Below are 55,010 nucleotides of genomic sequence, written 5' to 3' on the forward strand. Positions count from 1 at the left end.
GGGTGGACCGATCATCGATGCCTCACTCCGCTGGAACACCCCTCATCCGTCTCGGCGCTGCGCGCCGATCCACCTTCCCCCACAAGGGGGGAAGGAAGAGCCTAGCGATCCCCAGTGAGCTCCGCGATGATTGCATCGACCTCAGCACGTGCGGCATCCATCCCCTCACCGGTGTCGATGATGAAATCCGCCAGCCTGCGCTTTTCGGCATCCGGCACCTGCTTGGCCAGGATCGCCGCCAGCTTTTCCTCGGTCATGCCAGGCCGTGCCAGCACGCGCTGGCGCTGGACTTCGGCGGGTGCGGTGACGACGACGACCTTGTCGACGCGGTTGCGGCCGCCGGTTTCGAACAGCAGCGGAATATCGAGCACGGCGATCGATTCGCCCGCGGTACGATGCCTGGCCAGGAAGGCGTCGGCGTCGGCGCGCACGAGCGGATGGATGATGGCTTCGAGTTGCTTCAGCGCGGCGGGGTCACCAAGCACACGGGCGCCAAGTCTTGCTCGGTCGACCACGCCGGCAGCGGTTGTTCCCGGGAAAGCCGCCTCGACCAGAGGCGCTGCCTTGCCGGCATAGAGGCGGTGTACCGTCTCATCGGAATCGTGGACCGGCACGCCGGCCTCGGCGAACATCTTGGCCGTCGTCGACTTGCCCATGCCGATCGAACCGGTGAGGCCGAGCACGATCATGGCTTCGGCACCAGGTCGGCGACGATGATCGCGCGGAGCTCGGCCGTGACCTTCGGCCTGACGCCGAACCAGTGTTCGAAACCGGGCACGGCCTGGTTGAGCAGCATGCCGAGCCCATCGACGGTCTTCAGCCCCCTGGCGCGCGCGGCGGCAAGCAGCGGTGTTTCCAGCGGCACATAGACAAGGTCGGTGACGATCGCATGGCTCGGCAGCAGCGTCGGATCGGCGGCGAGGCCCTCATTGCCGACCATGCCGAGCGCCGTGGTGTTGACCAGCAGGCCGGCATCGGCAAGCAGTTCGCCGGTCTCAGCCATGCCGTGCGCCGAAACGCCGGCGCCGAAACGATCGCGCAACTCCACCGCCCGGGCGAGCGTTCGGTTGACGATGCGGATGTCGGAAATGCCGCGCTCTTTCAGCGCGTGGATGACGGCGCGGGAGGCACCACCAGCACCGAGCACCACCGCCGGTCCCTTGCTTGCCCAGCCCGGCGCGTAATCATCGAGATTGGCGGCAAAGCCATGGCCATCGGTGTTGCCGCCCCACAGCGTGCCGTCCTCGAACCACAGCGTGTTGACGGCGCCGATCTCCTCCGCCGCCTGGTCGCGGCGGCCGGCCAGCGCAAAGGCGGCTTCCTTGTGCGGGATGGTGACATTGCCGCCGCGATAGCCGTTGGCCTGCAGGGTTGCCAGGAAGTCGGCAAAGTCGTGCGGCGCGACATCGATCGCCTCGTAGCTGCCGTCGATGCCATGCTTGGCCAGCCAATGGCCGTGGATCTTCGGCGAGCGCGAATGCTTGATCGGATGGCCAGTGACAAAGGCCTTCTTCGTCGCCTCAGCCATCGATCGCTCCAAGCGTGCGCAACTCGGCCAGCAGCGGCAAAAGCGGCAGGCCGACAATGGTGAAATGGTCGCCTTCGATTTTCTCGAAAAGCTGGATGCCTTCGCCCTCGACCTGGTAGGCGCCGACGCTGGCCAGTGCCCTGGCGCCGACGCGGGCGAGGTGGCGGCCGATGAAAGCGGGATGGAGCTTGCGCATGGTCATGGCGGCGATGCCGACATGACGCCACAGCACCTCGCCGTCCCTGACCAGCACGGCGGCGCTGTTGAGCTGATGGGTCTTGCCGGACAAAGCCAGCAAATGGCGCCGCGCGCCTTCCATGTCGGCCGGCTTATGGAACACCTCGTCACCCAGCGACAAGGTCTGGTCGCAGCCGAGCACCAGGGCACCCGGCCTGCGCTCGCTCACCTCGGTGGCCTTGGCCTCGGCCAGCACCAGGGCGACGTCTTCCGGCGAAACACCGCTATCCTGCAACGGTGCCTCGAGCGCGCGCTCGTCGACCTCGGCCGGCACCGCCTCGACATCGACCCCGGCACCAAGCAGCATCGCCTTGCGGAACGGACTGCCGGAAGCGAGGATGATTTTCTCGGTCATGCTTGTTCACCAGGGTTGGCGTTCCGTCACGCACCCCTCATCCGACCGAGCTTCGCTCGGCCACCTTCTCCCACAAGGGGAGAAGGGAGGTGCTGCGCTGACGCCGCTGCAAATCGCCAACTGGTGGTAATCTGCGGGACGCCAGCGCCGAGTTCTTCCTTCTCCCCTTGTGGGAGAAGGTGTCGCCGAAGGCGACGGATGAGGGGTGCGTGACGGAACGCTCACTTATCTCGTCTGCCTAGCGCGACTTCCCCCGCAGGGCAACAATCGCCGCGGCGGTTTCCTCGATCGAGCGGCGGCTGACGTCGATCATCGGCCAGCCATGGCGCGTGCAGATCTGGCGGGCGTAGGCGAGTTCCTCGTTGATGGCGGCGCGGTCGACATAATCGGTCGGCACGTAGGAGCTGCTGTTGCCCAGGATGCGGTTCTGGCGGACATGCGAGATGCGTTCTGCGGTGGCGATCAGCCCGACCACCAGCGGCGTCTTGGCCGCGACCAGGCTTTCGGGCACGGGCACGCCGAGCACGATCGGAATGTTGGCGGTCTTGATGCCGCGATTGGCGAGATAGATGCTGGTCGGCGTCTTCGAAGTCCGCGAGATGCCGATCAGCACGACATCGGCATCGTCCATGTTGAGCGGCAGCTGGCCGTCATCATGGTCCATGGTGAAGTTGAGCGCGTCGATGCGACGAAAATATTCGGCGTCGAGGACATGCTGGGCGCCGACGCGCCGGCCGGCCGGCGTGCCTAGATAGGACTGGAAGACGGTAAGCACCGGCTCCAGCACGGAGACACAGGGCAGGCCCATCGCCGCACAGCGCTCATCGATGCCGCGCGCCAGTTTCTGGTCGACGACGGTGTAGAGAATGATGCCGGGCTCCTCCTCGATGTCCTCGAACACTTTCGCCACCTGCTTTTCGGTGCGGATCAGCGGGTAGATGTGCTCGATGGCGCGCGCGTCCTTGTATTGCGCCGAAGCCGCCCGGCCGGCGGCGAGCAGCGTTTCGCCGGTCGCGTCGGAAATCAGGTGCAGGTGAAAGAAGCTCTGGGGTTTGTTCACAGGGATCACCTGGGGCTGTGGGCGGATGTGGATAAGGTCGGACAGCGAGCCAGGCTCGTTGGAGGCGACTGTATCAGATGCCAGTTTGTCCACAATTCGATGTGCTGTCAGCTTCGCCGGAGGGCTGGGGACAAGTCCGTGGACGGATTCTCTTGGCCTCGGCCTGTCCACAGGGCCGGATTTTCCGGCCGGGTCCTAACGCCTTGGAACCAGTGATGGATTCCCGACTGTCCCCAGAACCCAACAATCCGGCCAAACGAGCGCGCGACAATATGCTTGCTGGCTTTTTGCCTGATGAAGCGGGACAGGTGGCAACCACCAGAACCAACAGACTCTTAGAATCAGAAGAATCTTAGATATAAGAATATTTGATTAGAAAGAGGCTTGGAGAAGCGAGCGCTCGATGCCCCAGAACCGGATCATGCTGGATGTCCTGAAGGGCAAGGCGATTTTTCCTCCACCACTCTGGATGATGCGCCAGGCCGGACGCTATCTGCCGGAGTATCGTGAAACGCGCCGGCGGGCCGGTTCGTTCCTCGATCTCTGCTATGATCCCGACCTTGCGGTCGAAGTGACGCTGCAGCCGATCGAACGCTTCGGCTTCGATGCCTCGATCCTGTTCTCGGACATCCTTGTCGTTCCGCATGCGCTTGGCCGCGACGTGCGCTTCGAGGAGGGCAGAGGACCGCTTTTGACGCCGATCTCGGCAGCGGAAATTTTGGCTCTCGAAAGCGACGTGTTTCACGTGAATCTCGAACCGGTCTACGAGACGGTTCGCCGCTTGCGGGCAAGATTGCCTGATGAGACGACGCTGATCGGCTTCTGCGGCGCGCCGTGGACGGTGGCGACCTACATGATCGCCGGCCACGGCACGCCGGACCAGGCACCGGCGCGGTTGTTTGCTTACCGCGAACCGGCGGCGTTCAAACAGCTGCTGAAGGTGCTGGCCGATCATTCCGCCGCCTATCTGATCCGCCAGATCGATGCGGGTGCCGACGTGGTGCAGATTTTCGATTCCTGGTCGGGCGTGCTCGACGATGCCTCCTTCGAACAGTTCTGTGTTCAGCCGGTGGCCGAGATCGTCAGGCAGATAAGAGCCGTCCATCCCGATGTGCCGATCATCGGCTTTCCCAAGGGCGCCGGCGCCCGCTACCAGAGCTACCGCGAGAAGACCGGTGTGACAGGGCTGGGGATCGACTGGACGGTGCCCCTGGCGGCAGCGAAGGACTTGCAGCGCTCCGGTGCCGTCCAGGGCAATCTCGATCCCTTGCGGCTGGTGGCCGGCGGCAAGGCATTATCCGATGGCGTCGACGCGATTCTCGGGGCGTTGGGGGATGGACCGCTGATCTTCAATCTCGGCCATGGCATCACGCCGGAGACGCCGGTGGCGCATGTCGAGGCGATGGTGAAATTGGTGAGGAGCGCGACACGTTGATGGCTCGGCCAAAAGAGATGAACAATTCAGGCAACACGACTAACACTGGGGGCAGCACCAGCCAGGCAATGATACGCATGACCGTCGGCATCGCCGCGCTGATCGTGCTGACGGCGCTTTTGTTTTTTGTCGCGCCCGACGGTTTCTATCCCTGGGCGAAGGCGATCCATATCCTGGCCGTCATTTCCTGGATGGCCGGCATGCTCTATCTGCCGCGGCTGCTGGTCTATCACGCCGATGCCGAGAAGGGCTCGGTCCAGTCGGAGACCTTCAAGGTGATGGAGCGGCGCCTGCTGCGCGGCATCATCAATCCGGCGATGATCGCGACCTGGATGTTCGGACTATGGCTGGCCTGGAAAGGCTTTGGTTTCCAGGGCGGCTGGCTGCACGCCAAGATCGGTTTCGTGCTGCTGTTGTCCGCCGTTCACGGCTATCTGGCCGGCGCGGTGCGGAAATTTGCCGAGGATCGCAATGAAAAGTCCGCGAAGCACTGGCGGATGATCAACGAGATCCCCACATTGCTGATGATCGCAATCGTGATCCTGGTTGTCGTCAAGCCGTTCTAGGCCTCCATCGGTCGCGTAAAACGCAGCTTGCTCTTTCACCCGACCGACGATAAAAGACGGGTCTTCCTTCCCGTCATGCGCCGCCCTTCACTGTTTTCGGCCGCGCCCGGCATTTGTCGCATCCCGCCGATATATTTTCCCCAAAGCAGATTCAGAGTCCGTCTATGCAAGAAATGAAACTCGCAGAGTTCAAGAACAAGAAACCGCCAGAGCTGATCGCTTATGCCGAATCGCTCGAGGTGGAAAACGCCAGCGTCATGCGCAAGCAGGAGCTGATGTTCGCCATCCTGAAGAAATTGGCCGCCCAGGAGATCGAGATCATCGGCGACGGCGTGGTCGAGGTGCTGCAGGACGGCTTCGGCTTCCTGCGCTCCGCCAATGCCAATTATCTGCCCGGTCCCGACGACATCTACATCTCGCCCTCGCAGATTCGCCGCTTTTCATTGAAGACCGGCGACACCGTCGAAGGGCCGATCCGCAGCCCGAAGGAGGGCGAGCGCTATTTCGCGCTGCTCAAGGTCAACACCATCAATTTCGACGACCCCGAAAAGATCCGCCACAAGATCCACTTCGACAATCTGACGCCGCTCTATCCTACCAAGCGGCTGAAGATGGAGATCGACAATCCGACCAGCAAGGACATCTCGCCGCGCGTCATCGACCTGGTAGCGCCGATCGGCAAGGGACAGCGCGCGCTGATCAACGCGCAGCCGCGCACCGGCAAGACGGTGCTGATGCAGAACATCGCCCACTCGATCACCGCCAACCATCCGGAATGCTATCTGATCGTGCTGCTGATCGACGAGCGGCCGGAGGAAGTGACCGACATGCAGCGCTCGGTGAAGGGCGAGGTCATATCCTCAACCTTCGACGAGCCGGCGGTGCGCCACGTGCAGGTCGCCGAAATGGTCATCGAGAAGGCCAAGCGCCTGGTCGAACATGGCCGCGACGTCGTCATCCTGCTTGATTCCATCACCCGCCTCGGCCGCGCCTACAACACCGTGGTGCCGTCATCCGGCAAGGTGCTGACCGGCGGTGTCGACGCCAACGCCCTGCAGCGGCCGAAGCGCTTCTTCGGCGCGGCCCGCAACATCGAGGAAGGCGGCTCGCTGACCATTATCGCGACCGCGCTGATCGACACCGGCAGCCGCATGGACGAAGTCATCTTCGAAGAGTTCAAGGGCACGGGCAACTGCGAAATCCAGCTCGACCGCAAGGTCGCCGACAAGCGCATCTACCCGGCCATGGACATCCTCAAGTCCGGCACCCGCAAGGAAGACCTGCTGGTGCCGCGCGCGGACCTGCAGAAGATCTTCGTGCTGCGCCGCATCCTGGCGCCGATGGGAACCACCGACGCCATCGAGTTCCTCATCGACAAGCTGAAGCAGACCAAGACCAACGCCGATTTCTTCGATTCGATGAACACGTAACGGTCGGTCCGAAACGTTCGGATTTTTGCATTGAGCCCCATTCCGGGAGACCGGGATGGGGTTTTGCTTTGGCGGGATCAGGTCGCATTCCCGATACCGAATGGCCATATGCGGCGGCACACAACGCCGTCTTCATGCGACGAGTAGCACTCCGCAGGTGCCGACGACGTGAACAAGACAATCCCGACCCTGATCGGCTTTTCGGCCATCCTGACCTGGTCCTTCCTGGCGCTGCTGTCGACTGCAGCGGGGCCGATCCCGCCCTTTCAACTTGCGGCCATGACATTCCTGCTTGGGGCGCTCGCCGGTGCAAGCAGCTGGATCTTCCGGCCGGCGGCTATCCGGTCGCTGCGGCAGCCATGGCCGGTCTGGGCGACAGGGGTTGCGGGACTGTGCATCTACCATTGCGCCTATTTCTTCGCGATCCAGTCGGCGCCGCCCGTCGAGGTCAGCCTGATTGCCTATCTCTGGCCATTGCTGATCGTCGTTTTCGCCGCCTTCCTGCCGGGTGAAAGGCTGCGGGTACACCACATTATCGGTGTTGTCCTTGGTCTTGCCGGCGCGATCGTGGTGATCACCAAGGGCGGCACTATCGGCCTCGCCAACGGCGTGATGAAGGGCCATGTCATAGCGCTGTTCTGCGCCTTCATCTGGGCCGGCTATTCGGTGCTGTCACGCCGGTTCGGCCAGGTGCCGACCGATGTCGTGGCCGGCTATTGCTTCATCACTGCGGCGGTCGCCTTCGCACTTCACCTGACGCTCGAGACCACCGTCTGGCCGCAGACCGCGACGCAATGGAGTGCCATCCTCGTCCTCGGTGCGATCCCGCTGGGCGCCGGCTTCTACGCCTGGGACTATGGCTGCAAGCACGGGGACATCATGATCCTCGGCGCCTTGTCCTACGCCGCGCCGCTGTTTTCGGTGATCGTGCTGCTGCTGGCAGGGTTCGGCGTGTTCCATTGGTCGGTGGCGCTCGCCTGCGTGCTCATCACGATAGGCGCGATGGTTGCCGCCAAGGATTTGCTGTTCAAGTCGCGGCCCGCCGCGGCGCCGGCTGAAACGGCAATTTTGGCTCCGGCGTCGCGGGCTGAGGGCACCTGATCTATCGGCGACGCAGGAGACGCTCGAGCTCTTCCAGATCGGTCACGGCGGGAAGGCAGACCTGACCGGTGCACAGCCAGGCGCCGGGCCTGTTGGTCGGCGGCAGGATTCCACCAGGCAGCAAGGGTCGATTCGCTGCCGTACCGATCGGCACGATGATATCGACGCGCCGCGGGTCGGGGCTTCTATTCGCTACCGGAACGAGCTTTGGATCCTCCGGCGCGTCCACGATGACCAGTTTCAGCGGTTCGATGGCAAGCGCGCAGGCATTGACGATGCCGGCCTGGCCATAGGCCTGGTGCTCGGCGCGGCCGGCGGCATGCTCGGCGATCATCCAGGCCCGCTCCTGCAGGTCGACATCGCCTGTGACGGAGGCGAGCCGGACCAGCGCCTCGATGATCTGGCTGGTGGCCGATGAAATGGCTTCGTCGACATCGCCCCTGATGCGGATCGGCACGTCTGTACTGTCCGAGGCGGTCAGATAATAGCCTGTTCCCGAAGCATCGGCGTGCCAGAGGTCGAGCTGTTCGACGAACCGGCCGGCCTGGTCGATATAGCTCCAATCGCTGGACGCCTCGAACAGCGAGATCGCGGCATTGGTCATGGCCGCGTAATCGCTCGACAGAGCCGGGAACAATTTCCGGGCGCCGAGCATCGAATGCGGCAAACGGTCGTCGCGGCTGGCGGCGCTGATATGGGCGAAGGCTTTTGCTGCGGCATCGATCCAGTCGGGCCGCGCCAGCGAGCGGCCGGCCTCGGCCAGCGCCGCAATCATCAGGCCATTCCAGTCGGTGAGTGTCTTGGCGTCGAGGCCTGGCCGGACGCGCCCCTCGCGCACGGCAAGAAGCCTGGCCTTGAGCGGGATGAGCTGTTCACGATCGGCCACGCTCTGCGAAAGCTGGGCGCTGGTTTGATGGATGATTGGCTTGCCTTCCCAGGACGGCGCGCCGGAAAGTGTGAAGTGTTTGAAAAACAAGGCGGAATCGTCGCCGAGGGCGGCTTCTATCTCGTCTCTGCTCCAGGTGTAGAACAGCCCTTCCTCGCCATCGCTGTCGGCGTCGAGGCTGGCGGCAAAGGCGCCGCCATCGACGCGCATTTCGCGCAACAGCCAGTCGACGGTGTCTTCGATTCGTATCCGGAACAAATCATTGCCGCTTGCGGCGAAGGCCCAGTTGCAGAAGCGGATCAGCTCCGCATTGTCGTAGAGCATCTTCTCGAAATGCGGCACCAGCCATTCCGCGTCGGTGGAGTAGCGGCTGAGCCCGCCGCCGATATGATCGTAGATGCCGCCGCCAAGCATCTGTTCGAGGCTGACCAGCACGTCGTCGCGGTGGGTAGGATTGCCGTCGCGCAGCCAGGACAGCCACAGGGTAAGCATGAATGGCGCGTTGGGGAATTTCGGCGCGCCGCGCAGGCCGCCGAGATCGCGGTCGATCATGCCGTCGATGCGGCCGGCGAGTTCGGACAGCGTGTCGCGATCGAGAACCGCCCTGGAATGCATACCCGAAAGCCGGGCCTCGACATGGGTGGTCAGGCCATCGGCGCTCTGGTGCAGGCTTGTCCGCTTCTCACGCCAGGCTTTGTCGACGGCCTCCATCACCTGGATGAAACCTGGACGGCCATAGCGCGCCTGACGCGGAAAATAAGTGCCGCCCCAGAACGGCTTGCCGTCCGGCGTCAGGAACATGGTCAGCGGCCACCCACCCTGTTCGCCCATGGAGGACAAGGCCGCCATGTAGATCTGGTCGATGTCGGGACGCTCCTCGCGGTCGACCTTGATATTGACGAACAGACGGTTCATGACGGCGGCGACGTCGTCATTCTCGAAGCTTTCATGGGCCATGACGTGACACCAGTGACAGGCGGCATAGCCGACGGAGAGGAGGATCGGCCTGTCCAGGGCCTTTGCCTCCTCGAGAGAAGCCGGCGACCAGGCCCGCCAATGGACGGGATTGCCGCTATGCTGCTGCAGATAGGGGCTGGCTTCGTCGGCAAGCAGGTTTTTCGCGGGCAATGTCACGGCAGGCGACTCGGGCACACTCGGTTCAACGTGTGGCGGAAGCTAGGGCGGTTCAACAAAGCGGGCAAATGTTTTCAGGCGATTCCATCATTGCACTGTCGAGCGGCCGGCTGCCGGCTGGTGTCGCGGTGCTGCGCATTTCCGGCCCGCAGACTCGATTCGTAGTCGAAACGATCGCCGGCGGGATGGTTAAGGCGCGCGCGGCGACCCTGCGCGCGTTCAAAGCGCCGGATGGAACGGTGCTGGACAACGGCCTGGTCGTCTTCTTCCCCGGTCCGGCCAGTTTCACCGGAGAGGACGTCGCGGAATTCCATGTCCACGGCGGGCGCGCTGTTGTCGCTGGAATGCTGCAGACGATCGCCGGTTTCGACGGCGTGAGGTACGCAGAACCCGGTGAATTCACGCGCCGCGCCTTCCTGAACGGCAAGGTCGACCTGGTCGAGACCGAGGCCCTCGCCGATCTGGTCAACGCCGAGACCGAGGCGCAGCGCCGCTTCGCCATCCGCAATACCGAGGGCGCCCAGAGCGAACTCTATCTCGGCTGGCGTCGGCGACTGATCCATGCGCGGGCGATGATCGAGGCGGAGATCGACTTTGCCGACGAGGATGATGTGCCCGGTTCCGTTTCGGATGCGGTTTGGTCTGATGTGCGGGTAATGATCGACGAGATCGATCGGCACATTGCCGGATTCCATGCCGCTGAGATCATTCGCGATGGGTTCGAGGTCGTCATTCTCGGTGCGCCCAATGCCGGCAAGTCGAGCCTGTTCAACGCCTTGGCGCGGTGGGATGCCGCTATTGTAACGGATGAGCCTGGCACGACGCGGGATCTGCTGGAAGTGGCGCTGGATCTCGGAGGGCTGCGCGTCCGGCTGACGGATACGGCCGGGCTGCGGGAAGCGCCAGGGAAGGTCGAGGCGATCGGCATTGAAAAAGCGAGGGCGAAGGCGGACCGCGCCGATCTCTTGCTGGTGTTGGAAGACGTAGCGGACCCCGGGGATATCGGGCCGTTGTCCGCGACGATCCCGGCATTACGCGTCGGAACCAAGCTCGATTTGTTGGACGCGCAAGCGTCCGCAGAAGCGGCCCGACGGTATGATCTCGTTATTTCCGTCGTGAACGGGGCCGGGGTGGATGCATTGCTGGCTGAGATCGGCCGGCGCGCGGCGGATGCGGCAGGCGACGTTGGCGATATCCTGCCGTCGCGGCTGCGCCATGTCGAATTGCTCGACGAAGCGAAGCGGCATCTGGTTCGCGCCATCGACAGTGGCGTTGCCGGCCAGGAGCTGCGTGCCGAGGAGCTGCGGTTGGCCGCCGATCGACTGGGTCGGATTGTCGGCGCCATCGACGTCGAGGATATGCTCGACGTTATCTTCTCGCAATTCTGCATCGGAAAATGACTCACGTGAAACACGCACGCGCCTGAAAGGGACGGTTGGTGATTCACGTGAAACATCGCCAGCCGTGGTGACTCAGCGAAAACACGGCGCCACACCCTACCTCCCCCTTGTGGGGAGGTCGGACCGCAGGTCCGGGTGGGGGTCAGCGCCGCACCCCCACCCCGCTGCTTCGCAGCGACCCTCCCCACAAGAGGGAGGGTATAGACGCATTGCCCTGTTTCACGTGAAACTAGCCGCGAAGTTTTCTTGACAGCTTGACCTTGCGGGGACATGTGTCCCTTCATTCTATTCGAGTCCAGGATTTGGAAATGACCGATCACTATGATGTGGTTGTGGTGGGCGGCGGCCATGCGGGTTGCGAGGCGGCCAGTGCTGCCGCGCGCGCCGGCGCCTGGACGGCGCTGGTGACGCTGCGCTTCGACACGATCGGAGTGATGTCTTGCAATCCGGCGATCGGCGGACTCGGCAAGGGCCACCTCGTCCGCGAGATCGACGCCATGGACGGGCTGATGGGCCGGGTAGCGGATGCGGCCGGCATCCAGTTTCGCTTGCTCAACCGCCGCAAGGGCCCGGCGGTGCGCGGGCCGCGCACACAGGCTGACAGGAAGCTCTATCGCCTTGCCATGCAAGAAGCGATTCGGCAGCAGAACGATCTCGACGTGATCGAGGCCGAAGTGCTCGACTTCGAGATCGATGGGGGGCGGATCGCCGCTGTGCTCCTGGCCAATGGAAGGCGACTTGCCTGCGGCGCCGTGGTGCTGACGACCGGAACCTTCCTGCGCGGGCTCATTCATATTGGCGAGAAGAAGATTGTCGCCGGCCGCATGAACGAGCAGGCGAGCTTGGGCCTGTCGGCGACGATGAGCCGTGCGGGCTTCAAGCTCGGCCGCCTGAAGACCGGCACGCCGCCGCGCCTGGACGGGAGGACCATCGATTGGGCGTCGCTGGAAAGCCAGGCGGCGGACGACGATCCCGTGCCGTTCTCGCTGATGACCGACCGCATCGAGACGCCGCAGATCGACTGCGGCATCACCCGCACGACCGCCGCCACGCATGAGCTGATCCGCGCCAATCTCGGTCGCTCGGCGATGTATTCCGGCTCGATCGAGGGCGTGGGGCCGCGCTATTGCCCGTCGATCGAGGACAAGATCGTCAAGTTCGGTGACCGCGACGGCCACCAGATCTTCCTCGAGCCAGAAGGGCTCGACGACGACACGGTTTATCCCAACGGCATTTCGACCTCGCTGCCGGAGGATGTGCAGCTCGACATCCTGAAGACCATTCCCGGGCTGGAGCGGGCTGTGATGCTGCAGCCCGGCTATGCCATCGAATATGATCATGTCGATCCGCGCGAGCTCAGTCAGACGTTGGAGACGAAGCGTGTCGCCGGGCTGTTCCTGGCCGGACAGATCAATGGCACGACCGGATATGAGGAAGCCGCAGGCCAAGGCTTGCTTGCGGGGCTCAACGCGGCGCGGCGCGCATCGGGCGGCGAACAGATCGTGCTCAGCCGCACCGAGGCCTATATCGGCGTCATGGTCGATGACCTGACCAGCCGCGGCATCAGCGAACCCTACCGGATGTTCACCTCGCGCGCCGAATTCCGGCTGTCGCTGCGTGCCGACAATGCCGATGAGCGGCTGACGCCTCTCGCAGCAAAGCTGGGAATTGCCTCGGCGCAAAGGATGCAGCGGTACGGCGACGCCATGCGGCGGCTCGATGAGGCCCGGGCGCTGGCGACGGCGCTGACGATGACCCCCAATGAGGCAGCGCGGCACGGATTGGAGATCAACAGGGATGGTGTGCGCCGGTCCGGCTATGAGCTGCTGGCCTATCCCGCTGTCGATGTGGCCTGGCTGGCCAGGGTCGAGCCAGGATTTGGTGGAATCGACGCCAAGACGGCGGAGCGTCTCGAAACGGAAGCGAAATATTCTGTCTATCTGGATCGGCAGAAGACCGATGTTGCGCAGATCCGCCATGAGGAGAGCCGGCTGATCCCGGAGACCGTCGATTTCGCCGGTGTGCCCGGCCTGTCCAATGAATTGAAGCAGAAGATGCAGGCGCGGCGGCCGCGTTCCATTGCCGACGCGCAGCGCATGGAAGGTATGACGCCGGCGGCGCTGGCGATCATTGTGGCCCATGTCCGGCATTATGAGGCTGCACAGAGGCCGCAGAGCGAACGAAGAGTTGTTGCGTGAGCTCACTAGAGAGCCTGCAGGGCGCGGCCGGTCCGGTTTCACGTGAAACATTCGATCGCCTGGTGGCGTTCGAAGAGATGTTCCAGAAATGGAACCGCAGCATCAATCTCGTGGCGCAGTCGACATCGGGCGATGTCTGGCAGCGTCACATCCTGGACAGCGCGCAGCTGGCGCGGCTGGAGCCTGATGCCAAGCGCTGGGTCGACATCGGCTCGGGCGGCGGATTTCCCGGCCTGGTGATGGCTTTTCTGCTCGCCGACCGCGACGGCGCCAGCATCGACCTAGTGGAAAGCAACCGCAAAAAAGCTTCCTTCCTGCAGGCCGTTGTTGGTCAGTTCAGCCTGCCGGCCCGGGTCGTGGCGCGCCGCATCGACGAAAGCCATGCGCTTGTTTCGGCACCGCAAATCGTCACGGCGCGGGCCTTGGCCTCGCTGCCGACGCTGCTGGATCTGTCGGCGCCCTGGCTGACGACAGGCGCGCGCGGCCTGTTCCACAAAGGCCGGGATTATCGCGCCGAAGTGCAAGAAAGCGTTAACCGATGGGCCTTCGATCTGGTAGAACATCCCAGTGTGACCGACCCGCATGGCGTCATCCTCGAACTGTCCGACCTGCGACCTGTCTGATCTAGACTTGTCGAGCCATTGGCGACCCGAAAAATGAATTTCTGGCATAAATCCATGATGAAGAACGGCCCCCGAATCATCACCGTAGCCAACCAGAAGGGCGGTGTCGGCAAGACCACCACCGCCATCAACCTCGCCACCGCGCTGGCCGCGATCGGCGAAAAGGTGCTGATCGTCGATCTCGACCCGCAAGGCAACGCCAGCACCGGCCTCGGCATCGACCGCAAGGACCGGACGGTGTCGTCCTATGACGTGCTGACCGGCGAGCTGGAGCTGGAAGAAGCGGCCATCCCGACCGCGGTGCCAGGCCTGTCGATCGTGCCGTCGACGCTCGACCTGCTCGGCATCGAGATGGAGATCGCATCGGCGCCCGACCGGGTGCTCAAACTGCGCAACGCGCTGCGCGCCGCGACCGAGCGCGGGGCGCCGTTCGGCTATGTGCTTATCGATTGTCCGCCGTCACTCAACCTTTTGACTTTGAATTCAATGGCCGCGGCCGATTCTGTTCTCGTGCCGCTGCAATGCGAGTTCTTCGCGCTCGAAGGCCTCAGCCAGTTGCTGGAAACCGTCGAGCAGGTCCGCCGCTCGATCAATCCGGACCTCACCATCCAGGGCATCGTGCTGACCATGTATGACGGCCGCAACAATCTCGCCAACCAGGTGGTTCAGGACGTGCGGCAGCATATGGGCGACAAGGTCTATGAGACCATCATTCCGCGCAATGTCCGGGTGTCTGAGGCGCCGTCCTACGGCAAGCCGGCGATCCTTTACGATTTGAAGTGCTCCGGTAGCCAGGCCTATCTGCAACTGGCCTCGGAAGTGATCCGTCGCGAGCGCAAATTGCGCGCCGCTTGATTGGAGCCGATGCAGGATCAACAGCCGATTCGATACCGAAACGATCTTTAGACCTTGAATAAAGAAGACTTGGAATAAAAATGAGCGAAGACCTTTCGAGAAAGAGACTGGGCCGTGGGCTGGCAGCACTGATCGGCGAAATCGACCGGCCGGCGGCACCCGAAAAACCTGGCATGAGCGCCGACGGCAAGGTGCCGATCGAGTTCATCAGCCCGAACCCGAAAAATCCGCGCCGGCATTTTGGCGATGCCGAGTTGACCGATCTCGCCCAGTCGATCCGCGAGCATGGCGTGGTGCAGCCGGTGGTGGCGCGGCCGTCGCCGACGCAGGCGGGCCGCTACGAGATCATCGCCGGCGAGCGGCGCTGGCGGGCGGCGCAGCGCGCCGGTCTGACCGAGATCCCGGTCATCATCCGCGAGGTCAATGACCGCACCGCGCTCGAGCTGGCGATCATCGAGAACGTCCAGCGCGCCGACCTCAACGCGGTCGAGGAAGCGCAGGGCTATCAGCAGCTGATCGACGAGCACGGCTACACCCAGGCCGATCTCGGCAATGTCATCGGCAAGAGCCGCAGCCACGTCGCCAACACGCTGCGGCTGTTGAAGCTACCGGATGTGATCCGCGACATGCTGGTCGACGGCGCGCTGTCGGCGGGTCATGCCCGTACGTTGGTCACCGCGGAGGATCCGGCCGGTCTGGCCAAGCGCATCGTCGAGGAAGGCCTTTCGGTGCGCCAGGCCGAGGCGCTGGCGCAAATGCCGGCTGGTCCCGCCGCGGCCAAGCCGAAGCAGCCGCAGGGCGCGGCGGAAAAGGACACCGACACGCTGGCGCTGGAAAAGCTGATGACCGACACGCTCGGCATGATCGTGGCTATCGATCACAAGGGCAAGGGCGGCGAGTTGCGGGTTTCGTATCGGTCGCTGGAACAGCTCGACGAGCTGTGCCGGCGGTTGAAGCAGGATCGGTAGTTAGCCGGCGAATTACCTTTGGGATTCGGCGTGGGCTGGCGTTGCCAGCCCTTCTCTTTTTCAGCGTCGATGATTGGCGAAATCGGCGAGGCTGCCAATCTCCCTCCTTGAGGGGGGAGATGGCCGGCAGGCCAGAGGAGGTCGTCTCCATCAAGCGCCGGCATCCTGCTGAAGGGGAAGAAGAGGTTGGCGTCCGGTCGTGCCGACCCCCTCTGTCGCCTTCGGCGACATCCCCCTCGAGGGGGAGATTAGCCGCGTTGCCCCAGCCTCGCGCTCTCCACCGCAATCCCCAGCAACGCCTGTCTTGCCAGCGCCACCGACAAATCCGGCCGCCGTCGCGTCTGCAATACTGCCGTCTGCAGCCGGGTTAGTGCACGGCCAAGCGCGTCGCTGCTCCAGCGCTCCAGCGCCTTCTCGACCAGCTTGCGGCGCGAGAAGAAAACCGGCGGGCGGGCGCCGGCGACGACCGAGGCCGCGTTGCGACCGCCTTGCTCCATCTGGCCACGCATCACCTGGATCTGCTGCAGCTGGCGCATGGCCGAGGACAGCACCAGGAAAGGCTGCCCGCCGGACTGGCAGTGGCGGGTGAAGGCGGTGTCGAAGTCGCCGACCTTGCCTTCCAGCAGCGCGTCGACGGCGTCGTCGAACGAAGCGCCGGACACATCGCCCGACATGGCCCGCACCTCTTCGAGCCCGATTTCCTTCTGGCCGTGGGCGTAGAGTATAAGCTTCTCGATCTCGCCGCGTGAGGCCAACCGGTCGCCGCCGAGATTACGGCGCAGCGCCTGCCTCGCCTCCAGCGTCATCGACATGCCGGCCTTGCGCAACTCGTCATCGATGACCGTATCGATGTCGCGCGCCTCATCGGCGTAGCAGGGCAACGCCATGGCTATGTCTGCGGCCTCGACCACGGCGCGCAGCCCGACGCCTTTCTTCAGATCGCCGGCCTCGATGAGGATGATCGCGTCACGCGCGGGCTCCGCTGCCAGCGCCTTGACATCGTCGGCCAACGCCTTCTGGCCGCTGGCATTGCGCACCCAGAGCAGGCGCCGGTCGGAAAACATCGGCACGGTGCGGGCCTCGTCGAGCAGCCGACCCTCGTCGCGATCGACCTCCGAGCCCTCGAGCCTGACCACCGAGAAGGGATCGTCGAGCGGCAGGCCGGTCTTTGCGGCAAAGGCTTTCGCGCGCTCGGAGACGAGGCCGCGATCGGGGCCGTAAAGCAGGACGATTGAGACGCGCGGATCAGGTCGCGCGAGCCAGGAATCGACCTCGAAAGCTTTCTTCTGTGCCATGAAGGGTGGGTTAGCATGATGCGGGGGCGGCTTCCAGCTTTGGCACCCTTCCTCTCCCTCCGGAGGGGGGAGAGGTGGCGCTGCGAAGCAGCGACGGAGTGGGGGAAGCCGCTCGTCAATCGCGCCGCCGCAAGAGATGCACACGCTGGCGAGCAAGAACTCAGGCAAGCGGCACTGAGGCGGAGCCATCGCTTCAACGAAAGGTCGACCCCCACTCCGTCGAGCTTCGCTCGACACCTCTCCCCCGATCGACGGGGGAGAGGAAGGGCGCGAGCTTGCCAGCCAATCGCCTTATCTTCCGACGAACTCCCGGCAATCTTGGCCCTAATTGCGCGCCAGCCCTCAACATCGACAAGAAATTTCGCGGACATATCTTCATCTTGGTGCGCGAGATGCCGGCGTGGCTGGTCCGATGCGCGAGACCTGCCCCAGCGAATTCGCACTGGTCTGGCGGCGCGGATGTGCAAATATCGGCACCAGGCAACATTGGAGGACAAAGGTCATGACCGATGCTGGGATGTTGCGTTTCCATGTTCCCGAGCCGGAAGTGCGGCCGGGCGGGGCGCCTGACTTTTCCAACGTGACCATTGCCTCGGCCGGTTCGGTGCCGCGTCCCGATATCGACGTCGATCCGCGCACCATCCGCGACATGGCCTTCTCGATCATCCGCGTGCTGAACCGCGATGGCGAGGCGGTCGGGCCGTGGGCCGGGCTGCTCACCGACGAGGAGCTGCTGGAGGGCCTGCGTCACATGATGACGCTTAGGACCTTCGACGCGCGCATGCAGATGGCGCAGCGGCAGGGCAAGACGTCCTTCTACATGCAGCATCTCGGCGAAGAGGCGGTGAGCTGCGCCTTCCGCAAGGCGCTATCGCCGGGCGACATGAACTTCCCGACCTATCGGCAGGCCGGCCTGCTCATCGCCGACGGCTATCCGATGGTCACCATGATGAACCAGATCTATTCCAACGAGGCCGACCCGCTGAAGGGCCGGCAGTTGCCGATCATGTATTCGTCGAAGGAGCACGGCTTCTTCTCGATCTCCGGCAACCTGGCGACGCAGTATATCCAGGCGGTCGGCTGGGCGATGGCTTCGGCGATCTCGAACGACTCCAAGATCGCCGCTGCCTGGATCGGCGACGGCTCGACGGCGGAGTCCGATTTCCACTCCGCACTGGTGTTCGCCTCCACCTACAAGGCGCCGGTCGTGCTCAATGTGGTCAACAACCAGTGGGCGATCTCGACCTTCCAGGGCATTGCACGCGGCGGTTCGGGCACCTTTGCCGCCCGTGGGCTGGGCTTCGGCATTCCGTCGCTGCGCGTCGACGGCAACGACTATCTCGCCGTCCATGCCGTGGCCAAATGGGCGGCGGAGCGGGCGCGCGGCAATCTTGGGCCGACGCTGGTCGAATATGTCACCTACCGCGCCGGCGCGCATTCCAGCTCGGACGATCCTTCCGCCTATAGGCCAAAGACCGAATCCGACGCCTGGCCGCTCGGCGACCCGATCATGCGGCTGAAGAACCACCTGATCCGGCTCGGCGTCTGGTCGGACGAACGGCACGCGCAGGCAGAGGCGGAAATCCTCGACACGGTGATCGCGGCGCAGAAGGAGGCCGAAAGCCACGGCACGCTGCATGCCGGCGGCAAGCCGTCGACGCGCGACATGTTCGAAGGGCTCTACGCCGAAATGCCGCCGCATCTCCGGCGCCAGCGCCAGCAGGCGGGAGTCTGAAGCCATGCCAAGGCGGACCATGATCGAGGCGATCCGTGATGCCATGGATGTGTCGATGGGGCGCGACGACAAGGTTGTCGTGTTCGGCGAGGATGTCGGCTTCTTCGGCGGCGTCTTCCGGTGCACGCAGGGCCTGCAGGCCAAATACGGCAAGAGCCGCTGCTTCGACGCACCGATCAACGAATCCGGCATTGTCGGCTCGGCCATCGGCATGGCCGCATACGGCCTCAAGCCTTGCGTGGAAATACAGTTTGCCGACTACATGTATCCGGCTTACGACCAGCTGACCCAGGAAGCAGCTAGGCTGCGCTACCGCTCGAATGGCGACTTCACCTGCCCGATCGTGGTGCGCATGCCGACCGGCGGCGGCATTTTCGGCGGCCAGACGCACAGCCAGAGCCCGGAAGCGCTGTTCACCCATGTGTCCGGCCTGAAGACGGTGGTGCCGTCCAATCCACATGACGCCAAGGGGCTGCTGATCGCGGCGATCGAGGATCCCGATCCGGTGATCTTCCTCGAGCCGAAGCGGCTCTACAACGGCCCCTTCGACGGCCATCACGACCGGCCGGTGACGCCTTGGTCGAAGCATGAGCTCGGCGAGGTCGCCGACGGCCATTATACCGTGCCACTCGGTAAGGCCGCGATCCGCAGGGCGGGCTCGGCGATCACCGTGCTTGCCTACGGCACCATGGTCTATGTCGCGCAGGCAGCAGTCGAGGAGACCGGCATCGATGCCGAGATCATCGATCTGAGGACGCTCTTGCCGCTCGACCTCGACACGATCGTGGCCTCGGTCAAGAAGACCGGGCGCTGCGTCGTCGTGCATGAAGCGACGCTGACCTCCGGCTTCGGTGCCGAGCTGTCGGCGCTGGTGCAGGAAAACTGCTTCTACCATCTGGAAGCGCCGGTGGCCCGCGTCGCCGGCTGGGACACGCCCTATCCGCATGCGCAGGAATGGGACTATTTCCCCGGGCCGGCGCGGGTCGGCCGAGCCCTTATTGAAACGATGGGAGCTTAAGATGGGCGAACACATCATCAAGCTGCCCGATGTCGGCGAGGGCGTCGCCGAGGCCGAACTTGTCGAATGGCACGTCAAGGTCGGTGACATCGTGCGCGAGGACACCGTGCTCGCCGCCGTCATGACCGACAAGGCGACGGTCGAGATTCCATCGCCCGTCGATGGCGAGATCCTGTGGCTGGGCGCCGAGATCGGCGACACGGTGGCGATCGGTTCACCGATCGTTCGGCTGCAAGTAGCAGGCGAGGGGAATGTGAGGCCGCAAGGCGGCGCCAACGTCGAGCCGGTGGCCGCCGAGCCTCCGGCGAAGCTTCCGACGCCGAAGCCCGAGAGCGCCGCGCCGACCACGAAAGCTCAGTCGGCCAGTGTGCCGGAGGCGAAGCCTGCCCCGGCCGCTTCGAAAAGTCCGGCAAAGATATCCGTCTCCGGCGCGCCGCGTCCGGAGGGTGAAAAGCCGTTGGCATCGCCAGCTGTTCGCCTGCGCGCGAAAGAGGCGGGTATCGATCTCAGGCAGGTCGCGGGAACAGGCCCGGCCGGCCGCATCGGCCATGAGGACATCGAGGCGTTCCTGGCGCGTGGGCCGCAGGTGGCCAAGGCATCGGGCCTTGCCCGCAACGACGCGGTCGAGGACATCAAGGTGGTGGGCTTGCGGCGCAAGATCGCCGAGAAGATGACGCTGTCCAAGTCGCGCATCCCACACATCACCTATGTCGAGGAGATCGACGTCACCGCGCTGGAGGAATTGCGCGCCGCGCTCAACAAGGAAAAGCCTGCGGCCAAGGCGGAGCGGCCCAAGCTGACGCTGCTGCCATTCCTGATGCGGGCGATGGTCAAGGCGATATCGGAGCAGCCCCAGCTCAATTCGCTGTTCGACGACGAGGCGGGCATCATCCACCAGCATGGCGGTATCCACATCGGCATCGCCGCGCAGACGCCGTCGGGCCTGGTGGTGCCGGTGGTCAAGCATGCCGAGGCTCGCGACATCTGGGATTGCGGCGCCGAGGTCGTCAGGCTGGCTGAGGCCGCCAAGTCGGGTACGGCGAGCCGCGACGACCTGTCCGGTTCGACGATCACCATCACCTCATTGGGCGCCATGGGCGGTGTGGCGACGACGCCGGTCATCAACCACCCGGAAGTGGCGATCATCGGCGTCAACAAGATGATGGTGCGGCCGGTGTGGGACGGCACCCAGTTCATTCCGCGCAAGATGATGAACCTATCATCGAGCTTCGACCATCGGGTGATCGACGGCTGGGACGCGGCGGTGTTCATCCAGCGGATAAAGGCGCTGCTGGAAACGCCAGCGCTGATTTTCGTGGATTGAGGGGGATGTTGATCGCGAAGCACGAAGCGTCGGGATCCAGGCTCCCCCTTCTCCCCTTGTGGGAGAAGGTGGCGCCGAAGGCGACGGATGAGGGGTGTTCCAGGGAACGCAGACGTCTCATTCCGCTGAAACACCAACGCCTCACTCCGCTGGAGCACCCCTCATCCGTCTCGGCGCTAACGCGCCGATCCACCTTCTCCCACAAGGGGAGAAGGGAAGGCGCGCCGTGGCGTTCGCCGAAAGGACAGCCAAGATGAAAGAAATCTCCTGCAAGCTGCTCGTCATCGGGGCCGGTCCGGGCGGCTATGTCTGCGCTATCCGCGCCGGCCAGCTCGGCGTCGATACCGTCATCGTCGAGGCCGGCAAGCCCGGCGGCACCTGCCTCAATGTCGGCTGCATTCCGTCGAAGGCGCTGATCCATGCGGCGGAAGAGTTCGAGAAGGTGTCGCACATGGCCGGCGGCAAGAGCCCGCTCGGCATTTCGGTCGCCGCGCCTACGCTTGACCTCGGCAGAACCGTCGCCTGGAAGGACGGCATTGTCAGCCGGCTCAACAGCGGCGTTGCCGGCCTGCTCAAGAAGGCCGGCGTGAAGACCGTGCATGGCTGGGCGACATTCCGTGACGGCAAGACCGTCGCGGTCGAGACCGAGACCGGCGTACAGGTGATCCGCGCCGAGGCGATCGTCATCGCGACGGGCTCGGCGCCGGTCGAACTGCCGTTCTTGCCTTTCGGCGGGCCGGTGATTTCATCGACCGAAGCGCTGGCTTTGAGCGAGGTTCCGAAGAGGCTCGCGGTGGTCGGCGGCGGTTATATCGGGCTCGAACTCGGCATGGCCTTCGCCAAGATGGGTACGGCGGTGACCTTGGTCGAGGCCTTGCCGCGCGTGCTGGCGCAGTATGACGCCGAACTCACCCGGCCTGTCGTGAAACGGCTCGCCCAGCTCGGCGTCGAAGTGATGCTGGGCGCCAAGGCCAAGGGCGTCAAGGGCGATGCGCTGCTGGTCGAGACCGCGGAAGGCAAGAGCGCCAAAATTGCCGCCGACAAGATCCTGGTCACGGTCGGCCGCAAGCCGGTGACCGAAGGCTGGGGGCTCGACCAGATCGACCTCGACATGGCCGGGAAATTCATCCGCATCGACGACCAGTGCCGCACCTCGATGCGCGGCATCTTCGCCATCGGCGACGTCACCGGCGAGCCGATGCTGGCGCACCGGGCGATGGCGCAAGGCGAAATGGTCGCCGAGATCGTCGCCGGCCACAAGCGCGGCTGGGACAAGCGCTCAATCCCCGCCGTCTGCTTCACCGATCCGGAGCTGGTGACGGCGGGCCTGTCACCCGAAGAGGCGAAGGCGCTCGGCGGCGAGATCAAGATCGGCCTGTTCCCGTTCGCCGCCAATGGCCGGGCGATGACGAAGATGGGCGAGGATGGCTTTGTCCGCGTCGTAGCACGCGCGGACAACCATCTGGTGCTCGGCATCCAGGCGGTTGGGCAAGGCGTGTCGGAACTGGCGGCGGCTTTCGGACTGGCGCTGGAGATGGGTGCGCGGCTGGAGGACATCGCCGGCACGATCCATGCCCATCCGACGCAGGGTGAGGGATTCCAGGAAGCAGCGCTCAAGGCGCTGGGCCACGCGCTGCATATTTGAGGGCACTTTTCCTCTCCCTCCGGAGGGGGGGGAGAGGTGGCGCTGCGAAGCAGCGACGGAGTGGGGGAAGCCGGTCCTCAAATGCGCCGCCGCTGGCAACTCACCACAGGGCCTCGATCAGGGCGAGGCATCGTTTCGGCTTGAATAGCAACGCCTGAGCCAGGTCGACCCCCACTCCGTCGAGCTTCGCTCGACACCTCTCCCCCGATCGACGGGGGAGAGGAATGGCGCGAACCTGAGCGCTACCTCAGCTCGCTAGCCGGCTCACCATCTCGTGCTGGGCGTAGGCGCGGCCGAAGCGGTTGGCTAGGAATGCGTCCAGCGCGATCTCTTCCTGCTTGACGAAGCCGGTTGCCGGCAGGCTGCCGTCGGCCAGCATGTCGAGCACAGCGCAGATGCCGGACGCGGTGGTGATCTGGATGGCGCTGCGCACCACGCTGCCGATCCGCTTCGAATAGATCTTGTTGGCGTAGGTCTCCTGCAGCAGGCGGCCGTTCTTGCGGCCGGAGACGGTGACGAAGACGATGACCACGTCCTGCAGCGTTGCCGGGAGCGCGCTCTCGAAAATGTCCTTGAGCACCTCGCGGCGATGGCGGAGCCCAAGGTCGTTGAGCAGCGCCTTCATGATCGCGGCGTGGCCGGGGTAGCGGATGGTGCGGTAGTTCAGCGTCCGCACCTTGCCCTTTAGCGTCTCGGCCAAAGTGCCGAGCCCGCCCGAGGTGTTGAACGCCTCGTAGGTGACGCCGTCGAGCGAGAACTCCTCGCGCTCTTCCAGCGGCGGCACTTCGACCAGCTCGCCCTCGACGATCGCCTCGCACGGCTCGCAATATTCGTTGATGACGCCGTCGGTGCTCCAGGTGAGATTGTAGTTCAGCGCGTTGGACGGGTATTGCGGCAGCGCGCCGACGCGCATGCGTACGCTTTCCAGCGTGTCGAAGCGGCTGGCGAGATCGTTGGCGACGATCGAGATGAAGCCTGGCGCCAGGCCGCATTGGGGAATGAAGGCGCTCTTGCCCGAGCGCGCCAGCTCCTTGACGCGGCGGGTCGAGACGACGTCCTCGGTCAGGTCGAGATAGTGCACGCCGGCACTGGCCGCCGCTTCGGCGATCCGCGTGGTGAGATGGAAGGGTGCCGCGCTCAGCACCGCGAACTTGCCGGCGAGCGCGGCTTCGAGCGTGCCTACTGCGGCGATGTCGAGTTCGAGCGTCTCGACGCCATCGGGCACTTCGGCCGCGGCGAGCTGCGCCGCCGACCGGTCGACGAGGGTGACGTGGTAGTCGCCCGTAGCGGCAAGCATCTCGGCAATTGTCGAGCCGATCTTGCCGGCGCCGACGACGATGATTTTCTTCATGACTGATCCCTCGAACCAAAACTGATTGTGAGAACAGGATCGCAGCTTGCCTGTCGAAAGGAAGCGTGGAATCTGGCAGAGTGAAACCTATCTTTAGCTGAATTGCCGAAGGGATTCGTCGAAATGCTCAGTGAAGCCGAACAGGCCCTGCTTTCCCTGCTGCGCGCCAACGCACGCTCCTCGACAGCCGAACTGGCGCGCCGGCTCGGCGTGTCGCGCACCACGGTGCAGAGCCGGATCGAGCGGCTGGAGCAGCGCGGCATCATCGCCGGCTACGGCGTCAAGCTCTCCGCCGACTACGAGCAGGGACTGGTCAAGGCGCATGTGCTGCTCACCGTGACGCCGAAGCTCGCCGACAAGGTGGTGCGGGCCCTGCAGGCACTGCCGCCGGTCAGGACGCTGCATTCGGTGAGCGGCAATTTCGACATGATCGTCATCGTCGACGCGCCGTCGATCCGCGACCTCGACGCGCTGCTCGACCAGATCGGCGCCATGGACGGCGTCGAGCGGACCTCGTCGTCGATCATCCTGTCGACACGGATAGAGCGGTGAGGGCGATACAGCCGATCTCCCCCTTGCGGGGGAGATGGCCGGCAGGCCAGAGGGGGGTGTGAAGGAACGCCGGCCTCGCCCGGTTTGTTGTAGGCGTGAGCCTACCGATTGGTCGCCAGACATCGACAGGTTGGCGGGACAGCACCCCCCTCTGCCTTGCCAGGCATCTCCCCCGCAAGGGGGGAGATCGGCTGTATCTCCGGCCTTCGCCAGAAGTTAGTCTGTCACCAAAGGAAAGCTCACCGCCACCGCCAGCCCAGGCTCGCAATCCTCCAATGCAATCGATGCGCCGTGCAGGTCGGCGATGGCCCTGACGAGGCTGAGGCCGAGGCCGCTGCCCGGCGTCGAGCGGCTGTGGTCCAGTCGATAGAGCCGCTGGAACACTTTTTCACGCTCCTCGGCCGGAATGCCTGGTCCATTGTCGGCGACGCTGCCGACGACATGTCCGCCGTGGCGCGCGACCGACAGCTTGATCGTCGTGCCCGGCGGGCAATGGCGCAGCGCGTTTTCGACCAGGTTGGCGAACATCTGCGTCAGCAGCTCGCGATCGCCATGGATGCGGTCCGTCGCCTCCCGCGGCTGCACCAATGACAGCGACTTGCCGTCATCGTCGGCGACGTCGGCATAGATCTCGGCGATGGTTTCCAGGATCTCGCCGAGATCGACATCGGTGAAGCGCGCCTTGCGCGCGCCGGCCTCGATCTGCGCGATGCGCAGCAGCGCATCGAAGGTTTCGTTGATCTGATGGCCCTCGGCGCGCGCATCCGCCAGATCGCCGGAAACGTCCTGGTCCGGCCCGGCTTTGTCGGCGGCGCTCTCCAGGATCATCTGCAGCCGGTTGAGCGGCGTCTTCAAATCGTGCGCGATGTTGGCGCTGACCTGCTTCATACCCTCGACCAGGCCCGACAGCCGGTCGAGCGCGGCATTGACCTGGATGGAGACGAGATCGATGTCGTCGCCCTTGCCGGTCAGCGGAATGCGGGTGTCCAGCCGGCCATGCGAAACATCGACCATGGTGGCGGCAATGCCATCGAGACGGCGCTGGACGCGCGAGGCGAGCAGGGCGCCGCCGGCCACCGCCAGGCCGGTGATGATCAGGGTGGCCCAGCCGAAGCTCATCAGCATGATCGTCTCCAGTTCCTCCGTCTCGGAAAGGCTGAAGGCGACCGTCAGGGTGTTGCCGCCGACCGCGCCGGAAAAAGCGCGATATTCGGTGTCCGGCGGTACGCCGGGCAATACGGCGTCGAAGGCCGAGAACCCGTCGGGAAGTCCCGCCGCGGTGAAGTTGCCGGCCAGTCGGTCGCCGGCCGCGTCGGTCAGCGAAAACAGCTGTTCCTTCTTCAGGCTGCGCGCGGAGTGGCTTTCGACGGTCTCCACCAGCTCCTTGAGATCCTTGTCGCCATAGGTCGCGGCGATGACCGAATAGGTCTCCCGGATGGTGTCGTCGAGCTGCTCGGCGAGATCGGCGCTCATCATCTGGTAGACGATGGCGCCCGACAGCACGAAGGCCAGCATGAACAGGAAGGCGAATGTCAGCGCGAGCCGGAACGGCGTGCTGCGCAGCAGGCGGGCCCAGGCATCGGTCATGATGCAAGCGATGCGTGCAGGCTGTAGCCGGTGTTGCGGACGGTGTGGATGAGCTGGGTCTCGAACGGCTTGTCGATCTTGGCTCGCAGCCGGCTGATATGGGTCTCGACGACGCTGGTCCTGGGGTCGAAATGGAAATCCCAGACGCGCTCCAGAAGCATGGTGCGGGTGATGACGCGGCCCTCGCCGCGCATCAGCACTTCGAGCAGGCTGAATTCGCGCGGCTGCAGGTCGATCGGCTGGCCCTGCCTGACGACGCGCCGCATGATCAGGTCCATCTCGAGGTCGGCGACCCGCAGAACCGTCTTCTGTTCCTGAGCCGCCGGACGGCGTCCGAGCGCGTTGATGCGGGCGAGCAGCTCGGAAAAGGCGAAGGGCTTGACCAGATAGTCGTCGCCGCCGGCCTCCAGACCTTCGACGCGGTCGTCGATGCCGCCGATCGAGGTGAGGAAGATCGCCGGCGTGCGTACCCCCGCCGCGCGGATCGCCTTGACCAGGGACAAGCCGTCGAGACCGGGGATCATCCGGTCGGCCACGATCACGTCGTAGGTGCCGCTGGTCGCCGCGAACAGCGCGTCGTGGCCGTTGCGCAGCAGGTCGCAGACATGCCCGGCCTCGGTTAGCCCCCTGACGATGTAGTCGGCCGTCCTGTGGTCGTCCTCGACAAGCAGAAGTCGCATGGCTGGTCCGGTTGATTGCCGATATCGGGGAGAGGCTATCACCGGCATGGGTCCGTTCCTAGGTTGGTCCCGCGTTCGAAATGCCTCGGCAGCAAGACCACCGGCGGCGGTGCCGAGCGAGAGGGCAAAACGAAGTCGGGGGACCCTGTTGTGGTCCGTGCTGAGGGGCGGAGCATGGCCGAAATCCCGAGGTCGACGATTGCCGGCCGGAAGCGATCCGGCATTCGACAATGGGCAATCGAGTTCACGCCAGCCTGTCCGCCGGTATACAATTTCGTAAGAATGGGTGCCGGTCAGCCAAAGGGCCTTTACGAAAGCCGCGTGGTGCGCTGATAGAAGGCACTGCCTTGTATCCGCCATCAATGGCGTGCCCCAATGCCTGATCGCAATAGGCGCCCCAGGAAAAAACACGAATGAGCTACGCTTCCCTCAAGCCGGTCACGGAGGCCTTCGTCCAGCGCAAGCGGCTGATCTTCGTGCGGGCGGCGGCGGTACTGGCGGTGCTGCTTCTGTTCCTTACCAAGCCGGCGCTGAGCGAAGGCTCGAACGGCCACGAAACGCTCGAATTCCTCGGCTTCTGCCTGGTGCTCGCCTGCGTCGCCGGCCGGCTCTGGAGCATCCTCTATGTCGGCGGCAAGAAGAACGAGGAACTGGTTTCGACCGGACCGTTCTCGATAAGCCAGAACCCACTCTATTTCTTCTCGACGATCGGCGCGATCGGCATCGGGCTGCTCTACGGCTCGCTGGTGGCGGCCGTCGCGCTTGGCGTGGTCAGCTTCCTCATCTTCCGCGTCACGGCGCGCAAGGAGGCCGAATACCTCCTGGGCAAGTTCGGCCCGGCCTATGCCGCCTATATCAAGGCCACTCCCCGGTTCTGGCCAAATCCGCTGCTCTACCGCGACGACGACCAGCTGCAGTTCTCGCCCCGGGCGCTCAAGCGCACATTCTTCGACGGGCTCTACTTCCTCGCCATCTTCCCGGCCATCGAGCTGATCGAGTATTTCAGGCACACCGGCCTGCTGTTCCCGGCTTTCATCACGCTCTACTGATCACGGTGCCGCGGCCTGTCTCCAGGGCGGCTTCAGAGCGGACGCAATTCCGGACGGAAAACCGTTTCACACTTTTCCTGGAATTGCTTCAGCCGCCCAGCGGATAGGGCATGTAGCCGACGAAGCCCGCGATCTTCCAGCTGCCGTCGACCTTCCTGCAGAAATACAGCGTCTGCCATTTCAGCCGGTCGACGCTGCCATCCGCCTTGGAGACGGTGCCGTCGAACTTCTTGTGCAGCACCGCGCGGTCGCCGTCGACATCGATGTCGCGCAGATTGGTGACGCGAAACAGCGCCTCGCGCAGCGGCTCGGCGAATTCCGTCGCCGCCGTCTCGCTGGCCTGGCGCAGCCACTCGTCGCGATAGATTTCCAGCCTGGGGAATTGCAGCCGCCAGGCGTCGGCGTTGGGCAGGAAATGCGCATGCATGCCGAAGAAGCTCTCGGCGACGAAATCATGTTCGACCATCGACCAGTCCTGGCCGATGAAGGCGTCGATGTCGCGCCGCACCAGCATCTCCCACAGCGCGTGGCGGTCGGCATCGCCTGGCGGAAACGGGTTCTTGTCGAAGGTCATTGTCGGTTTCTCCAGTCGGGAAGGCACGGATCCCTGGCGGTTTCGCGAGCCGCCCGGCGCGCGCACGATGCAAGCGCTCGTGTAATAAAGCAACGTGGATTTCGAAGAATGTTGCTTTCCAACAAGGCCTCTATCCGGATCGTTCCGATCGGGGTAAATCTCGGCCAAGGCGGCCGCGCCAGGGCGCGGTGTCGCGTCATTACAGGAGGTCACCCTTGCCCAAGCAGACTTTTGGAACGTCGCATGTGCCGCTGTCGCCCGCCGTGCGGGCCGGCGACTTCGTCTATGTCTCGGGCCAGGTTCCGGTCGGCAGCGACGGCATCGTGGTCAAGGGCGGCATTACGGAACAGACCGAGCAGGTGCTTGCCAACGTCAAGGCCGCGCTGGCATTGGCCGGCTGCACCATGGACGATGTGGTGAAGACCACGGTCTGGCTCGAGGACGCGCGCGACTTCGGCGCCTTCAACGCCGTCTACGGCAGGCACTTCCCGAAGAACCCGCCGGCCCGCACCACGGTCGAGTCGCGGCTGATGATCGACATCAAGATCGAAGTCGAGGCCGTCGCCTACAGACCTCTTTGAGCGAAGCCTAACGAAGCGGAGGCTACTTCAATGCAATTCGACCTCCTGCTGAAGGGCGGACGGCTGATCGATCCAGCGGCTGGCCTCGACGCGCCGCGCGATGTCGCCATCGCCAATGGCCGCGTCGCCGCGGTCGATGCCAATATCCCAGCGGACAGCGCCGCGCGGGTGGTCGATGCGACGGGCTGCATCGTCGCGCCCGGACTGGTCGACCTGCACAGCCACGTCTATTGGGGCGGCACCTCGCTTGGCGTCGATGCCGACCGGCTGGCGGCCAAGAGCGGCACCACCACTTTCATCGACGCGGGCAGTGCCGGCGCCGGCAATTTCCTCGGCTTCCGCCGCCACGTCATGGAGCGCTCGAAGGTGCGCATCCTGGCCTATGTCAACATTTCCTTTGCCGGCATCTTCGGCTTCTCGCAGACGGTGTCGGTCGGCGAATGCGGCGATCTCAGGCTCTGCGAGCCACGCGAGGTGGTTGCCGCCGCGCGCGAGCACGCCGATGTCGTTGTCGGCGTCAAAGTCCGCTCCGGCAAGCATGCCGGCGGCACCAGCGGTATCGCGCCTGTCGATCTCGCGCTGGAGGCCGCCGACAAAGCGGGCCTGCCGCTGATGGCGCATATTGACGAGCCGCCGCCCGGCCGCTCCGAAGTGCTGCCGCGCCTGCGCCGGGGCGATATCCTCACGCATTGCTTCCGGCCGTTTCCCAACGCGCCGGTCTTCGCCTCCGGCGCGGTGCGGCCCGACATGCGGCTGGCGCGGGAGCGCGGCGTCGTCTTCGACCTCGGCCATGGCATGGGCTCGTTCGATTTCGACGTTGCCCGGGCAATGCTCGCCGAAGGACTGGCGCCGGATGTGATCTCGAGCGACGTGCATCTCTACTGCGTCGACGGGCCGGCCTTCGACATTCTGGTCTGCATGTCGAAGCTGATGGCGCTCGGCATGCCGCTGGTCGAGGTCCTGCGCGCGGCGACGCAAGGGCCGGCGCGGGCTATCGCACGGCCGGACCTCGGCACGCTGGCTGTGGGCACGGTCGGCGATGTCGCCGTGCTCCGGCAGCGGCCGGGCCGCTTCACCTTCGTCGACGCGGTCGGCGCCTCATTGGTCGCCGACCAGCGGCTGGTGTCGGAAGGCATCGTCATCGGCGGCACATGGTGGCCGAACGAGACGCCTGATCATGACGAGACCGAGCATTTCGAGGCGCATGCCGCGCATACGCATGTCGAGGTGGCGGCCCGGCATTTCGGGCATCGGCACGATTGATCCGCCCGCGAAGGCCACGCTGAGTGCAGCGGCTGATTGACCGCCGATACCATTACGCCGGGTCGTAATTACGCGATGCCCGGCGCATTCAAGAAACGCTCGACACCCATCGCCGTCAACAGCTCGACGCGTTCGCGGATCAGATCGTCACTCCAGTTCCACCACTGTAAGGATAGCAGGCGCTCGATGATCTCAGGCGCGAAACGATATCGGAATACACGAGCCGGATTGCCGACCGCGATGGCATAGGGCGCAATGTCCCTGGTGACGATGCTGCCCGCGCCGATCACCGCGCCATTGCCGATCGTCACGCCGGCAAGAATAATGCTGCGGGCGCCGATCCAAACGTCGTGACCGACCGTGATTGGCCCCTTGCCGGTTGTGCCGGGCGCATTGTGGATCTTCCCGTCCACAAACTGGATCGGATAGGTGGTCGCGGTGTCGAGGCGGTGACCGGCCGCGCAGATGAAGAGAACGCCTGGGCCGACTGAACAGAACGAGCCTATTCGCACCGGCACGTTGCGATGCGGGACGAAGAACGATTCCTTCGTGAGACCGTAGGTGTGGCGACCGATCTCGACACCTGGAAGGGGTGGCAACGGATCCTTCTTCAGGCCCAACCTTATGCGTAACCCTCTTAACCACCCCATCCGCGTTCCTCCCCCGAGTTACGGCCATTGTAGCGGAAAATCCTCCTCGCATCTCAGACTTTGCGAGAGAATTCGATCCAGGGTGCTGGTCCAGGGCGCCGGCTCGATTCAGGTCCGACGCGAAGCATTGCTCGGCTTCCCATAAACCGGGGTTGCGATACCCTCCATCCGGGCCTTGATCTGCAGCGCCACGTATTTCGAATAGAAGCGCGACAACGCCAGATTGCCGCCGTGGAACCAGAGCGCTTCCTGCGCCGTCGGCTTCCACATGTTGCGCAGCTCGCCTTGCCAGGGGCCGGGGTCGCCCTTGACGCCCGAGCCGAGGCCCCAGCACGGGCCGACCTTGTCGGCGACCTCGCGCGAGACGAGCGCGGCGACATTCTCGTTCATCGACTGGTAGCCGGTGCAGGCGACGATGGCGTCGGCCTCGAGTTCGCTTCCGTCCTCGAACAGGATGCCATTCGGCGTCAGCGACTTGATGGCGACGCCGCTGCGGATGCCGATCTTGCCGTCGATGATCAGGTCCGAAGCGCCGACATCGATGTAGTAGCCGGAGCCGGTGCGATAGGCCTTCATCAGCAGGCCGGTCTCGTCGTCGCCGAAATCGATGGCGAAGCCGGCGGCGCGCAGGCGGTCGTAGAAGGCGGCGTCGCGCGCCTTGATCACCTCATAGAGCGCGCGCTGGCCCTTGGGCACCAGCGCGAACGGCGTCGAGGCGACGATCATGTCGGCCTTCTCGGTGGTGATGCCGCGCGCCAGCGCGGTTTCCGAGAAGATCTCGAAGCCGACTTCCATCAGCGTGTCCGATTTGACCACGGTGGTCGGCGAGCGCTGGATCATGGTGACGTCTGCACCGCTTTCCCAGAGATCGACGCAGACATCATGCCCCGAACTTGCCGCGCCGATGACCGCAACCTTTTTGCCGCGGAATTTCTCGCCGCTGGCGTACTGGCTGGAATGCAGCAATTCGCCCTTGAACCGGTCGGCACCGGCGAGGTCGATCTTTCGGGGCGGGCCATAGGCGCCGGTGGCGAAGACGATGTGCTTCGGCTTCAGCGTGATCTGCCGGCCGACACGGTCGACCACCACGGTCCAGACCTTTTGCGCCTCGTCATAGGAAGCGCCGAGGCATTTGGTGGCGACCCAGTAGTTGAGCTCCATGACGCGCGTGTACATTTCCAGCCAGTCGCCCATCTTGTCCTTGGGCGTGAAGACAGGCCAGTTTTCCGGGAACGGAATATAGGGCAGATGGTCGTACCAGACCGGGTCGTGCAGCACGAGGGTGCGGTAGCGGTTGCGCCAGGAATCGCCCGGCCTGGCATTCTTCTCGATGACGATCGAGGGTACGCCGAGCTGCCTCAGCCGCGCGCCGAGCATGATGCCGCCCTGGCCGCCGCCGATGACCAGGCAATAGGGCTGCTCGGAAGCGCCGAGCTCGCGCGTCTCGCGCGCCCGCGCCTCCGACCAGGTCTCGCGTTCGGGGTCGGCCTTGTGGCGCACGCCGAGCGGCCGTTCCGCGCCCTTGCGCTCCTCGAATCCCTTGAGGTCGGTCATCGCCGTGAACAAGGTCCGGCAACGGCCGTCGCGCAGGCGCATGATGCCCTGTCCCCAGGCCACCGCGGTCTCGAACGTGAACCAGGCCTCGATCGTGCCTTCGTCCGTGGTCGCTTCGCCGGTGAGCTGCCATGCCGTCGGCCTGGTCGTCGCCAGTGTTGACTTGAGCATGTCGGCGATCGCCTCGCGGCCTTCCATGGTGGTGACGTTCCAGGTGAAGGTCAGCAGATCGCGCCAATAGCAATCGTCGACGAACAGGTTGCTCGCCGCGGCAACGTCACCGGCCGCGAGCGCGCGTGCCAGGGATTCGAGCCATGCGGCTGCCTGTTTCGATGGTGCTATTTCGAGCATGTCTTTTCCTCTTTCTGCATGTTGGCGGGGCCGGTCTTCCCTTCTCCCCTTGTGGGAGAAGGTGGCCTCGCGAAGCGAGGTCGGATGAGGGGTGTTCCAGCTTGGCGCCGACGGCACTCCGTCACCCACCCCTCAACCGTCTCGGCGCTGCGCGCCGATCCACCTTCTCCCACAAGGGGAGAAGGAAGAACGCGCCACTAATCTCCCAGCGGCTCCATCTCCTTGCCGGTGCGGTGGATCTGGGCGTTGTATTTGATGCGGCGGACCGTCTCGCGGGCCGAGGCGTCGAGCTTGTAGGCCGAGGCCACGGCCAAAAGGTCGATCATGGCCAGGAAGGCATAGCGCGAGGCCGTCGGCTTCAGCGTATCGGGATATTCCGGCACCGCCACGGCCAGCCTGACGTCGCAGGCGCGCGCGAGCTCGGTGTCGGGCGCGGTCACGCCGATGGCGTTGGCGCGGTAATGCTTGGCGAGTTCGACGGCCTCGATCACCTCGCGCGTGCGCCCGGTCGCCGAGATCGCGATCACCAGGTCGCCGGGCTTCAAGGTCGAGGCGGTCATGCGCATCAGATAGGGGTCGCACTGGGCATTGACCGTGATGCCGTAGCGAAACAGCCGGTACTGGGTTTCCTGCGCCAGCGCCGAAGAGCTGCCGCCCAGCCCGAACACCGTGACCTGGCGCGCCTTGGCGATCAGCTCGGCGGCCTTCTCCAGCTCAACCGGATCGAGCTGCCGCTCGGCCTCCTGCAGCGCCCGGCGCGCCTCGCCGAACACGGCATTCCAGAATGGCATGCCGTTGCCGCTGCCCGGTGCCGGCGACTTGGCCAGATAGAGCGCGCCGACGACGAGGCTCTGCGCCAGCTTGAGCTTGAAATCGCGCACGCCTTCGCAGCCGATGGCGCGGCAGAACCGCGTCACCGTCGGTTCGCTGACCCCGGCGCGCTGGGCAAGGGCAGCGTTGGAAGCGTCGACCGCGTATTTGACATCGTCGAGCACGACATCGGCGACGCGGCGCTCCGCCCGGCGCAACTCGCTGTAGGAATCCTTGACCAGCGAGATGATGTCGGGAATGCGCCTGACAGGCTCGCGCCCATCCTGGTCATGGCCTGGAACAGGCTCTTCGTGGCTCGCAGCTTCGGTCATGAAGTGGGTCTTCCTCCGCCCCTTTGGACCTGACCTCTTATCATGTTTGCACGCTGTCGTTCCATGCGCCCGGCTGCGGTGCAACCGTTGCGTGCCGCAGGGCATGTCCGCGCTCTTTCCGGCAAGTATGTAGGAAAGCAACACGAATTTCAAGATGTAGAAAATGTCGTAAAAACAATGCACTAGCATCACAGTGGAATTTTGATGATACGGTTACCACCGCCGGCGCTTGACAGCAAAGTAGGATAGTTACAGACTGATTTTTGGCAGTCCGATGACCATTGGATCATCACGCAATCTCCGAGGGGCGGATGAACGCGGGCGAGATAACAACGCCGAAGCTTGGCGTGCAGGTAGCGACCAAGATCTATCACACGGCGTCCGGCGACCTGCTGGCGCTGGACCGCTGCAGCCTCGATGTCCGCGCCAATGAAATCGTCTCGATCGTCGGCCCGTCCGGCTGCGGCAAGACCACGCTTTTGTGGTCGATGTCGGGCCTGCATGGCCTGACCAGCGGCGAAATCCGGCTCGATGGCAAAGCGATCACCGGGCCGCATCCCGACATCGGCATCGTCTTCCAGGAAGCAAACCTCCTGCCGTGGCGCAATCTCGACGCCAACATCCGCTTTCCCTTCGAGATCAAGGGCGAGAAGCCGGATCGCGCCTGGATCGCGCATCTGCTCAACCGGGTCGGGCTCGACGGCTTCGGCGGCAAGTTCCCGCGCGAGCTTTCGGGCGGCATGCAGCAGCGCGCCGCGATCGTGCGGGCGCTGGCGCTGAAGCCCTCGGTGCTTTTAATGGACGAACCGTTCGGCGCGCTCGACTCCTTTACCCGCGAGGAGATGAACCGGCTGGTCGAGGAGATCTGGCTCGACACCAAGACCACCATCGTCTTCATCACCCACAGCATCGAGGAAGCGATTTTTCTCTCGGACCGGGTGGTGGTGCTGAGCGCGCGGCCGGGACGTGTCGCTAGGGAATATCGCGTGCCGTTCGCGCGGCCACGCTCGCTGGAGATCATGGCGACGAAGGAGGTGTTCGACCTCACCAACCGGATCAAGATGGACATCGTCGGCGAGCGCGCGAGGCCGAAGCCGCCGGAACAGGAGCGCACCAGCGCCGAGATCGTGAGGATCAGGCCGTGAGCGACGCCATCCCGGAATTCTCCAAGTCCAAGTCGGGCGCCAAGTCGGGTGACGGCCACGACGTCAGCCTGACCAATTTGTCGGCCTTCGCCAGCGGTCCCGGCATCAAGTCGGGCAAGGAAGTGGCGGCCATCGTCGCCGTCGCCGTCGTCATCATCGGCGGCATCGAACTGGCGCTGCGGCTGTTCCATGTGCCGCTCTACATCATGCCGCCGCCAAGCTCGATCGCCTATGCGCTGTTCGACGAGTTCCCGCTGATCGCGCCGCATCTCGGCTACACGCTGGTCGAGCTGGTGTCCGGTTTTGCCATCGGCGCCGTCGTCGGGCTGGTGCTGGCCGCCGTCATCACCCAGTTCCCGTTCGCCGAGAAAATCGTCGCGCCTTACATTTTGCTGCTGGTCACCACGCCGATGCTGGCACTGGTGCCGCTGCTCATCCTGCGCTTCGGCTTCGGCTACACGCCGCGCATCATCGCAGTGGCGCTGGCCGCCGGGCCGATGGTGATGATCAACGCCGCCACCGGCTTTCGCCGCGTCGACAGCGCCAAGATCGCGCTGGCGCGTTCCTATGGCGCCAGCACCTTGCAGATCTTCTGGAAGATCCGCGCGCCGATGGCGCTGCCGATGATCCTGGTCGGCCTGATGATCGGCGCCATCTTCGGCCTGCTCACCGCCGTCGGCGCCGAGATGGTGGGCGGCGGCTTCGGCCTCGGCAACCGGCTGACCACCTATTCGTCGATGATCCAGATGCCGCAGTTCTTCGCCGTGGTGCTGATCCTGTCGACGCTCGGCATCCTGATCTACGTGCTGTTCTTCCTGATCGGCAAGAAGTGGGCGAGCTGGGAGGCATGAAGATCTGAAGCAAGACGCCCGGGAGGCGGGTGGCAGACTGACGTCAAACAAAAAGGGGAATGCCATGACCAGAGACAATTTCATCCGCCAGGCGGGAATGAGCCGCCGCACTTTCCTGCAGGTGACCGGCGCCGGCCTGGTGACCGCGACGGCGCTCGGCGCCACCGGCTTCAAGGCGAAGGCCGAGGCCTATGGAAAATTCACCTGGATATCGCCGCGCGGCACGCTCGAAGTGCTCGACGACTATCCCTACTGGGCGGCCAAGAAGGCCGGCTATTTCGACGGGCTGGAGACCGACATGCAGCCGGGGCCGTCGGATGGCACCGCGACGGTGAAGTTCGTCGATGTCGGCCAGGCCGACATGGGCTTCCCGTCACCCGGCGTGTTCTCCTTCGCCATTCAGAACGGCATGAAGCTGAAGTCGGTGTTCCACATGGGTGCGCGCGACACGTTCAGCATCGCCTTCCGCAAGGGCGAGGGGTCGAACGACCTCAAGAAGCTCGAAGGCAAGACCATCCTGCTCGGTTCCGCGGCCTGGCAGTCGATCACCGATCCGCTGCTCGCCGCGCAGGGCGTCGACATCAAGAAGGTCAAATATGTCGAGGCCGGCTGGCCGACCTGGGGCACCGCGCTTGCCGGCGGCCAGGGCGACGCTGCCCTGTCATGGGAGGGGCTGCGCGCCGAATGGATCGCCAAGGGCCTCGACTTCGAATACTGGCTCGGCGTCAAGAACTCCAAGCTGCCGGCCAACACGTTCGTGGTGCGCGCCGCCGACCTCGAGGATCCCGACAAGAAGGCATTCCTGGAGAAATACCTTCGCGGCTGGGCGATGGGCCTGGAGTTTGGCTATCAAAATCCACGCGCGGCCGTCGAAGCGGTGTTCGAGCAGTTCCCGACGCTGGCCAAGAATCTCGGGCCGGAGCTCGGCACCACCTCGATCCTGCAGCAGATCAACGTCTTCCGTGGCGACATGGACAAGCGCGGCGGCTGGGGCTCGCACGACATGGCGAGCTGGCAGGGCTTCTTCGACGAGATCCACAAGATCGGCCAGATCACCAATCCGGTGAAGGCCGAGGAGGTCTGCACCAACGACCTCATTCCCGCTGCCAACGACTTCGACAAGGCCAAGGTCAAGGCCGATGCCGACGGGGTCAAGCTGTCGGAAGGTTTTGCCGCGCTCGATGTCGAGAAGATCAAGGCGCATCTGTTCGATTCAGCGGTGAAGTGAGGGTCAGCACCGAGGTGAGCGCCGCCCTTGGCCCGCTTTGGCTCCTTTCCTCTCCCTCCGGAGGGGGGAGAGGTGGCGCCGCGCAGCGGCGACGGAGTGGGGGAAGGCGTTCGCCAAACGCGCAGTCGTCGCAAGATAGGCACGATCTGGCGAGCAAGTAACCCTCAGGTGGGCGCGAAGGTCGACCCCCACTCCGTCGAGCTTCGCTCGACACCTCTCCCCCGATCGACGGGGGAGAGGAAAGGAGCCAAGCGGGCCAAGGGCGGCGGCGCTGACCTGAGGTGATTGTCCCGGATAGACATACGAGCGGCTGCCGATCGCCGCGCATATTCAATGAAGAATTCAGGAGGGCTGAAATGGCCGACAAGGTAAAAGTGCTGGTGGTGGGTCTCGGCAATATGGGCGCCTCGCACGCCAGCGCCTATCACCGGTCGGGCGGTTTTCAGATCGTCGGCATCATGAGCCGCTCGATCAAGAGCAACACGAAGATACCGGCGGAATTAGCCGGCTATCCGCTCTACGAGGATTTCGATCTGGCGCTGAAGGAAACCAGGCCGGACGCCGTGTCGATCAACAGCTGGCCGAACACGCATGCCGAATATGCGCTGAAGGCAATCGCGGCCAATTGCCATGTGTTCATGGAAAAGCCGCTCGCCACCAACATCGAGGACGCCGAGAAGGTCGTGGCCGCCGCACGGGCGAAGAACCGCAAGCTGGTGCTCGGCTATATCCTGCGCGTCCATCCCTCGTGGATCAAGTTCATCGAGGTCGGCAAGACGCTGGGCAAGCCGTTGGTGATGCGCCTCAACCTCAACCAGCAGAGCAGCGGCACCGCCTGGCACTGGCACAAGAACCTGATCGATTCGCTGATCCCGATCGTCGATTGCGGCGTGCACTATGTCGACGTCATGTGCCAGCTCACCGGCGCCAAGCCAGTGCGCGTGCACGGCATCGGCGCCAAGCTCTGGGCCGAGGCCGACAAGCAGAATTACGGCCATCTGCACGTCACCTTCGATGACGGTTCGGTCGGCTGGTACGAGGCCGGCTGGGGGCCGATGATGAGCGAGACAGCCTATTTCGTGAAGGACGTGGTCGGGCCCAAGGGCGCGGTGTCGATCGTCGCCGGCCAGGCCGCGAGCAATGACAAGGACGCCGAGGTCTCCAATTCGGCCGACATCGACCGCCACACCAAGACCGATGCGCTGAAGATCCACTATGCCTCCGTCGACGGCGACAAGAACTTCTCCAAACCGGACGAGATCGTCAGCATGGAGGACGAGCCCGGGCATCAGGAACTGTGCGATCGCGAGCAGGCATTCTTCCTGCGCGCCATCCGCGAGGATCTCGACCTGACCGAGCAGATGGACGCCGCGGTGAACAGCCTGCGCATCGTGCTTGCCGCCGAACAGAGCATCGCGCTGGGGCGCACCGTCGAGCTGGCCTGACGCAAACCGGTGGCTGGCGCTGGAGGAGGAACCAGCCCCACCACAGCATGATCCAACCGCGACGGCTGGGCTCGCCCTTGGCGATGCGGGAACATGCAAGGGAGAGAGAGATGGTCACCAACAGTCTGCTGAAAACCTATGCCGAGTCCGATGCGCTCGATCTGGCGGGACTGGTGCGCGGCGGCCAGGTCTCGCCGGCGGAGCTGTTCGAGGCGGCGATCACGCTGGTCGAGCGGCTCAACCCGGCGCTGAACGCGGTCATCCACCGTCTCTACGACATGGCCCGCGCGCAGGCGCAAACGGTCGACAGGTCGGCGCCTTTCGCCGGGGTACCGTTCCTGCTCAAGGAACTCGCCTCGTCCTGGGCTGGCGCGCCGAACACCAATTCCTGCTTCTACCTGAAAGACATCGTCGCCGACTTCGACACCGAGGTCGTGCGCCGCATGAAGGCGGCGGGGCTGGTGCTGGTCGGCAAGTCGAACGCACCCGAAAATGGCTGGTCGATCACCACGGAACCGAAACTCTACGGCATGACGAAGAACCCGTGGAAGGAAGGCATCACGCCGGGCGGCTCGAGCGGTGGCGCGGCGGCGGCCATCGCCGCGCGCATGGTGCCGATCGCCGAGGCCAGCGACGGTGCCGGTTCGATCCGCGTTCCGGCCTCCTGCTGCGGCATCGTCGGCTTGAAACCGTCGCGCGGCCGCGTCAGCCTCGCGCCATTCGGCGACTACTGGTATGGAGGCGCCTATTTTCTGTGCTGCTCGCGCAGCGTGCGCGACACCGCGGCCTATCTCGATGCGGTGTCCGGCGCGCTGCCGGGCGACCCCTATACGCCGCCGGTCCCGGCCGGCTCCTGGCTCAACCTGTCGGCGCGGGCCCCAAAGAAGCTGCGCATCGGCTTTTCCGTGGCGCCGCCCAACGGCACGGCGATCGACCCGGAGGTGAAGGCGGCGGTGCTGGCGACCGTCGCGACGCTTGAAGGGCTGGGTCACGACGTCGAGGAGCACGACATGCCGCTCGACGCCAATGCCGTCTGGGCGACCTACACCAACATGACCTGCGTGCAGACGGCGGCGACCTTCGCTTACCATGAAACGGTGATCGGCCGGCCGGTAACGCCAGATGACGTCGAGCCGGTGACCTGGGCGATCATCGAGCGCGGCCGTGCGACCAGCGGCATCAGGCACATCAGCGATGTCGAGCAGCTCCGGCAGGTCGGCCGCGACATTGTCGCCGATCTCAGCGCCTACGATCTCTTCATCACGCCGACGCTGACGCAGCTGCCACGGCCGTTCGGCTATTACGATATGTCGGAGACCGATATCGACCGCTACAACGCCAAATGGACGGATGCAGTGTTTGCCTTCCCCTTCAACATTTCCGGCCAGCCGGCGATCTCATTGCCGCTCGGCTGGTCGAAAGGCGGCGTGCCGATCGGCGTGCAACTGGTCGGCCGCTATGGCGACGAGGCGACGGTGCTGGCCGCGTCGGCGCAGTTGGAGCAGGCGATGCCGTGGAGGGAGAGGCGGCCGCCGGTGAGTGGTTAGTTGGCTAGGCAATCAACGTCGAGTTCCGTGGCGCCCCCCCTCTGCCCGGCAGGGCAGAGGGGGGGCGCCGTAGAGTGCCGGCCTACCCAATCCCCTCCAGCCGCCTCGGCAGCCGGTTCATCGGCCGGGGTCCATCCGGCGTGATCAGAAACTGGTCTTCCAGATTGAAGCTGGCGAGGCCGTCTATGTAGAGCGGGATCTCGAAGGCCAGCACCATGCCGGCCTCGATCTCGACATCGCTGTCGGCGGCGATGAACGGCCATTGTTCGGAGAAGACCGATTGCCCCACGCTGTGACCGAAATGGCCGCGGCGGTAGGAGCGCAGCCCTTGCCGTGCCAGGCTTTCGGTGGTCACCCGGTGCACATGGGCAAGCGTGTTTCCCGGCACGAGCGCGGCCAGCCCATCCTCGAAGGCGCGCTCGGCGATGGCGTGCAGTTCCGCCTGGTCGGCGGAAGGCGGCCCGAAGGTGAAATTGCGCGACATGTCCGAGGCATAGAACCCGACCGTGCAGACCATGTCGCACTTCAAGGGATCGCCGGCCGTGGCTTTGGCGTCGGCGCCCTTGGCCCGGGGGCCCAGCGTCACATATTCCGCCGTCGCCACCGCATGGGACAGCCCGGCCGCCGCGTCGGCGACGCCTTGCCGGTAGAGCGCGACGAGATCGGCCTGGCGCATGCCGGCCATCGCATCCACCTGCAGCCGCTCCAGCCCGGCTTCCGAGAGAAAAATGCCTTGCTGCAGGAGATCGATCTCGCGCTGCGATTTGATGGCCCGCAGCCTATCCAGCACCGGCGAGCCGTCGACCATCGGGCAATCCGGCAGCAGCGCCTGGATGGCGGCGAAATCGGCGGCGGGGATAAAGTCGAGGTCGACGCCGAGCGTCGCGCGCGCCAGCCCGAATTCGGCGAGCAGGGACTGCAATTGGCGCACCGAACCGGAGAGGTCGAACGTGGCGGGACGGGAGAAATCCGGCGCGCGGCCGAGCGAGGCGAGGCCCGCCTCGATGCGCCCGGCCAGGGGAAGGCCGTGAGATACTGTCTCGACCGGTGCGGATTCGATCCAGATCGGGTGCGAGCGCACGACCGCCTCGGGCGCGGCGGTCCGCAGCTGCGCCGCGTTGAAGTCCGCGACCACGACGCCGATCGGCAGGTCCTGCCGGGCCGGGATGACGACGAAGCCGCCTCCGGCGCGCCGGAACAGTCCCGCCGGGCCGATCCAGGCGCCGGTCGCATAGTGGAACGCCTCGGGCGCTGAGAGCACCAGCGCCGCGATGCCGGCCCGTTGCATCAAATGCGCGGCGCGCTGGCGGTCGACAAAGCCGGTCATATTCATTCTCCGCATGCTTGAAGCGGCAACGGAGCATTGCGGGTGCGGACAATCAAGCCGGTTGCCCGAACTTCATCATCCCTTGGCGAAGCAGCCGCATGGCGGCGTCGCGGAAAGCTCGACCGAGACAAGAATGGCATTCCATGTCAAAACTTGCGCAGGGGGGAGATTTCATGAGGATCGACAAAGCCGGTGCCCTGAAAAGGACAGCCATGGGCGTGTTGGGACTGGTCGTCGCCATGGCGGCGGGGTGCGGTTCAATCGACTATCAGAAACTCACCACGGGCCAGCTGTCGGGAAGCCTTTTCGTCATGTGGGTCGGTGAGGGCAACAGTTCGGGCGACGGAAATTTCCTGTTCGTGCCCGACCCACGAGATCCATTGATCTTCCATCGATCGGATCCGTCTGCTCCGGGCAGCACGATCCAGCCGGGTCTCATGTACACGGATGGCGGTTCGATCCCGAAAATCGCGCAGGTCTTCAAGGGACTGTCGCCTTGGGGTTACGCGCCGGCCTACATGATCCATGATTGGGTCTTTATCGCCCACCATTGCATAGTGGACGGCAGCAGCGAGAAGCGGTTCGACCAGGTTCGTGGAATAGAATTCGATGATTCCGCCGCAATTCTCGGCGAAGCGATCAAGGCGCTGATCAAGGCTCGACAAGTGGCCCCCAACGACGTGGCGCCAAACGCCATAACGGCTGCCGTCGGAAGCGTGATTGCCAGGAACCTTTGGGATGAGAAAGGCGCTTGCAAGTCCCTGCAGGTCAACGCGAAGGACATCGCCGCCGCGGAGGCAGCCATACCAGGATCGACCAGCAAGGCACGGAATTTGAGGGCCTTCCAGGTTCCAGAGACGATCGCGCCCGCAATTCCCCAGGCAAAGCCGGCGAAGATCGTGGCTCGCGTGACATTCTGAGCTGATCCGTGCAAATGCCGGCCGCTGCTGGTCACCCAAGCTTTGGCCCGCCCAAAGGCTTCGCTTTTCCGGTTTCCGCCCCGATAAACGAAAAGGCCGGACAACAGCCCGGCCTTTTTTCGTAGATGCTTGATTCCCTTCGAGGAAATTGGAGCGGGTGAAGCGATTCGAACGCTCGACCCCAACCTTGGCAAGGTTGTGCTCTACCCCTGAGCTACACCCGCTCACACGGCGTCTTGGCCGCAAGCCGGGCCTATATGGCTGAAGAGCGCTGCGATTGCAACAGGGAATCGCGAGCCTTTTTACAAGCTCCGGGGTGATGCCGGCAAACCGCCCGTGCCGGGCGGATTTCACCGTCGCCTTGCGCGATGGTCTTGTGCCGGCCGCCTCATTGGCCGTAAACGGCAAGGCAAGCAAACGGACGAAGAAGAAGATCGATGCCGAAAACCGAAGCCGAACTTTTTGCATTCCTGGCCGAACTCGGGATCGCTGTTTCAACGATACGCCACCCGCCGCTCTACACGGTCGCCGATTCGCAGGCGCTGCGCGGCGAAATCGCCGGCGGGCACACCAAAAACCTGTTCCTGAAGGACAAGAAGGACAATTTCTTCCTGGTCACCGTCGGCGAGGACGCCGTCGTCGATCTCAAGCAGATCCACCAGCTGATCGGCGCCGCCGGCCGGGTTTCGTTCGGCAAACCGGAGATGCTGATGGAGCTTCTCGGCGTCGCGCCGGGCGCGGTTACCGTCTTTGGCGTCATCAACGACAGGCAAAACCGGGTCAAGCTGGTGCTCGACAAGGATTTGATGGAGCATGCCGTCATCAACGCGCATCCGCTGACCAATGAAGCGACGACATCGATCGCGGCGGCCGACCTGATCAGATTCGTCGAGGCAACCGGGCATGATGCTGCTATCTTGAAAGTCTCGGCGTGATCGCCACATGGATGGCGAAACCGACTTCCAATGAAGACTTTGCGCCGACCCGCGGGCCGGCGGCGCAACCGAAAGGGTGACGAGATGAGCGACAACAATCCGTTTGGCGGGTCATTCGGCAGCAATGGCGGCCAGTATTCGACCTCGGTCCAGTATGGCGGAACCGAGCCCGCGCGCGCGAAAGTCACGCTTGGCGAAGCGCCCGCCGGACCTGTTGCCGCCGGTCCCGCTGCTGCTGGAGATGTCATCAAGGACACCACGACCGCCGCCTTCGCCGCCGACGTCATCCAGGAATCGCGCCGCCAGCCGGTGCTGGTCGATTTCTGGGCGCCGTGGTGCGGGCCTTGCAAGCAGCTCACCCCGCAGCTGGAAAAAGCGGTCAGGGCCGCCGGCGGCAAGGTCAAGCTGGTCAAGATGAACATCGACGATCATCCCTCGATCGCTGGCCAGCTCGGCATCCAGTCCATTCCGGCGGTCATCGCCTTCAAGGATGGCCAGCCGGTCGACGGTTTCATGGGCGCCATCCCGGAGAGCCAGATCGCCGAATTCATCACCAAGGTCGGCGGCAAGGGCAATGGCGCGCCGGCCGTGGCCGAGGCGCTGGCGGCGGCGACCGAGGCGCGTGACGCCGGCGACATGCAGACCGCCGCCGACATCTATGACGCCGTGCTGGCGCAGGCGCCGGATACGATCGAGGCGATCGCCGGGCTTGGCGAGTTGCTGTTCGAGGCCGGCGACACGGACGGCGCCGAAGCGTTGCTGGCGACGGCACCGGAGGCCAAGAGGGATGCGCCGGCGCTTGCCGCCGTGCGCGCCAAGATCGCGCTGGCGGCGCAAGCCGCTTCGCTTGGCAATCCGGCCGAGTTCGAGCGCCGGCTGGCCGACAATCCCAACGACCATCAGGCGCGTTTCGATCTGGCCATGATCCAGAACGCAAGGGGCGAGCGCACGGCGGCGGCCGACAATCTGCTCGCCATCATCAAGGCCGACCGCGCGTGGAACGAAGACGGCGCCAAGACGCAATTGCTGCAGTTCTTCGAGGCCTGGGGCATGACCGACGAGGCGACGCTGGCGGCGCGGCGCAAATTGTCGTCGCTGCTGTTTTCCTGAGCCGGTTATCGGTTGTTTTGTCGCACAGGCTTGCGAGATCAGGCCAAAGCGCCAGATAGGAAAAACCAGGCAGAGTTGACGCGCTTCCTTGTGGAAGCGATCGGAGGAATGAGGTGCAAGCGGGAAACGCGCATTACCGGCTCGCCAAGGATTTGCCGTCAGCGATCCCGATCTTTCCGCTCGAGGGGGCGCTTCTGCTGCCAGGCGGCCGCATGCCGCTCAACATCTTCGAGCCGCGCTACCTGCAGATGGTGGACGAGGCGGTTGCCGGGTCGCGGCTCATCGGCGTCATCCAGCCTCGCCTCGACGGCGCGCTGCGCGACGATGGCGAGCCGGAGCTCTGCAATGTCGGCTGCGCCGGGCGCATCATCGCCTTTTCCGAAACCGGCGACGGTCGCTACCTGATTTCGCTGCAGGGCGTGTGCCGGTTCCGCATCACCCACGAACTGACGGTCAAGACGCCGTTTCGCCAGGCCAAGCCGGCGCCTTTCCTCGCCGACCTTGATGAGGACCAGGCGGCGGACGAGATCGACCGGCCCGCGCTCCTGAGAGCATTTCGCGCCTATCTGCAGGCCAACGACCTGGAGGCCGACTGGGAAAGCGTCAGCCGCGCCGAGAACGCCATGCTGGTCAACGCGCTTTCGATGATGGCGCCCTACGGGCCGGCCGAAAAGCAGGCGCTGCTCGAAGCGGCGGACCTGAAGACGCGCGCCGAAACGCTGATCGCCATCACGGAGATGGCGCTGGCGCGCGAGAATGAAGATTTTGGCTCGAGCTTGCAGTAAGATGGGTCGATATCCGGGTGATGCCGGCCGCAAATGGCGGCTTGCTGCGCTTCCGGTGCTCACGTACGAAAGTACGCTCCGCTCCGGTTCTCGCAAGCCTCCATTTTCGACTCGGCCTGACCCGGATATCAACACATCTTCGGCGCGAAGCTGGAGGAGGGCACGATGGCGGATGGGCGTGACGGAAGGAAGAGCACTGTCGACCCCAAGCTGCTGGAACTCCTGGCCTGCCCGCTGACCAAGGGGCCGCTCGCCTGGGATCCGGAGCGGGGCGAGCTGATCTCTCGGGTCGCCAAGCTCGCCTATCCGGTTCGCGACGGCATCCCGATCATGCTGCCATCGGAGGCGCGGACGATTTCGGCGGAGGATGTGCTGTCGCCGCCGAAATTGGGTGGGACATCGTAGGTTCGAACATATGCGACGAGAAGATTGCCAGAGGCTGGCGGGACAGCACCCCCCTCTGGCCTACCGGCCATCTCCCCCGCAAGGAGGGAGATTATGCGCTCAGCGGCTTTCGCCAATCTCCAGCGTTGCAGGAGCTGCCGATCTCCCCCTGTTCGCCAACCTTGGCACCCTTCCTCTCCCTCCGGAGGGGGGAGAGGTGGCGCTGCGCAGCAGCGACGGAGTGGGGGAAGGCATTCGCCAAACGCGCGGTCGCCGCAAGGCAGGAACACCCTGGCGAGCAAGGCAAGCAGCGATCAGTCGGAAACATTGCTTCAACGAAAGGTCGACCCCCACTCCGTCGAGCTTCGCTCGACACCGCCCCCCCCCCCCCCCCCCCCCGCCCGCGCCCCCCCCCCCCCACCTCTCCCCCGATCGACGGGGGAGAGGAAAGGCGCAAACTCGCCAACCCTTGTGCCCTGCCCAAGTGGGGGAGAGGTGCGCGGGGGGGCGCGGCGCTTTTCGGATGGCCGGCACTGTGGAGCCGCTACTGAAAATTGCGCCCCTTGGGCATGACCTGTTCCGCTTCTCCGGATAACGCCGCGAGATCCTGTTTGATCGGCGCGTTGCGCAGCGCGGGGCGGCCATCGCGATCCGCACCATCCCTGGAGACGTGCCGCTGAGAAGCAGCGTCCGGCCCTCCCGCCTCGCTGACCTTCTCCAGCAGCACGGTCAGCCAGGGTGTCAGGTCCTCGATCTTCTCGGCGACGATGTGGACGACACCGGATTCCGACTGCAATTTGCCGCTGACCTTCACGAACCGCGCGCCCATGACGATGGGGCGGAAGCGGGTAAAGGTTCTCTCCCAGAAGATGACGTTGGCGACGGCCTTGTCGTCCTCCAGCGTCAGGAAGATCGCGTTGCCCTTGCCGGGGCGCTGGCGCACCAGCACGAGGCCGGCGACGGAGACCCGCCTGCCGTCGCGCACCGAAGAAAGGTTGGCATTGGGCGTGATGCCGGCGCGGTCGAGCCGTTCGCGCAGGAAGGCCACCGGATGCGCCTTGAGCGACAGGCCGAGCGAGCGGTAGTCGTGGATGACATGCTCGCCGAGCGGCATTTTCGGCAGCTTGGTCTCCGGCTCCAGTTCGCGCAGGCGCAGGGCCGGCTGGTCGAACAGCGGCAGCTTCTCGGCGGCACTCTTGCCGTCCAGCGCGCGCACCGCCCACAAGGCTTCACGACGGTCGAGGCCGAGCGAGCGGAAGGCATCGGCCTGCGCCAGCCGCTCGATCTCGTGGACATCGAGGCCGGAGCGCAGCCAGACGTCGCGGACGGACAAGTAGCCGGAGCTGCGTCGCGCGACGAACTGCTCCATGCGTTCCTTGGACAGTCCCTTGATCTGCCGGAAGCCAAGCCGCACGGCGTGGGCCGTCTCGATGACACCGCGCATTTCGGCATGGCGCGGCAGGATGCGGGCCGGGTCGAACGGCGTTTCCTCAAGGGTGCAGTCCCAGACGGAGAAATTGACGTCGACCTCGCGGATATCGACGCCATGGTCGCGTGCGTCGCGGACAAGCTGGGCCGGCTGGTAGAACCCCATCGGCTGCGAATTCAGGATCGCGGCGCAGAACACGTCGGGATAGAAGGTCTTGAACCAGCAAGAGGCATAGACGAGCAAGGCGAAGGAGGCGGCGTGGCTTTCAGGAAAGCCATATTCGCCAAAGCCCTCGATCTGTTTGAAGCAGCGCTCGGCGAAGTCTTTCGTGTAGCCCTTGCCCATCATGCCGTCGATCATGCGCTGGCGGTAATTGCCGATGGTGCCGGTGCGCTTGAAGGTGGCCATGGCGCGGCGCAATTCGTCGGCCTCGCCCGGCCTGAAGCCGCCGGCGACGATGGCAATCTTCATCGCCTGTTCCTGGAACAAGGGAACACCCAGCGTCTTGCCGAGGATCTCTTTCAGCTCCGGCTTGGGATACTCGGCCTCCTCCTTGCCTTGGCGGCGGCGCAGATAGGGGTGGACCATATCGCCCTGGATCGGGCCGGGCCGCACGATCGCCACCTCGATGACGAGGTCGTAGAAATTCTGTGGCCTGAGCCTGGGCAGCATCGACATCTGCGCGCGCGATTCGATCTGGAAGACGCCGATCGTGTCGGCGCGGCAGATCATTTTGTAGACCTGCCTGTCCTCCGGCGGCAGCGTGGCCAGCACATAGGGCTGCCCATACGGATCCCGCGCCTTCGGATAGTGCTCCGTAAGCAAGGTGAAGGCGCGCTGCAGGCAGGTCAGCATGCCGAGCGCCAGGATGTCCACCTTGAGGATCTTCACCGCATCGAGATCGTCCTTGTCCCATTCGACCATCTTGCGCTCGTCCATCGCCGTCTTGACGATCGGCACGATCTCATCGAGCTGGTCCCGGGTGATGACGAAACCGCCGACATGCTGGGAGAGGTGACGGGGAAAGCCCATGATCTCGTTGGCGCGTTCCATCACGTGCCTCGATATGGGGTCGGTCTGGTCAAGGCCGCCGGCGCGGGCTTCCTTCTCGCCAAGCTCGGAGGTCGACCAGCCCCAGATCGAGCCGGACAGAGACGCCCTGACATCCTCGGACAGGCCCATCGCCTTCGACACTTCGCGCAGCGCCGAGCGGCCGCGATAGCTGATGACGGCTGCGGCCAGCGCGGTGCGCTTGGAGCTGTATTTCTCGTAGATGTACTGGATGACGGTCTCGCGCTTTTCATGCTCGAAATCGACGTCGATGTCGGGCGGCTCGTTCCTCTCCTCGGAAATGAAGCGCTCGAAGAGCGTATCGATCTTGTCCGGCCCGACTTCGGTGATGCCGATGCAGAAGCAGACGATCGAATTGGCGGCCGAACCACGGCCCTGGCACAGTATGTCCTGGCTGCGGGCGTATTTGACGATGTCATGGACGGTGAGGAAATAGCGGGCGTAGTTGAGGCGCTCGATGAGAGCGAGTTCTTCCCCGATACGCTTGATCACGGAGGCAGGCACTCCCGCCGGGTAGCGCCTGGCGGCTCCCTCCCGCGCCAGTCTCTCAAGCTCCGCCTGTGGGCCGAGACCCGATTCCGTCGGCTCGTCGGGGTAGTTGTACTGGAGATCGCTCAGCGAGAAGGTCAGCTCTTCCGCGAACCGCAAGGTCTCGGCCAGCGCCTGCGGATGCCGGCGGAACAAGCGGGCCATCTCCATCGGCGGCTTCAGATGGCGCTCGGCATTGGCGGTGAGCTGCAGCCCAACCTCGGCGATGGGCGTGTTGAGGCGGATCGCGGTCAGCACGTCCTGCAGCGGACGCCGCTCGGCGGTGTGGTAGAGAACGTCGTTGGTCGCCATCAGCGGGATGCCGGCACTCTCTGCAAGCGCGGCTGCCTGCTCGATGCGGAAACGGTCATTGCCGGCATAATCGGGCGAGACGCCCAGCCGCAGAGCTCTGCCGAAACGATCCTTGAGCTGGCGAAGCAAAGCGAGACTGTCTTGCACGTCCGCCACCGGATCGGGCAGCACCGCCAGCGACATCAGGTCTCCCCATTCCAAGAGATCGCTGCGCTGAAGCAACGTTGCGCCCTTTTCGGTTTCGTCACGCAGGTTGGCTTGCGTCAGCATGCGGCACAGATGCCCCCAGCCCTTGCGGTTCCTGGGATAGGCAAGGATGTCCGGCGTGCCGTCGCAAAAGACCAGCCGGCAGCCGGGATGGTAGGAAAGCTTTTCGACCTTGGCCTGTTGCCAGGCGCGCACCACGCCGGCCACCGTGTTTCGGTCGGCAAGCCCGATCGCGGAGAAGCCCAGCAGCTTGGCCGCGACCACCAGCTCCTCCGGCTTGGAAGCGCCGCGCAGGAAAGAGAAATTCGACTGGATGCCGAACTCGGCATAGGGAATGACCGTCAGCGCGTTCATGCGAAGACCCCGTGCAGGAACCAGCGCGGCGGGATCTGCGAGGCGCCGCCGTAAAGCCCTTGCCGGTAGAGCCAGTAGCGGCGGCCGTCGGCATCCTCGATGCGGAAATAGTCGCGTGTCGATGCCGCGGCATCGTCCGACGCCTCGCGCCACCATTCGGCGGCGATGCGCTCGGGCCCCTCGGCACGCGTCACCCGGTAGAGCGCGCGCCGCCAGCGGAAATTCAGCGGCGGTCCCTCGGGCATTTCGGTGGCCGGCACCTCGATCGGCTCGGGCGCGCGGAACAGCCGGATCGGCCGTTCCGGCGGGAAGATGGTCATCGGCGCCTGCAACCTGTCCGGCTTCCTTGGCGGCGTGGTCCGGCGCGGGGCCTCGGTGAAGGGGATGGTCGCGACAGCGCGTTCCGGCAGATGGCTTTCGACGACGACAGGCTGCAGGACGGCGCCCTCGCCGAGCCGGGCGCGGATGCGGTCGGCGAACAGCGCGATATCGGCGCCGTCGTCGCTCACCTCGCCGGTCAGATCGGCCTGTTGCATGTCGAAGGCGGCGGCCGCCAGCACGGAAAGCCGCACCAGATCGAAACCATAGCCGGCATCGATGTCCTGCTCGAGCGCGGCCAGCCTTTCATGGAAGAGTTTCTGGATCAGCCGGGGATCGCGCATCGGCCGCGAGGTGCCGAGCGCAATGCGGCTGACGGCGCCGTCGACGCGAAAGAGCAGCAGCGCCAGCGTCCGGGCGCCCTCGCCGCGGCGCTCGAGATCGGCCTTCAAGGTCGTCGCCAGCATGCCCACCAGCCGCTCGATGTCCTCGGTCACGCTGACGGGCTCGGCGAGATGGCGTTCGACCGAAAGCGGTGCGACGGGAAGGCGCGGCGAGATCGCTTCGTCGAGGCGGCCAAGCGCCTGGTCGAGGCGCAGAAGCAGAGAGCCGCCGAAGCGGCGGGCAAGCGGCGCGCGCGGTGCCGCCATGACGGCGCCCGCCGTGCGCAGGCCGACGCTTTCCAGGCTGGTACGGGTTTCCGGCGCTATGCGCAGTGCCGCCAGCGGCAAGGGCGCGAGCAGGGCCTCCTCCTCGCCTGACACGACGATGCGGTCGCCGCAAAAGCGCGCCGCCGCCCAGGCCGCGCCCGGTGTCGCGGCAAGCCCGGCACGGACGGCAAAACCCTGATGAAGGAAGCGCGACAGGATGTCGTCCAGCATGGCGCGTTCGCCGCCGAACAGATGGGTGCAGCCGGTGACGTCGAGAAACAGCCCCTCGGTGCCGTCGATCGCCACCAGCGGGGTGTAGCGGTCGCACCAGTCGGCAAGGCCTTCGAGCAGGCGCCGGTCAGCCTCGGGATCGGCCTCGACGATGTCGATCGACGGGTACATGGCGCGCGCGTCGGCAATGCCCATGTCGCGTTTCAGGTGCAGCGCCTCAGCCCGCTCGTCGAGGGCCGAGATACGCTGTGCGTTCCCTTGGCGGTGGCTGATCACCAGCGGTGGGTGAGATGGCGTCAGGTGATCCGAAGGCCGGGAACGCCAGGACCGCCCCAGACGCTGGCGCAGGATCCTTTCCACCGCCAGATAGGGGAACCACAGGGACAGGATCCTTTGCCCGGTCTCTTTCGCGCCTTCTTTCGTCGCCCGCTCTTTCATCGAATCCGCGTTCATCGGGGTTCCACTCCAGTGTGAATTGTCCAGGCAGGGCCGTGCGGCTCTTGCCGATGGTGATGGTGAAGGCCGGACGGCCGATCGAACCGGCGAGCGGCCCGGCGACCGTGGCGCGCGGCACCGCCGGCGCCGACGCGACGATAAGGCGGACGGGCGCCGCCGTCGGCTCGGGCCCGGCCGCCTGCCGCAGCAGGAACACCGGCCGGCCGGCACTCATCGCCCGCGCATGCAGCCGGCGCGTCGCGGTCAGGTCCAGCCGCTGCGGATTGCCGCGGATTTCCAGGATGACAGCAGCGAGCGCCGTCATCCTGGCGGCCTCCTCGGCGACCCACAGCGCATCGACAAGCCTGGGCGCCTCGGAAAACAGCAATTGCTCCGGCTCGATGCCGAACGAGGCATGCAACCCCTTGGCATAGGGAAAGCCGGCCTCGCGGAAGATTTCCGTGGTGCCGATCCATAAGATTGGCAATCCCCGCGCCTGCTTGAGGATCAGGCTGATGAGCGACAGGGCGAAACCGGCGACGGCCCCGGCATCGCGGGTTTCCAGGCCATGGATTTCGCTGAGCGCGGCTTTCGGCAGGCCGCCGCTCAGGGCCGCATCGAGGCGGCCGACGCCGATCGGCAGGAAGGCATCCGGTGCCGCCGCGGCAAGGCCGCGGCGGACGATGGTGAGATCAAGACTGGGCGTAAGATCAAGACTGGGCGTGAGATCAAGGCTGGAGGTGAGATCGGCGGGCGTGAGATCAAGGTTGGAGACGGGATCGGGGCTGGCGCCAGCACCAAGGGGCGCGGCGGCCGGCGCCTGCAGGCGCTCGGGCAGGGTTCCCTCGATCTTCGCAATCTGGCGGCGCAGGGCAAAAACAGTCTCCCGCGCCACGGCGGTCATCGCCATGACGGTCAGCTTCCACTCACAATTGTTCCTGTTATGTTCTAATAGATTCCAGAGGCGGTCCGAAGAGTCAAGCAGAGTCACAAGGAATTTATTCCTGGCTATCCGCAAGCGCGGGGCGCACCGGCCGCATCGTTTGCCGATTCCGGTGCGAAAGCCTATATGCCGGGATCAAAGGACAAAGCATGGCTCGTATCTACAAAACCCGCACCTGGCACGGCGAACTTGCACCCTCGATGGAGGAGTTGGAGTTCCTGGCGCTGGAGGCCTACGCCCATCTGCCGGAGGAGTTTCGCAAGCTGACCGGCGAGATCGTCATCCAGATCGCCGAATTCCCGACCGACGAGATAATGGACGATTTGTCGTTGGAAACACCGTTCGACCTGCTCGGCCTGTTCGAGGGACGCGGCATCGCCGAACGCTGGAACCCGCAGACCGGCGAAGGCCCGAACCGCATCACGCTCTATCGCCGCGCCATGCTCGACTACTGGGCCGAAAACGAGGAAACGCTGGGCGACATCATCACCCATGTGCTGATCCACGAGATCGGCCACCATTTCGGCCTGTCGGACGATGATATGGAGCGGATCGAAGAGGCTGCCGAGTAGGCTGTGCCGATATTCAGGTGAGGCCGGCCTGCAAATGGTGATCCCCTGCGCTTCCGGTGCTCACGTACCCAAAAGTACGCTCCGCTCCGGTTCTCGGGCACCACCATTTTCGACTCGGCCTGACCTGAATCTCAATACAGCCTGCGTCGGAGCAGGCCGAGAGCCGATCACGTGCGCCATCGCCTTGTTAAATTATACAAGTTTTGATATAAGATTCGCATGCCGGTGAAGCGACTAGATTTCTTGGAGATTCCCTTGCGCAGCTCCGGGATTTTCCAGAAGCGGCGCGCAAGGAAACGGGTGTCCAGTTGCATAAGGTTCAGCTCGGGTTTGAGCCAAGCGACTGGAAGCCGATGACGACAGTAGGTCCCGGCGTGCGGGAGATCCGCGTCCGTGACGGTGCCGGCGCGTTCCGGGTGCTTTATGTCGCGAGCATAGGTGACGCTATCTATGTGCTGCACGCCTTCCAGAAGAAGACGCAACAAACGGCGAAACGAGATCTGGATCTTGCCGTATCGCGGTTCAAGCAAATCTAGTGGAGGTATGACGATGGAACGTCAGAGTTTCGAGAACGTGTGGGACGCGCTGGAAAATACTCCAGCCGAGGCCGCCAACATGACTATGCGCTCCAATTTGCTGATCGCGATTGAACAGCGGGTGCGCAGTTGGGACGTTACCCAGGCTGAAGCGGCCAACCGGCTCGGGATTACCCAGCCGCGCCTCAACGACCTCCTGCGGGGCAGGATCGCCAATTTCAGTCTGGACACCTTGATCAACCTTGCCGCGCTGGCCGGGCTTACCGTGCGTCTTGAAATCGCCGAGGCTGCCTGATGCTGTCTTTGATCGAGCCTACCAGTCGCTGAGCTTGGTATCCGGCCCATATTCCTGGCCCTCGACGTCCTTCACCACGGCCTGGCCGCAGCGCATCGTCTTGGCTTTCTTGTCATAGGCGTAGGTCGGCGAGCCGAACAGATGCCAGCCCTTGTTCAACGCTGCCGTCACCTTGTGGCAGAAGCTGGCGTCGTCCGGAGCGGACAGAAAGCGGTAGAGCTTCATTTTTCAAGTCCTGTCGTGAATATTCATAGCCCGCGAGCATAGGGCCGATATCATGCGCCGATGGCGGCGGCCTTCGCCAGCAGTTTTTCAGCCTGCGTCAGGTGCAGCCGCTCGACCATCCTGCCGTTCAGCGCGATCACGGCCTTGCCGGCATTTTCGGCGAGCGAGAATGCGTCCTTCACCGCGCGCGCCTCGGCCACCGCTTGCGCTGTTGGCACGAAGGCGCGGTTGGCGGCTTCGATCTGGGCCGGATGGATGAGGGTCTTGCCGTCGAACCCCATGGCGGCGGATTCCCTGCATTCGCGGGCGAAAGCGTCGAGGTCGCGAAAGTCATTGGCGACGCCGTCGAGCATGTCGAGGCCGCCGGCACGGGCGGCCAGCACCATCTGCATCAGCCAGGGCACGAGGTAGCGGCGATCGGGTGTCGCCAGCACGCCGGTGTCCTTGACCAGATCATTCGTTCCGGCAACGAAACAATCAAGGCGCGAGGCCGGATCGCGGCCAAGTTCGGCGATCGCGCCGATGTTGAGCAGCGCCTTGGGCGTCTCGATCATCGCCCACAGTTTCACGCTATCGGGGACAAAATTGTCGTCGAGCACATCGCCGGCCTCGAGCAGGTCGCGCGGCGTATCGACCTTGGGCAACAGGATGCCGTCGGGTTCGCAGCTTGCGGCGGCCAGCAGATCGTCGGCGCCCCATTCGCTGGACAGTGCATTGATGCGCACCACCATCTCGCAACGGCGATCTGCATCGGCGAAGATCTTCGCCAACTTCCCGCGCGCGGCGATCTTGTCGGCCGGGGCCGAGGCATCCTCCAGGTCGATGATAACGGCATCGCAGGAAAGCTGCGCGATCTTGGCCAACGCCTTGTCGTTGGAGGCCGGGACATAGAGCACCGAGCGGCGCGGGCGATAGATTTCGGTCATGCCCCGATCTATGCCGCGTGTGGTTGGTCGAGGCAAGCGGAAGGCCGGTACCTGATACGAGCCAACCGCGAAAGCTTGTGCTGCCCCTTGCCTGCCCGTCCTCCGCAGCAGTTGCGGAAGGGGGCCCTTCCTCTCCCCCGTCGATCGGGGGAGAGGTGTCGAGCGAAGCTCGAC

48 protein-coding genes, 1 tRNA gene and 1 pseudogene are annotated in these 55,010 nt (G+C 64.6%); 30 read left to right on the forward strand and 20 right to left on the reverse strand.

The window, feature by feature from the left end:
* Positions 1 to 101: 101 nt before the first annotated feature.
* The 4 genes from coaE to LB568_RS29550 all read right to left on the reverse strand — a co-directional run bounded on the left by coaE (position 102) and on the right by LB568_RS29550 (position 3,273).
* Positions 102 to 689, reverse strand: a complete 588-nt coding sequence (coaE, locus tag LB568_RS29535) for a dephospho-CoA kinase (protein WP_224731984.1) — start codon at positions 687 to 689, stop codon at positions 102 to 104.
* Positions 686 to 1,528 carry a shikimate dehydrogenase gene (locus tag LB568_RS29540; RefSeq protein ID WP_224731985.1) on the reverse strand — a complete coding sequence of 281 codons (843 nt, stop codon included), beginning with the start codon at positions 1,526 to 1,528 and terminating at the stop codon, positions 686 to 688. Before LB568_RS29540 ends, coaE begins: the two co-directional genes overlap by 4 nt.
* On the reverse strand, positions 1,521 to 2,120 hold the full coding sequence (locus LB568_RS29545) for a Maf-like protein (RefSeq protein WP_224731986.1): 600 nt from the start codon (positions 2,118 to 2,120) through the stop codon (positions 1,521 to 1,523). Before LB568_RS29545 ends, LB568_RS29540 begins: the two co-directional genes overlap by 8 nt.
* A 238-nt stretch (positions 2,121 to 2,358) precedes the next feature.
* Entirely contained in the window at positions 2,359 to 3,273 is a 915-nt protein-coding gene (locus LB568_RS29550; RefSeq protein ID WP_023768960.1) for a pyruvate, water dikinase regulatory protein, read from the reverse strand.
* A 310-nt stretch (positions 3,274 to 3,583) separates the two neighbouring features.
* Between LB568_RS29550 and hemE the strand changes: the two genes are divergently transcribed.
* From hemE to LB568_RS29570, 4 genes are all read left to right on the forward strand, one after another.
* Positions 3,584 to 4,615, forward strand: coding sequence for a uroporphyrinogen decarboxylase (gene hemE / locus LB568_RS29555; RefSeq protein ID WP_224731987.1), 1,032 nt, complete (start codon positions 3,584 to 3,586; stop codon positions 4,613 to 4,615).
* 77 nt (positions 4,616 to 4,692) lie between these two features.
* Positions 4,693 to 5,181, forward strand: coding sequence for a protoporphyrinogen oxidase HemJ (gene hemJ / locus LB568_RS29560; RefSeq protein ID WP_412033936.1), 489 nt, complete (start codon positions 4,693 to 4,695; stop codon positions 5,179 to 5,181).
* 164 nt (positions 5,182 to 5,345) lie between these two features.
* Complete coding sequence (gene rho, locus LB568_RS29565; RefSeq protein ID WP_013892132.1) at positions 5,346 to 6,611, forward strand: transcription termination factor Rho; 1,266 nt, start codon at positions 5,346 to 5,348, stop codon at positions 6,609 to 6,611.
* 168 nt (positions 6,612 to 6,779) lie between these two features.
* A complete protein-coding gene (locus LB568_RS29570; RefSeq protein ID WP_224731988.1) occupies positions 6,780 to 7,712 on the forward strand; it encodes a DMT family transporter in 933 nt (310 codons plus the stop codon).
* A gap of 1 nt (position 7,713) precedes the next feature.
* On the opposite strand, the gene LB568_RS29575 is transcribed toward LB568_RS29570, so the two are convergent.
* Positions 7,714 to 9,732: a thioredoxin domain-containing protein gene (locus LB568_RS29575; protein WP_224731989.1), complete on the reverse strand. Its 2,019-nt coding sequence runs from the start codon at positions 9,730 to 9,732 to the stop codon at positions 7,714 to 7,716.
* A gap of 68 nt (positions 9,733 to 9,800) precedes the next feature.
* Between LB568_RS29575 and mnmE the strand changes: the two genes are divergently transcribed.
* From mnmE to LB568_RS29600, 5 genes are all read left to right on the forward strand, one after another.
* Positions 9,801 to 11,132 carry a tRNA uridine-5-carboxymethylaminomethyl(34) synthesis GTPase MnmE gene (gene mnmE, locus LB568_RS29580; protein WP_224731990.1) on the forward strand — a complete coding sequence of 444 codons (1,332 nt, stop codon included), beginning with the start codon at positions 9,801 to 9,803 and terminating at the stop codon, positions 11,130 to 11,132.
* A 308-nt stretch (positions 11,133 to 11,440) separates the two neighbouring features.
* Positions 11,441 to 13,330 (forward strand): tRNA uridine-5-carboxymethylaminomethyl(34) synthesis enzyme MnmG, encoded by a 1,890-nt coding sequence (gene mnmG / locus LB568_RS29585; RefSeq protein ID WP_224731991.1) that lies wholly within the window; start codon positions 11,441 to 11,443, stop codon positions 13,328 to 13,330.
* A complete protein-coding gene (gene rsmG, locus LB568_RS29590) occupies positions 13,327 to 13,953 on the forward strand; it encodes a 16S rRNA (guanine(527)-N(7))-methyltransferase RsmG (protein WP_224731992.1) in 627 nt (208 codons plus the stop codon). Before mnmG ends, rsmG begins: the two co-directional genes overlap by 4 nt.
* Before the next feature lie 54 nt (positions 13,954 to 14,007).
* On the forward strand, positions 14,008 to 14,808 hold the full coding sequence (locus LB568_RS29595) for a ParA family protein (RefSeq protein WP_083833341.1): 801 nt from the start codon (positions 14,008 to 14,010) through the stop codon (positions 14,806 to 14,808).
* An 80-nt stretch (positions 14,809 to 14,888) separates the two neighbouring features.
* Positions 14,889 to 15,776 (forward strand): ParB/RepB/Spo0J family partition protein, encoded by an 888-nt coding sequence (locus tag LB568_RS29600; protein WP_224731993.1) that lies wholly within the window; start codon positions 14,889 to 14,891, stop codon positions 15,774 to 15,776.
* Positions 15,777 to 16,024: 248 nt separating this feature from the next.
* On the opposite strand, the gene holA is transcribed toward LB568_RS29600, so the two are convergent.
* The gene (holA, locus tag LB568_RS29605; protein ID WP_224731994.1) at positions 16,025 to 17,071 is read right to left on the reverse strand and encodes a DNA polymerase III subunit delta; all 1,047 of its coding nucleotides are present in this window, start codon (positions 17,069 to 17,071) and stop codon (positions 16,025 to 16,027) included.
* Between the two features lie 502 nt (positions 17,072 to 17,573).
* Here holA and LB568_RS29610 point away from each other — a divergent pair.
* From LB568_RS29610 to lpdA, 4 genes are all read left to right on the forward strand, one after another.
* A complete protein-coding gene (locus LB568_RS29610) occupies positions 17,574 to 18,806 on the forward strand; it encodes a 3-methyl-2-oxobutanoate dehydrogenase (2-methylpropanoyl-transferring) subunit alpha (RefSeq protein ID WP_224731995.1) in 1,233 nt (410 codons plus the stop codon).
* 4 nt (positions 18,807 to 18,810) lie between these two features.
* A complete protein-coding gene (locus tag LB568_RS29615; RefSeq protein WP_013892143.1) occupies positions 18,811 to 19,824 on the forward strand; it encodes an alpha-ketoacid dehydrogenase subunit beta in 1,014 nt (337 codons plus the stop codon).
* A gap of 1 nt (position 19,825) precedes the next feature.
* Positions 19,826 to 21,148, forward strand: a complete 1,323-nt coding sequence (locus LB568_RS29620; protein ID WP_224731996.1) for a dihydrolipoamide acetyltransferase family protein — start codon at positions 19,826 to 19,828, stop codon at positions 21,146 to 21,148.
* A 253-nt stretch (positions 21,149 to 21,401) separates the two neighbouring features.
* Entirely contained in the window at positions 21,402 to 22,793 is a 1,392-nt protein-coding gene (lpdA, locus tag LB568_RS29625) for a dihydrolipoyl dehydrogenase (RefSeq protein ID WP_224731997.1), read from the forward strand.
* A gap of 247 nt (positions 22,794 to 23,040) precedes the next feature.
* Here the strand turns inward: lpdA and LB568_RS29630 are convergent, their stop codons facing one another.
* Complete coding sequence (locus LB568_RS29630) at positions 23,041 to 24,144, reverse strand: saccharopine dehydrogenase family protein (protein ID WP_224731998.1); 1,104 nt, start codon at positions 24,142 to 24,144, stop codon at positions 23,041 to 23,043.
* A 123-nt stretch (positions 24,145 to 24,267) separates the two neighbouring features.
* Here LB568_RS29630 and LB568_RS29635 point away from each other — a divergent pair, with 123 nt between their 5' ends.
* Positions 24,268 to 24,696, forward strand: a complete 429-nt coding sequence (locus LB568_RS29635; RefSeq protein WP_224731999.1) for an Lrp/AsnC family transcriptional regulator — start codon at positions 24,268 to 24,270, stop codon at positions 24,694 to 24,696.
* A 216-nt stretch (positions 24,697 to 24,912) separates the two neighbouring features.
* Here LB568_RS29635 and LB568_RS29640 read toward each other — a convergent pair whose 3' ends face one another.
* The gene (locus LB568_RS29640) at positions 24,913 to 26,283 is read right to left on the reverse strand and encodes an ATP-binding protein (RefSeq protein ID WP_224732000.1); all 1,371 of its coding nucleotides are present in this window, start codon (positions 26,281 to 26,283) and stop codon (positions 24,913 to 24,915) included.
* Positions 26,280 to 26,963: a winged helix-turn-helix domain-containing protein gene (locus LB568_RS29645; RefSeq protein ID WP_224732001.1), complete on the reverse strand. Its 684-nt coding sequence runs from the start codon at positions 26,961 to 26,963 to the stop codon at positions 26,280 to 26,282. The genes LB568_RS29640 and LB568_RS29645 overlap by 4 nt, the downstream gene beginning before the upstream one ends.
* Positions 26,964 to 27,376: 413 nt before the next feature.
* Between LB568_RS29645 and LB568_RS29650 the strand changes: the two genes are divergently transcribed.
* Positions 27,377 to 28,012 (forward strand): methyltransferase family protein, encoded by a 636-nt coding sequence (locus LB568_RS29650; protein WP_224732002.1) that lies wholly within the window; start codon positions 27,377 to 27,379, stop codon positions 28,010 to 28,012.
* Between the two features lie 88 nt (positions 28,013 to 28,100).
* Here LB568_RS29650 and LB568_RS29655 read toward each other — a convergent pair whose 3' ends face one another.
* On the reverse strand, positions 28,101 to 28,586 hold the full coding sequence (locus LB568_RS29655; RefSeq protein WP_224732003.1) for a hypothetical protein: 486 nt from the start codon (positions 28,584 to 28,586) through the stop codon (positions 28,101 to 28,103).
* Between the two features lie 215 nt (positions 28,587 to 28,801).
* Between LB568_RS29655 and LB568_RS29660 the strand changes: the two genes are divergently transcribed.
* Positions 28,802 to 29,167, forward strand: coding sequence for a RidA family protein (locus tag LB568_RS29660; protein ID WP_140572263.1), 366 nt, complete (start codon positions 28,802 to 28,804; stop codon positions 29,165 to 29,167).
* A 30-nt stretch (positions 29,168 to 29,197) separates the two neighbouring features.
* Entirely contained in the window at positions 29,198 to 30,430 is a 1,233-nt protein-coding gene (locus LB568_RS29665) for an amidohydrolase/deacetylase family metallohydrolase (RefSeq protein ID WP_224732004.1), read from the forward strand.
* 68 nt (positions 30,431 to 30,498) lie between these two features.
* Here LB568_RS29665 and LB568_RS33735 read toward each other — a convergent pair whose 3' ends face one another.
* The 3 genes from LB568_RS33735 to LB568_RS29680 form a co-directional block, all read right to left on the reverse strand.
* Positions 30,499 to 31,050 (reverse strand): CatB-related O-acetyltransferase, encoded by a 552-nt coding sequence (locus LB568_RS33735; RefSeq protein ID WP_318013308.1) that lies wholly within the window; start codon positions 31,048 to 31,050, stop codon positions 30,499 to 30,501.
* Positions 31,051 to 31,188: 138 nt separating this feature from the next.
* The gene (locus LB568_RS29675; RefSeq protein ID WP_224732005.1) at positions 31,189 to 32,985 is read right to left on the reverse strand and encodes a flavin-containing monooxygenase; all 1,797 of its coding nucleotides are present in this window, start codon (positions 32,983 to 32,985) and stop codon (positions 31,189 to 31,191) included.
* 197 nt (positions 32,986 to 33,182) lie between these two features.
* Positions 33,183 to 34,127 (reverse strand): MurR/RpiR family transcriptional regulator, encoded by a 945-nt coding sequence (locus tag LB568_RS29680; protein WP_224732006.1) that lies wholly within the window; start codon positions 34,125 to 34,127, stop codon positions 33,183 to 33,185.
* 311 nt (positions 34,128 to 34,438) lie between these two features.
* Between LB568_RS29680 and LB568_RS29685 the strand changes: the two genes are divergently transcribed.
* From LB568_RS29685 to LB568_RS29705, 5 genes are all read left to right on the forward strand, one after another.
* Positions 34,439 to 35,272 (forward strand): ABC transporter ATP-binding protein, encoded by an 834-nt coding sequence (locus LB568_RS29685; protein ID WP_224732007.1) that lies wholly within the window; start codon positions 34,439 to 34,441, stop codon positions 35,270 to 35,272.
* Positions 35,269 to 36,123, forward strand: coding sequence for an ABC transporter permease (locus LB568_RS29690; protein ID WP_127365723.1), 855 nt, complete (start codon positions 35,269 to 35,271; stop codon positions 36,121 to 36,123). Before LB568_RS29685 ends, LB568_RS29690 begins: the two co-directional genes overlap by 4 nt.
* A 64-nt stretch (positions 36,124 to 36,187) precedes the next feature.
* Entirely contained in the window at positions 36,188 to 37,351 is a 1,164-nt protein-coding gene (locus tag LB568_RS29695; protein ID WP_013892160.1) for an ABC transporter substrate-binding protein, read from the forward strand.
* Positions 37,352 to 37,707: 356 nt separating this feature from the next.
* A complete protein-coding gene (locus LB568_RS29700) occupies positions 37,708 to 38,796 on the forward strand; it encodes a Gfo/Idh/MocA family protein (RefSeq protein WP_224732008.1) in 1,089 nt (362 codons plus the stop codon).
* 110 nt (positions 38,797 to 38,906) lie between these two features.
* Positions 38,907 to 40,343 carry an amidase gene (locus LB568_RS29705; protein ID WP_224732009.1) on the forward strand — a complete coding sequence of 479 codons (1,437 nt, stop codon included), beginning with the start codon at positions 38,907 to 38,909 and terminating at the stop codon, positions 40,341 to 40,343.
* Between the two features lie 82 nt (positions 40,344 to 40,425).
* Here LB568_RS29705 and LB568_RS29710 read toward each other — a convergent pair whose 3' ends face one another.
* On the reverse strand, positions 40,426 to 41,670 hold the full coding sequence (locus tag LB568_RS29710) for a M24 family metallopeptidase (RefSeq protein ID WP_224732010.1): 1,245 nt from the start codon (positions 41,668 to 41,670) through the stop codon (positions 40,426 to 40,428).
* 98 nt (positions 41,671 to 41,768) lie between these two features.
* Here LB568_RS29710 and LB568_RS29720 point away from each other — a divergent pair, with 98 nt between their 5' ends.
* Complete coding sequence (locus LB568_RS29720) at positions 41,769 to 42,590, forward strand: hypothetical protein (RefSeq protein ID WP_263497308.1); 822 nt, start codon at positions 41,769 to 41,771, stop codon at positions 42,588 to 42,590.
* Positions 42,591 to 42,739: 149 nt separating this feature from the next.
* Here the strand turns inward: LB568_RS29720 and LB568_RS29725 are convergent.
* Positions 42,740 to 42,814 (reverse strand) — tRNA-Gly (locus tag LB568_RS29725).
* Between the two features lie 213 nt (positions 42,815 to 43,027).
* Here LB568_RS29725 and LB568_RS29730 point away from each other — a divergent pair.
* From LB568_RS29730 to LB568_RS29745, 4 genes are all read left to right on the forward strand, one after another.
* Entirely contained in the window at positions 43,028 to 43,525 is a 498-nt protein-coding gene (locus LB568_RS29730; protein WP_013892165.1) for a prolyl-tRNA synthetase associated domain-containing protein, read from the forward strand.
* A gap of 84 nt (positions 43,526 to 43,609) precedes the next feature.
* Positions 43,610 to 44,635: a thioredoxin gene (gene trxA, locus LB568_RS29735; protein ID WP_224732013.1), complete on the forward strand. Its 1,026-nt coding sequence runs from the start codon at positions 43,610 to 43,612 to the stop codon at positions 44,633 to 44,635.
* Positions 44,636 to 44,748: 113 nt separating this feature from the next.
* Positions 44,749 to 45,420 carry an LON peptidase substrate-binding domain-containing protein gene (locus LB568_RS29740; protein WP_013892167.1) on the forward strand — a complete coding sequence of 224 codons (672 nt, stop codon included), beginning with the start codon at positions 44,749 to 44,751 and terminating at the stop codon, positions 45,418 to 45,420.
* 165 nt (positions 45,421 to 45,585) lie between these two features.
* Complete coding sequence (locus LB568_RS29745; RefSeq protein WP_013892168.1) at positions 45,586 to 45,825, forward strand: Trm112 family protein; 240 nt, start codon at positions 45,586 to 45,588, stop codon at positions 45,823 to 45,825.
* Positions 45,826 to 46,348: 523 nt separating this feature from the next.
* On the opposite strand, the gene LB568_RS29750 is transcribed toward LB568_RS29745, so the two are convergent.
* Genes LB568_RS29750 through LB568_RS29760 form a run of 3 tightly spaced genes read right to left on the reverse strand, consistent with a single transcriptional unit; the run spans position 46,349 to position 52,249 of the window.
* Positions 46,349 to 49,705 carry an error-prone DNA polymerase gene (locus LB568_RS29750; protein ID WP_224732014.1) on the reverse strand — a complete coding sequence of 1,119 codons (3,357 nt, stop codon included), beginning with the start codon at positions 49,703 to 49,705 and terminating at the stop codon, positions 46,349 to 46,351.
* The gene (locus LB568_RS29755; protein WP_224732015.1) at positions 49,702 to 51,180 is read right to left on the reverse strand and encodes a DUF6504 family protein; all 1,479 of its coding nucleotides are present in this window, start codon (positions 51,178 to 51,180) and stop codon (positions 49,702 to 49,704) included. The genes LB568_RS29750 and LB568_RS29755 overlap by 4 nt, the downstream gene beginning before the upstream one ends.
* Complete coding sequence (locus LB568_RS29760) at positions 51,122 to 52,249, reverse strand: ImuA family protein (RefSeq protein WP_224732016.1); 1,128 nt, start codon at positions 52,247 to 52,249, stop codon at positions 51,122 to 51,124. Before LB568_RS29760 ends, LB568_RS29755 begins: the two co-directional genes overlap by 59 nt.
* A gap of 182 nt (positions 52,250 to 52,431) precedes the next feature.
* Here LB568_RS29760 and LB568_RS29765 point away from each other — a divergent pair, with 182 nt between their 5' ends.
* The 3 genes and pseudogenes from LB568_RS29765 to LB568_RS29775 all read left to right on the forward strand — a co-directional run bounded on the left by LB568_RS29765 (position 52,432) and on the right by LB568_RS29775 (position 53,685).
* Positions 52,432 to 52,854, forward strand: a complete 423-nt coding sequence (locus LB568_RS29765; protein ID WP_013892171.1) for a metallopeptidase family protein — start codon at positions 52,432 to 52,434, stop codon at positions 52,852 to 52,854.
* Between the two features lie 239 nt (positions 52,855 to 53,093).
* Positions 53,094 to 53,390: pseudogene (locus tag LB568_RS29770) on the forward strand (type II toxin-antitoxin system RelE/ParE family toxin); the annotation flags it as partial.
* A gap of 13 nt (positions 53,391 to 53,403) precedes the next feature.
* Complete coding sequence (locus LB568_RS29775) at positions 53,404 to 53,685, forward strand: helix-turn-helix domain-containing protein (RefSeq protein ID WP_013892172.1); 282 nt, start codon at positions 53,404 to 53,406, stop codon at positions 53,683 to 53,685.
* Positions 53,686 to 53,703: 18 nt separating this feature from the next.
* Here the strand turns inward: LB568_RS29775 and LB568_RS29780 are convergent, their stop codons facing one another.
* Together LB568_RS29780 and LB568_RS29785 are read right to left on the reverse strand one after the other, a co-directional pair.
* Positions 53,704 to 53,910, reverse strand: a complete 207-nt coding sequence (locus LB568_RS29780; RefSeq protein WP_013892173.1) for a DUF1737 domain-containing protein — start codon at positions 53,908 to 53,910, stop codon at positions 53,704 to 53,706.
* Positions 53,911 to 53,960: 50 nt separating this feature from the next.
* The gene (locus LB568_RS29785) at positions 53,961 to 54,836 is read right to left on the reverse strand and encodes an HpcH/HpaI aldolase/citrate lyase family protein (RefSeq protein WP_224732017.1); all 876 of its coding nucleotides are present in this window, start codon (positions 54,834 to 54,836) and stop codon (positions 53,961 to 53,963) included.
* Positions 54,837 to 55,010 lie beyond the last annotated feature (174 nt).

Origin of the sequence: Mesorhizobium sp. B263B2A (assembly GCF_020165775.1) — a bacterium.
Taxonomy (GTDB): domain Bacteria; phylum Pseudomonadota; class Alphaproteobacteria; order Rhizobiales; family Rhizobiaceae; genus Mesorhizobium; species Mesorhizobium opportunistum.

Bases quoted from the DNA above. Each gene is read 5' to 3' on its own strand.
- coaE (WP_224731984.1), bottom strand. From the start codon at position 689: ATGATCGTGCTCGGCCTCACCGGTTCGATCGGCATGGGCAAGTCGACG.
- LB568_RS29540 (WP_224731985.1), bottom strand. From the start codon at position 1,528: ATGGCTGAGGCGACGAAGAAGGCCTTTGTCACTGGCCATCCGATCAAG.
- LB568_RS29545 (WP_224731986.1), bottom strand. From the start codon at position 2,120: ATGACCGAGAAAATCATCCTCGCTTCCGGCAGTCCGTTCCGCAAGGCG.
- hemE (WP_224731987.1), top strand. From the start codon at position 3,584: ATGCCCCAGAACCGGATCATGCTGGATGTCCTGAAGGGCAAGGCGATT.
- hemJ (WP_412033936.1), top strand. From the start codon at position 4,693: ATGACCGTCGGCATCGCCGCGCTGATCGTGCTGACGGCGCTTTTGTTT.
- rho (WP_013892132.1), top strand. From the start codon at position 5,346: ATGCAAGAAATGAAACTCGCAGAGTTCAAGAACAAGAAACCGCCAGAG.
- mnmE (WP_224731990.1), top strand. From the start codon at position 9,801: ATGTTTTCAGGCGATTCCATCATTGCACTGTCGAGCGGCCGGCTGCCG.
- mnmG (WP_224731991.1), top strand. From the start codon at position 11,441: ATGACCGATCACTATGATGTGGTTGTGGTGGGCGGCGGCCATGCGGGT.
- LB568_RS29595 (WP_083833341.1), top strand. From the start codon at position 14,008: ATGATGAAGAACGGCCCCCGAATCATCACCGTAGCCAACCAGAAGGGC.
- LB568_RS29600 (WP_224731993.1), top strand. From the start codon at position 14,889: ATGAGCGAAGACCTTTCGAGAAAGAGACTGGGCCGTGGGCTGGCAGCA.
- holA (WP_224731994.1), bottom strand. From the start codon at position 17,071: ATGGCACAGAAGAAAGCTTTCGAGGTCGATTCCTGGCTCGCGCGACCT.
- LB568_RS29610 (WP_224731995.1), top strand. From the start codon at position 17,574: ATGACCGATGCTGGGATGTTGCGTTTCCATGTTCCCGAGCCGGAAGTG.
- LB568_RS29615 (WP_013892143.1), top strand. From the start codon at position 18,811: ATGCCAAGGCGGACCATGATCGAGGCGATCCGTGATGCCATGGATGTG.
- LB568_RS29620 (WP_224731996.1), top strand. From the start codon at position 19,826: ATGGGCGAACACATCATCAAGCTGCCCGATGTCGGCGAGGGCGTCGCC.
- lpdA (WP_224731997.1), top strand. From the start codon at position 21,402: ATGAAAGAAATCTCCTGCAAGCTGCTCGTCATCGGGGCCGGTCCGGGC.
- LB568_RS29630 (WP_224731998.1), bottom strand. From the start codon at position 24,144: ATGAAGAAAATCATCGTCGTCGGCGCCGGCAAGATCGGCTCGACAATT.
- LB568_RS29635 (WP_224731999.1), top strand. From the start codon at position 24,268: ATGCTCAGTGAAGCCGAACAGGCCCTGCTTTCCCTGCTGCGCGCCAAC.
- LB568_RS29640 (WP_224732000.1), bottom strand. From the start codon at position 26,283: ATGACCGATGCCTGGGCCCGCCTGCTGCGCAGCACGCCGTTCCGGCTC.
- LB568_RS29645 (WP_224732001.1), bottom strand. From the start codon at position 26,963: ATGCGACTTCTGCTTGTCGAGGACGACCACAGGACGGCCGACTACATC.
- LB568_RS29650 (WP_224732002.1), top strand. From the start codon at position 27,377: ATGAGCTACGCTTCCCTCAAGCCGGTCACGGAGGCCTTCGTCCAGCGC.
- LB568_RS29655 (WP_224732003.1), bottom strand. From the start codon at position 28,586: ATGACCTTCGACAAGAACCCGTTTCCGCCAGGCGATGCCGACCGCCAC.
- LB568_RS29665 (WP_224732004.1), top strand. From the start codon at position 29,198: ATGCAATTCGACCTCCTGCTGAAGGGCGGACGGCTGATCGATCCAGCG.
- LB568_RS29675 (WP_224732005.1), bottom strand. From the start codon at position 32,985: ATGCTCGAAATAGCACCATCGAAACAGGCAGCCGCATGGCTCGAATCC.
- LB568_RS29680 (WP_224732006.1), bottom strand. From the start codon at position 34,127: ATGACCGAAGCTGCGAGCCACGAAGAGCCTGTTCCAGGCCATGACCAG.
- LB568_RS29685 (WP_224732007.1), top strand. From the start codon at position 34,439: ATGAACGCGGGCGAGATAACAACGCCGAAGCTTGGCGTGCAGGTAGCG.
- LB568_RS29695 (WP_013892160.1), top strand. From the start codon at position 36,188: ATGACCAGAGACAATTTCATCCGCCAGGCGGGAATGAGCCGCCGCACT.
- LB568_RS29700 (WP_224732008.1), top strand. From the start codon at position 37,708: ATGGCCGACAAGGTAAAAGTGCTGGTGGTGGGTCTCGGCAATATGGGC.
- LB568_RS29705 (WP_224732009.1), top strand. From the start codon at position 38,907: ATGGTCACCAACAGTCTGCTGAAAACCTATGCCGAGTCCGATGCGCTC.
- LB568_RS29710 (WP_224732010.1), bottom strand. From the start codon at position 41,670: ATGACCGGCTTTGTCGACCGCCAGCGCGCCGCGCATTTGATGCAACGG.
- LB568_RS29720 (WP_263497308.1), top strand. From the start codon at position 41,769: ATGGCGGCGTCGCGGAAAGCTCGACCGAGACAAGAATGGCATTCCATG.
- LB568_RS29730 (WP_013892165.1), top strand. From the start codon at position 43,028: ATGCCGAAAACCGAAGCCGAACTTTTTGCATTCCTGGCCGAACTCGGG.
- trxA (WP_224732013.1), top strand. From the start codon at position 43,610: ATGAGCGACAACAATCCGTTTGGCGGGTCATTCGGCAGCAATGGCGGC.
- LB568_RS29745 (WP_013892168.1), top strand. From the start codon at position 45,586: ATGGCGGATGGGCGTGACGGAAGGAAGAGCACTGTCGACCCCAAGCTG.
- LB568_RS29750 (WP_224732014.1), bottom strand. From the start codon at position 49,705: ATGAACGCGCTGACGGTCATTCCCTATGCCGAGTTCGGCATCCAGTCG.
- LB568_RS29760 (WP_224732016.1), bottom strand. From the start codon at position 52,249: ATGGCGATGACCGCCGTGGCGCGGGAGACTGTTTTTGCCCTGCGCCGC.
- LB568_RS29765 (WP_013892171.1), top strand. From the start codon at position 52,432: ATGGCTCGTATCTACAAAACCCGCACCTGGCACGGCGAACTTGCACCC.
- LB568_RS29775 (WP_013892172.1), top strand. From the start codon at position 53,404: ATGGAACGTCAGAGTTTCGAGAACGTGTGGGACGCGCTGGAAAATACT.
- LB568_RS29780 (WP_013892173.1), bottom strand. From the start codon at position 53,910: ATGAAGCTCTACCGCTTTCTGTCCGCTCCGGACGACGCCAGCTTCTGC.
- LB568_RS29785 (WP_224732017.1), bottom strand. From the start codon at position 54,836: ATGACCGAAATCTATCGCCCGCGCCGCTCGGTGCTCTATGTCCCGGCC.